We start from the raw sequence: 56,659 nt of genomic DNA, 5'->3' as shown, positions 1-56,659 counted from the left end.
ATGCGCAGCGCCGCCTTGACGCGCGCTTGCGTCTCCGCCTTGTTGACGTTGCGTACGGACAACGGAAAGGCGACGTTCTCCTCGATCGTCAGGTGCGGAAACAGGGCATAGTTCTGGAACACCATGCCGATGTCGCGCTTGTGCGGCGGCATGTTCTTGATCGCCCTGTCGGCGAGATAGATCTCGCCCTGGGTCGGAACCTCGAAGCCAGCCAGCATCATCAGCGTGGTGGTCTTGCCCGAGCCCGACGGGCCGAGCAGGGTGATGAACTCGCCCTTTTTGATGTCGAGATCGAGGTTCTTCACCACGAGATGCTCGCCATCATAGGTCTTCTGAATCCCGGAAAATCGCACCAATGCCGGCGCAGGCGTGACCATGCCGGCTTCCATGTTGTCCTCGCGTGTCCCCTACGATGCTGTCAGCAACCTCGTTCGAGGTTGGGAGAAACAGCTTAGCACCCTCCGACGAGAATGCCAGCGGCGCAAGCGACGAGATAGCGGGCGGCAGGTGCCGCGAAGATGTGCTACATCCCCGACAGCCTGGTCACGTACACGTTGAGTGTACCGCCGGCTTCCGCGACCACGCGCAGCGTCTTGGAATCGAAGGCGATGTCGGCCAGCGTGAGGCTGCTGATATTGGCCTCGACCTTGACGCCGTCCTCGCTCTTCTGGAAGTCGGCAATGACGCCCGCGATCTTCTCGCGCGCGTTGGCGGCGATCGGCTTCAGGTCGAGCGTCGCCTTCTGCACCAGCGCCTGCTGCATCTGCGGCACCACCGCGCGGGCTGCTGCGCCGAGCAGACCGAAGGCCGCCTCGGACTCCACCGCGAGCTGGATGTCGGCGAGCCGCAGCGTCTGCTGCGCCTGGTCGAGCATCGGCCGGCCCCAGATGTGCACGGTCGCCTCGGCGCCGAGCCCAAGCCAGCTCTTCTTCTCCTTGGCACGCACCAAGAGCGAGATCAGCAGCCGCTCGCCGGAGGGGACGACGTTGACGCTCTTCACCGTGACCTCGACTGGACCGGAGCCGTCCTCGGGATAGGTGTGGCCGACCATCTGTGCGGCGATCAGCTTGTTGATCTCGGTGAAGGGCACATCGATGGGAACGCCGATGTTCACGCCGGTGCCGGTCGGCGGCACGATCGAGATCTTGTCGGGGAACGGGCAGTCCGGCTTGGTCTGCGTCGACGTCACGCGCGTCTCGGCCTCCAGGCCGAGCAGCAGCGTCACGTTCTGCGCGTCGACGCGCGGCTGCGCGGCGATCGCGCGGGTCGGCTTCATCTCGAGCCAGAGCGGCGGCAGCGCGGCCGAGGAACCGCCGCCTTGCAGCGGGATCGAGCGGCAGGCCTTGGCCCACTGCACCTTCGCGTTCTCGCGCAGGCTGGGATCGTTGCGGATACGCTCGGAGACGACGTTGAGCTGATCGCCGACCGTCTTGTCGATCAGCGGCTTCACCTGCGCCGGCACGTTGACCTTGGCGCCGGCCACGTTGAGGTTGGTGTCGCCGAGATTGACCTGCGCGCCGAGATTGGGCTCGAGATGCCAGGCCGCCGCGAGTTTTGGACGCGACGTGACGACCACATTGCCCTTGATCTCGGCGCTGGCGTTCAAATTCTTGATGTTGACCGCGCCGATCCGTTTTGCCGCGTCGCCGCCGAGCACGCTGCCGAGCGCCTCGCCGAGCGCGCCGGTGGCCTTCGATGACAACGACCCCGTCACGTTCAGCTTGCCGCTGATCGGCGTCGACAGCGTCAGCACGTCCTTGTCGCCAGTGGCCGCCATCGGTCCGCGGGCGGCGGTCCAGCCGATATCGGCGTCCTGCAGGATCTGCGAGATCGGATTCTCGGCCTTGCCGGCGAAATTGCGCGGTGAGGCCTTCTCGGCCTGGTCCCGGATCGCCGACAGCGCGATCGCCACGGGCGCCACCACGATCGAGCTTTTCGAGACCGGCGGCAGCGGCGGCAGTTGCGCGACCGGCGGCGCCGAATTGGTCGCGCGCGGCGACAGCCAATCCATCGCCTTCAAGCTGATGAAAAACGACGCCGCGAGCACCGCAACGGCGATCAGGACAGTCTTCAAGTTCAACGTCAGACGCATCAGTCCCCCAAGCCACCCCGACGGGGGTTTTACAGGGCAGGCGAGGACGGCGCTAGAGCGCACCGATGGGGTGGAATTGCGGCAAGTCCGTTAACGGCTGCGACCGCGCCCTGTCCGTCTGTTCAGGCGGCTAGCCGCGCCTGGGACGGCGGACTGCTCTCACCTTGCCGGCCTCGCCGCCGCCGCAGAACAGGCGATCGCCGCCGTCGGATTCCAGCCCTGAAACCATCGTCCCGGCCGGCAGGTCGAGCTGCTCGAGCACCTTGCCGGTGTCAGGGTCGATCCGCCTGATGTCGCTGTCCTCGCCTTCCCAGGTGCCATGCCAGAGCTCGCCGTCGACCCAGGTCACCCCGGTCACGAAGCGCTTGCTTTCGATGGTGCGGAGAATCTTCCCCGTGTCCGGATCGACCTGATGGATCTTGCGCTCGCGATATTGCCCGACCCAGAGCGAGCCTTCGGCCCAGGCCAATCCGGAATCGCCGCCGCCGCCGGGGGCGGGGATCGTGGTGAGCACCTCGCCTGTCGCAGCGTCGATCTTCTGGATGCGATCTTCCGCGATCTGGAACAGGTGCCGGCCGTCGAACGCCGTGCCCGCATGTGCGGCGACATCGAGCGAGCGCGCGATCTTGCCGTTGGCCGGATCGACCGCGTTCAACTTGTCGCCGGACGCGAACCAGACATGGGTGCCGTCATAGGTGACGCCATGCACGGCCTCGACGCCGGGAAAAGGCCCGTACTCGGTGACGATCTCAGCGGCGGAACGCTTCATCTGCTCGATCCCTGTGATGCGATCAACCTACGCTTTTAAGAGCGGTCCGGGGAGTAACAAGCCTGTCGGGAATCCGGGGACGGGCGGGGTCATCCAGCGGCGCGCCCTTCCGTGTCCGAACGACTGCACCTTGCTCGATCGCGCCAGCTCTTCGAGCGCCCGTTGCACCGTGCGCGCGCTCATGCCAAGCGCGAGCGCCAGCGCCGAGCTCGACCATGGCTCGCCGTCGGCGAGAATGGCGAGGACGGCGGCGTGCTTCTCCTCGACCGGCCGGGCCAGCACGATGACGTCGCGCGTCTTCCGTGGCGCCAGCTCAAAACCCTGCTTGGTCGCGCTGATCTCGGCCAACGGCTTGAGCTGCGTGCGAAGCCGCCCGATCTCGACGCGCAATCGCGCGCGATGCGACTCATCGACGTGCCTGGCCTGGAAGGCGCCTGATATCAACGCTTCGCGCGAGACATCCGCAGGCCATGCCTGCGCCAGCAGACGGGCGAGTGCGAACAGCACGGGCCGCGTTCCCAACGATACGGCGACGCCTTGCCTGCGCACGACATGATGGAAGGTGTCCACGACAAGAGCTGTCGAGGTCGCCAGTCTCTCGACTTCGCCGAGCAACAGCGGGTGTTCGCTGCCGCGTGCGATCAGGCGCGCGGCCGGCGTGTCGAGGATGAGGTTCGCGCTGTCGACCTCGGCGACGAGCGCCGGAATTTTTGCCTGCCGCGCTGCCTTGCCTGCGCGGTCGAGCGCGGCGCGCGCATCTCGTGTTTTCAACCGCCTGATGGCGATGCCGGCGACCACCAACTCGCGAACGACCAGAGATGCAGGCGGGAGCGGGGAGACGCTGATTTCGGCCAACGTGCCCTCGGCCTCGTCGACCCGCCCGAGCAGGAGCAGACGGCGGGCCTCGATATGGCCGGCATGGGCGGCATTGGCGAGATCGCCATGGCTTGCGAGCGTCGCCCGCGCGCCGGCAAGAGTGCTGGCAAGAGTCTTGGCCGGCCAGCTGAGGTCGCGCGAGACCAGCGCGATCTCGGCCTCGGCCACCACGCATCTGGCGCGCGCGACCGCCTCTCTCGGCCCGAACGCGCGCGCGGCGCTGCGCAGCAGCGTCTTCGCTTTGGCGAGATCGCCGAGCTGCGCCATTGCGATGCCGCGCAGCGCCAGCGACGGCGCATCGTTGCGCAATGCGACGCGGTTCAGGGCGCCGAGTGGATCGCCGGCCTCTAACGCGCGCGCGGCGGCCGTGATCAGCGACTCCATGAAAATCCCGCCACACTTGTTACTCCCACCGCGCAACCGCTTGGTGCCAGAAATCGTTGACGGTCGACGACGTGCGGTGACGGGCGAGTGGTTCCGCCAGGCGCGGGATGGTCGCCCAAGAGAGAAGTTGAGCAAGTGATTTGGAGAGCCAAGATGACATCAGCAGACAACGCAGGAACCAAAGGACAGCCCGCCATGCAAACACCGCCAGTGGTGTCACCGCAGGACTGGGAGGCAGCCCGTCAGCAACTGCTCGTGAAGGAAAAGGCGCATACCCGCGCCCGCGACGCACTCGCCGCCGAACGCCGGCGCATGCCGTGGATGGAAGTGGACAAAACCTACGCATTCGAGACGCCTTCGGGCAAGGCCAGTCTGCTCGATCTGTTCCAGGGCCGGCGGCAACTGATCCTGTACCGGGCCTTCTTCGAGCCGGGCGTGTTCGGCTGGCCCGACCATGCCTGCCGCGGCTGCTCCATGGTGGCCGACCAGGTTGCCCATGTTTCGCATCTGAACGCCCGCGACACCACGCTGGTGTTCGCCTCGCGCGCGCCGCAAGCCGATATCGCGCGGCTGAAGACGCGGATGGGCTGGAACATCCCGTGGGTCACCATCACCGACAGTTTCGATGCCGATTTCGGCGTCGGCGAGTGGCACGGGACCAACGTGTTCTACCGCGACGGGACGCGCATCTTCCGGACCTATCTGATCAAGAGCCGCGGCGACGAGCAGATGGGCGGCACCTGGAACTATCTCGACATCACCCCGCTCGGTCGCCAGGAGGGCTGGGAGGACTCGCCGGCCGGCTATCCGCAGACCCCGACCTACAAATGGTGGAACTGGCACGACAGCTACGAGCAAGGTGCCGCGCCCGACAAGAAATGGGTCGAGGTCTCGGATGCCGGAGAGAAGGCGCTACGCGAGGCGGGCGCGCAGTGACGGAAATCTGCTCAGTCAACGCGGCCGCCGATGGCGGTCGCGATGGCCGGGAGGCCGTGGCCGCATCCCGCCTCGCCCGATGGCTGGGTCTTGCGGCCACGCCGACGTTCGCGACCATGGCCGTGCTGACGGCCGTGCTCGGCGGCGGCCCGGCGGACATGCTCTGCTCCGCCGGACACGGGCTGTCGCTGGGCGGGATGGTGCCGATGTATCTGCTGATGAGCGCGTTTCACTCAGCGGCGTGGCTGAGACTGATCTCGAGGCGGCGTTGGGGCGGGTAGGCGGCGCTAACGCTTCCGCTTGCTATTGCCCGCCGGTCGCCTGCAGATACGCAACCACCTTGGCGGCTTCGTCGGCGGAGATGCCGCCATAGGGCTGCATCTTGTTGCCGGAGACGACCTCGTCCGGCTTGACCATAAAGCGGGTCAGCTTGTCCTGGTCCCAGACGAAGCCGGCTTCCTTCATCGACGACGAATAGTTGTAGCTCGGCAGCGAGCCGGCCTTGCGTCCGACGATTTTGTTGAGGTTGGGACCAAGGCGATTGTCGCCTTCCTTCACCGAATGGCAGGTGCGGCAGGAATTGTTGAAAGCCTGCTTGGCTGCATCATCGCTCGCCGGCTGCTGCGCGATCGAAGAGGGCGCGGAGAGGAGCAGCGTCAATGCTCCCGCGGCGGCAATCGGGCACAGCCATGTGGCCGGCGACGTCTGCAGGCGTGATTGCATCTGCACCTCCACGCGGGGTGACTCGGCGCGCTCGTTGCAAACGAAAACGGCCCCCGTCGGTTCCGGGGCCGTTTGCGTCACAATGTCCTGTTGCTCAGCGCGTCGCGTTACCGAAGTTCGGCGCGGCGCTCCGTCATCGGCAGCACGATCACCTTGGTGCCGACGTTGACGCGGGAGTAGAGGTCGGAGACGTCGTCATTGGTCAGACGGATGCAGCCGGAGGAGACGTGCTTGCCGATCGTGTCGGGGGCGTTGGTGCCGTGGATGCGGTAGACGGTGCCGCCGAGATACATGGCGCGCGCGCCGAGCGGGTTGCCGGGGCCGCCGGCCATGTGGCGCGGCAAATAGGGCTGGCGCTGGATCATTTCCGGCGGCGGGGTCCAATCCGGCCATTCGGCCTTCTTGGTCACCGACTGCGTGCCGGACCAAGTAAAACCATCGCGGCCAACGCCGATGCCGTAGCGGATCGCCTGGCCGTTGCCGAGGACGTAATAGAGATAGGTGTTGGGTGTATCGATGATGATGGTGCCCGGCGCTTCACGCGTTGAGTAGCTGACGGTCTGGCGGCGGAAGCGCGCCGGCGTCTCGACAGCGTCCTGATCCTCGGACGGCGCGGTCTGATAGGTCGGCGCCTGATAGGGCTGGTACGGCTGAAGCGGCTGCGGCGCGGTCATCGTCGGCAGCGGCTGGAAGAACGGAAACAGCTGCACCGGCGCCGCCTTGGCCGGGCCGGAAAATGCAATTGCGGTCACGGCCACTGCACTGACAGCAACGGCGCGCGATAACGTCTTGAACGTGTCCAGATTGAACATTGGTCGCCCCTGTTCGCGTGGTGTTTCTTGGTCACCGCGGCACCGTTTCGGTGCTCCGTTGCCTCAATCACTAACGGCAAAACGTTTCGGGACATTTGCGCGGAAAACCGAAAACGGTTTCGTCGTGGCAAGGATTGTTTCATGACAGTTTCGTGGCCGCAGGGGTCCGTTAACGAACAAAACAGTGGGCCGACACTTCTGTGACGTCACACGCCTGAAATATCCGTGGTTGATGGTCCTAAGCCGAGAATCATCAAACTCTCGGGATTTCCCCATGCGGGTATTAATCGCGACTGACGCCTGGCATCCGCAGGTCAACGGTGTGGTCCGGACGTTGACCTCGCTGGCCGCCGCCGCCAAGGCCCTCGATGTCGAGATCGACTTCCTGACGCCGGAGGGCTTCCGGTCCTGGCCGCTGCCGACCTATCCGGGCCTGCGCATCGCGCTGCCGAGTGGCAAAGAGATCGCGCGGCGGATCGAGAAGGCCGCGCCGGAAGCGTTGCATATCGCAACCGAGGGCCCGATCGGCTGGGCCGCGCGCGCCTATTGCCGTCGCAATGGGCTTGCCTTCACCACCTCCTACACGACGCGCTTTCCGGAATACGTCTCGGTGCGGACCGGCATTCCCGATGCCGTCGGCTACGCCGTGCTGCGCCACTTCCACGATGCTGCCGCCATGACCATGGTGGCGACGCCGTCGCTGCGGCAGGAGCTCTCAGGCCGCGGCTTCAAGCGGCTCGGCTTCTGGGGGCGCGGCGTCAACACCGAGCTGTTCCATCCTGATTCCCCGGCCGAGCTGGACCTGCCGCGACCGATCTTCATGACGATGGGCCGCGTCGCGGTGGAGAAGAATCTTGAGGCGTTCCTCGCACTCGATCTGCCCGGCACCAAGGTCGTCGTCGGCGATGGTCCGCAGAAGGCGGCGCTCGAGAAGAAATATCCCGACGTGGTCTTCCTCGGCGAGAAGAAGGGCGCGGACCTGACCGCGCATCTCGCCGCTGCCGATGTGTTCGTATTCCCGAGTCTCACCGACACGTTCGGCGTGGTGCAACTCGAAGCGCTCGCCTGCGGCACGCCGGTTGCGGCGTTTCCGGTAACGGGACCGAAGGACGTCATTGCCGATCACCCGATCGGCGCGATCGACAACGATCTGCGCGCCGCATGCTTGCGCGCACTCTCAATGTCGCGCGAGACCTGCCGCAACTTCGCGCTGGAGCGCTCCTGGGAGAACAGCGCGCGCCAGTTCGTCGGCAACCTCACTTCACTCCAGCCCAGCCGCGTCCTGCGCGCCTCGCCTCGCATGGCGCGGCGGCCGGTGCGCGGCTGATCCATAGTTTGACCCACAGCGAGAACCTCATCGATGGCTAAGATCATGAACCTTGACGGCACCCAGCAGCTCGACCTCACCCGTGGCACGGTCGAGCAGGCCTATGATCGCTGGGCGCCCGTTTACGATCTCGTGTTCGGCGGTGTGTTCGCCAAGGGCCGTCAGGCCGCGATCGCAGCCACCAACAAGATCGGCGGGCGCGTGCTCGAGGTCGGCGTCGGCACCGGCATCTCGCTGCCGCTCTATGCCCCAAACCTGCGCATCTTCGGCACCGACATTTCGGAAGCGATGCTCGACAAGGCGCGCCGCCGCGTCAGCGAGGGCAATCTGAAGAACGTCGAGGGTCTCGCGGTGATGGACGCCGAGAAGCTCGAATTCCCCGACAATTCCTTCGACGTCGTGATGGCGCAGTACGTCGTCACCGCGGTGCCGAATCCGGAGACGGCGCTCGATGAATTCGCCCGCGTGCTGCGTCCGGGCGGCGAGCTGATCATTCTCACCCGCGTCAGCGCCGACACCGGCATGCGCCGCTTCATCGAGCAGAAGCTCCAGCCGGTGGTGCGTCCGCTCGGCTTCCGCACCGCCGAGTTCGCCTGGTCGCGCTACGCCAAGTGGCTGGCCGGCGCCAACGGCATCGAGCTTGCCGAGCGCCGCCTGATTCCGCCGCTGGGTCATTTCTCGCTGGTGCGCTTCCGCAAGGTCGACGTCGCCAAGGCAGCCTGAGCAAGGCTGCGTAAGAGCGGCGGTTCGGTCCGCCGCTCACGCGTTCGCGTGCGTCATCGCGTCGCTGCACATCGTCATATGACAAAATGATGATGTCACACGACCTACATCGAATCCCTGTAAATCCTGAACCCGAAAGCATTTTGGGGGAGAGCATGATCAAGAATTATCTCGAGCAGCTGCGGATCCAGCGCTGGGACGACCATCGCTACTATCACCACAGCCGCATCAATCAGAGCCTGCACTTCGTCAGCGCGCTGAGCTTCCTCTTCGCCTATGTCTGGCTGTTCGTCGACCCGATGATCTCGGCGCTGGTCGGCTGGCTGGTCTCTATGACCTCGCGCCAGGCCGGTCACTTCTTCTTCGAGCCGCACGATTACGACCACATCAACCAGGCGACGCACGAGTACAAGGAAGACATCAAGGTCGGCTACAACCTGCAGCGCAAGGTGGTGCTGATGGCGATCTGGGCGCTGTCGCCGCTGGTGCTGTTCGTCGATCCCACCCTGTTCGGCCTGTTCACGCCCTGGGCCAGCGCGGCCGACTTCATGCGTCAGGTTGCCAAGATCTGGCTCGTGATCGGTGGCGGCGGCCTCCTGTTCCGCACTGTGCACCTGTTCTTCATCCGCGATGTCGAGACAGGCCTGGTCTGGATGACCAAGATCCTGACCGATCCCTTCCACGATCTGATGCTCTATCGCACCGCCCCGCTCGCTTTGATGCGCGGCGAGCTGATGGACCCCGGCCTGCACCTCAACCCCGAGCACACGCTGGGCCTCATCTCCGAGCCCTCGCTCGAAGAGCAGCACGCCTGAGCGCGCTGCTTCCACACAATACTCCGATGTCTGATGGCTACGTCATGCCCGGCCTCGTGCCGGGCATCCACGTCTTGGGGCGTTCTTCGCCTCTCACCGCGCGCGGGGAAGCGAGATCGGGCGCCGCCGCAAACGCCGTCATTCCGGGGCGGCTCGAAGAGCCGAACCCGGAATCTCGAGATTCCGGGCCTGGTCCTTCGGACCATCCCGGAATGACGGTGGCTATGAGCGGAGAACGAGCCTCAGCGCCCCAACCGCTTGGCCAGCATCTCTTTCAGGATCTGCCGCTTGATGTTCTTGTTGGTGAGCGCACCATCGTGCCACCAGAAGCCGTCGGCTTTCATCTTCTCGGCGGCGCGGACGAAGCGGTCGGCGACTTCGCTGAAGTCTGCGTCGGTGTAGTTCAGGCTGAAGATCAGGCGCCCGGTGCCGACCCAACTCAGCGAGAGGCCTTCGGCACGCAGGTAGTATTGCAGCATCCAGTTGTAGCGGGACGGGGTGGTGTATTTCACCGTCCAGATCGACGAGAAGTTGGCGAACCGGACCGGCAGGTCGGCATCGGTCATCATCTGGTTGAGCTTTTGCGCGCGGCCGTTCCAGGTCGCGTCCAGCCCGTCATAGATGGCGCGGAAGTTCGGGCTGGCGAGCCGGCTCAGGAACTCGTCCATCGCCGTCATGACGTAGGGATGCGAGTTGAAGGTGCCGCGGGCGAAGCAAATGTCTGCAGGACGATCGTCGCGGAAGCGGCGCATCAGGTCCTTCTTGCCGCAGACCACGCCGACCGGCAAACCACCGGCGAGGCTCTTGCCGTAGGTCACCATGTCGGCCTTGACGCCGAAGTATTCCTGAGCGCCGCCGGCAGCGAGACGGAAACCGACGAACACCTCGTCGAAGATCAGCACGATGCCGCGTTGGTCGCAGACCGCGCGCAGCTGCTTCAGCCACGCGGTGTAGGCCGCGCGATCGAAATTGCCGCCGCGGGACGAGTCGACCAGCGAGGAATCGCCGGGCGCGTTGCCGTTCGGATGCAAGCCTTGCAGCGGATTGACCAGCACGCAGGCAATGTCCTTGCGCGTGCGCAGCACGTGAAGGGTCTTCTCGGACATCTCGGCGAGGGTGTAGGTCTCGTGTGCACTGATCGGATTGCCGACGCCGGGCTGCACGTCGCCCCACCAGCCGTGATAGGCGCCGGCGAAACGGACGAGATGCGTGCGCTTGGTGTGGTAGCGCGCAAGCCGCACCGCCTGCATCACCGCTTCGGTGCCGGACATGTGGAACGAGACCTCGTCGAGGCCCGAGATCTGGCAGAGCCGCTGCACGTTCTCGAGGATGACGGGGTGGTAGGGGCCGAGCACCGGTCCGAGCGCGTGCGCCCGCTTCTCGGAGCCCTCGATGCACTCCTTGTAGAAGTCGTTGCCGAAGATGTTGACGCCGTAGGACCCGGTGAGATCGTAGGACGTGTTGCCGTCGACATCCGTGACGGTGACGCCGCTCGACGACTCCATGAAGGTCGAGGTGCCCAGATGCTCGCGAACGAGACGCGAGAACTGGAACGGCACGCGGTAGGTTTCGGTGAAGTTGAGGTCGGAGATTGTCTCAGCCGCCTCCTTCGTCATCGCGCGGCCCTTGGCATAGCGATCGGCGTAGATGCGCGCGAGGCGGAAGAAGGCTTCCTTGCGCTGCATCACCACATTCGCCGGCGCGCCGTCGCAGCCGAAATACTTGTCGCCTTCGAACTCGTAGAACGGGAGCAGCTTGGCCACCCGGCGCGACATCTTGGAGTGTCCGGCGAGCGAGCGGTGCTTGGCGCGGGACAGTGCGATGCGCGCTTTCAGCTTCGGGAAGACGGCGACAGCAGACGCTGCGGCGGCCACGGAAAATGAGAGAATCGGGAGTGTCGTTTCCATGACAACAAGCGCTAATACTGCGAGCTGACAGATTCATGACAGTCAAAGCCCTCATCGCCTCTTTCACCCAGCAGGAAGACCTCAACTTCCTGTTGACCAACCGCATCCCTCGCGCGGCGCTGACCCGCTTCATGGGCTGGTTCTCCAAGATCGAGAACCCGCTGGTGCGGGACGGCTCCATCGCGCTGTGGAAGCTGTTCTCCGACCTCGATCTGTCGGAGGCGAAGAAAGACCATTTCAGGAGCCTGCACGATTGCTTCACTCGTGAGCTCAAGCCCGGCCTGCGGCCGTTTGATCCCGATTCTTCGGTGGTCGCCAGCCCATCGGACGGCATCGTCGGCGCCCATGGCAGGATAGCCGACACCGAGCTGTTCCAGGTCAAGGGCGCGCCCTATTCGCTGCTCGATCTGCTTGGCGACCCCACGCTCGTTGAGCAGCACCGCAACGGCTCTTTCGTGACGCTGCGGCTGACCTCGAGCATGTATCATCGCTTCCACGCGCCGTACGATGCGCATATCGAACGCGTCACGCTGATCCATGGCGACGTCTGGAACGTCAACCCGATCGCGCTGAAGCGGGTCGAGCGCCTGTTCTGCAAGAACGAGCGGGCGGTGATCCGCACGCATTTGTCGACCGGCGAGGCCGTCACGCTGGTGCCGGTCGCAGCGATCCTGGTCGCCAGCATCCGGTTGCACTTCCTCGACATGGTGCTGAATGCCCAGACGAAAGGCCCGGTCAATTTCCCCTGCGACGTCAACGTGGCCAAGGGCGAGGAGCTCGGCTGGTTCGAGCATGGCTCGACCATCATCATTCTCGCGCCCGGCGATTTTACCTTCTGCGACGGGATCGGCGAAGGGACGCGCATCCGCGCCGGTCAAGCGCTGCTGAGGAAAATCTAGCCTTCAATCTGCCGTTTCGGCCGCCTATATCGTCCGCGGGGACGAATATCGACACGGATTTGGTGATGGCGCGGGCGCCTGTGATGGCGGCGGGTGGTATTGTGCTGCGGCGTGGTGGGCCGCCGCTGGTCGCGATCGTGCGCCAGCGCAAACGCAACGAGTGGGTTTTGCCCAAGGGCAAGCTCGACGACGGCGAAACGCCGAAACAGGCCGCGCACCGCGAGGTGCTGGAGGAGACCGGCCACGAGGTCGCCATCCATGAATTTCTGGGCACGCTCGTCTATCAGTCAGGTGGCCGATCCAAGGTCGCGCATTTCTGGCGCATGGAAGCCGCGGGCGGCCAGGTCCGCAAGCTCATGAACGACATCAAGGCGGTCGACTGGGTATCGCTGGACGACGCGCTCGCGCGCCTGTCGCGCGAATATGAGCGCGCCTTCCTCACCCAGGTCGGCCCGATCGCGATCGCCGCGGCCGGCCTCGCATCGTCCGCCGCGCCGGAGCCGACGCCAACATTGGCCGCCGATGACATCGATGCCGCGTTGCGGACGCTGACACCGGCTGAGGCTGTCTCCGTCGACGAACTGCAGCACGGCCTGCTGCAAAAGGTGCGGGCCTGGCTGCGCGGCGAGGCGTGAGGTCTTGTCGCCTCCGCGTGTAAATGAGGGCGAGCACCCGCGAGTCAGCATGATTGAGTTAGCGTCGCTCTCTCCAGGTCGTCATTGCGAGCGAAGCGAAGCAATCCAGAATCTTTCCGCGGAGGGACTCTGGATTGCTTCGCTTCGCTCGCAATGACGGAGAGGGAGGCGCCCTCCAATCTATCGCTTCCTCTTTTCCTTCGGCGCCGGAGCTGGCGCAGGCTTGCGCGGCGCGGCGGGGCGTTGTGCGGCGGGCAGGCGCTGCTGGAAGCCGGGCTGGCGTGGCGCGGCGCCTTGTTGCGGTTGCGCGGTCGGCTGTGTACCGGGCTGCAATCCGTTGCGCGGTGTTTGCGGTTGTGGCGTGGCGCTGCCGGGCGCTTGCGGAGATTGTCCGCTGCGCTGTGGCTGTGTCGGCGGCCTGCCTTGTCCGGTGCGCGGCTGGCCGGCCGGCTGTCCCGTGCCCTGCTGCTGACCTTGGCCCGCGCGCGATGTGCCCGGCTGCGTGGCGCCGCCTTGTCCCTGGCGCTGCGGCTGTTGCGTCCGCTGGCGGTTCGGCGTTCCCGGCTGCTGACCCGGACGGTTGTTCTGACCGGGCTGGCCATTCGGCCGCTGCGGCTGCTGGCTCGGCGCCGTGTTCGGACGCAATTGCTGTTGCTGCGGCGGCTGCGCCGGTCGCGGAATCCGGCTGATCGCGGCCGGATTGGCGCGGCGGAAGTCGCGCTGCTCGGTGACGATCTGCCGGCCGGTGGTCTGCGCCGCATGCACCTGGCTGACGAAGCCGCGGTCGCGCGCGATCTGCTGCGGCGGGATCGTGATCGGCACCGCGGCGAAGCGCATGCCGCCCGGGCCGCCTGCACCGGGCTGGATCGCAAAGCCGCTTGAGGCTTGCGTCAGCGCACCGAGCCGCGTGCCGCTGGTGCGGTCGTTGACGTCGATGTGGCCGACCCGGCCGTCGGCGTCGGGATAGAGCTTGATGTTGACGTTGTTGGCGCTGTTCGCGGCCGCGTTCTCGGGCACGTCGACGACGCCAGTGGTGCCGCGAATGCCGAGCGTCGCGGTCGGCGTTGCGATCTTCATGTCACCTGTCTTCGCCACGGCCGCCGCGACGAAGGCGACCGTGCCCTTGCCGATGTCGAAGATCGCCGAATTCTGCTTGCCGCCGTCCTCATAGACGTAATTGTCGATGGTGATCTTGGCGCTGGCGGAGAGATTGAACGTAGTGGCGTCGTTGAAGGTGATGCCGAGCGAGGAATTCGAGGACGTCTGCACGACGTCGTTGAGATAGATGTCGTCGCGGACTTTCAGCGGATAGGAGTTTTTGTCGCGGATCACGGTCGCAATCCCCGTCACCGTCGCGACATTGCCGATCGGCTCGACGGCAGCGGGCTGCGCATCGGCAGTTGGCGTCGGCGAGGCTGATGGGGCCGGCGGGGGCGCGGGCGTCGGTTGTGCCTGCGGCTGTGCTTGCGCGAGCTCGATCGCATCCGATGCGCACGCGCTATCGGCGCCGCCCAGCGGCAGCACCAGCAGCGGCAAAGCAAACACGATGCGGCGCCAAGCCACCATCAAAGCCACGAATGAGGTCCCGGTGAGAACACGAGGCGAGATCGGCCGATATCAGCCGGAGCTGGCTGAATGGCGAATGAACGTCCGTCGCACGGGACGGACGAACGTTCAAACGCCACGTCCCGGTATCAGGGACGTGGTGCTTCGCATCGCCCCGGGATGACGCGCTCCGCGCGTCAGCTGACCCGCTTCCAGGTCTGGCCGCCGCAGAACATGCCGCCGAAGGCGCAGCCCTGCACGCGCATCGCATTCGGGCCTTTCATGGCGATGGTCGAGTCGTAGTTGCGGCCGGAGTCGGGATCGTGGATGCGGCCGCTCCACTTGGCGCCGTCGGGCTTCATGTTGATCAGGATGCGCTCGTTGGTCTTCTCGGCATAGCCGCAGAGATTGGTGCCGCACTGTTCGACGCGGACGTTGCCTTTGTTCTCTTCGGTCGCCCACACGCCGACCGGCGTGTTCGCGGCCTGCACGGGCGCGATGGGAGCAGGTGCCGGAGCCGGCGCATAAGCAGGCGCAGCGGCGACCGGCGCGGGACCGGCAACCGGCGCAGGCTGCGTGGTCGTGTCGACGGAGGGCGCTGCGGCAACGGTTGTCGGAGCGGCGGGCGCAATGGCGGGGGCTGCCGGAACGGTGGCCTGCACCGGCGCCTGTTGCACCGGCTGCTGCTGCACCGGAGCCGGCGCGGGCTTTGCCGTCGTCGTGCTTGGCGTGGTGTCGTCATCGTCCTTGGAGCCGCCAAGGCCATTGAGGTTGATGTTGTTCAGCTTGATCGGCTTGTTCGACAGGCCGGGCGCCACGATGGTGACGCAATCGAGCGAGGCGCAGTTGCGCGGCGTCTCGATGCGGACGCGCTGGCCTTCGATCTGGAACGAGATCGAATTGCCGGCCTGCGCGACGGCGGTCGAGGCGAGGAAGAGCGCGGCGGCGATGGTGAGCTTGTTCATGACAACCTCCGAAATGGCGCGGGTCCCGATATGGACTGAAGTCGGTCCTGGACCGGATGTGGTTCGACCCTATGCCCGATGCGTCCGGCGTTCTGTGATGAACCTCACAAGGGCTGTATGGGTGAGCCAGCGCACATTCGGATTGCTCGAATTTCCGAGCAACGCGAAACGCCCGGCGGCCAGACAATCTGGCTCAGCCGGCAGGCCTGTGACGCGGTCGGTGGATGCTGCTAGATCATGCCGAGCACGATGGCGCCGACAAAGGCCAAGGCGAGGTACGCGGCGACAACGCTCAGTCTTCCGACGAACGTCATGACGTTGCTCCCTGGGATCACTCCCCGCGCGCCGCTTTGCGCGCAACCCATGGTTAACAGAAACTCACCGTTGAAAAAAGTCAGCGGCGCTGTCGCTCATCTGCGGCGGTGGGCGCGTCATGGTAAAGGAAAGCCGAAATCGACACGTTGAAGAGTCTTTAAGTAAATTCACCGAACGTGGGCGCATGACGCGCGGAGTTCGTTTGTATCTCGTCGGCTCCATCGTCCTCGTTTCGCTCGCGGGTTGCGGACGCGGCTTTTTCCAGGCCGAACGTGAACCGTGGCGTGCCGAGGCCGAAGCGGCGTGCCTGAAATCGGGCGCCGTGAAGGAAAGTGCCGACATCGTCCGGATCGAACCGATCTCCGGTCCCGGCATGTGCGGCGCCGAGTTTCCGCTGAAAGTCGCCGCCATCGGCGAGGGGTCGAGCAGCTACGGTTTCGCCGATGAGGAGCTGCGCCCGCCCGGCAGCATCGGCAACCAGCCGCGCTGGCCGGTGAAGCAGCCGCAATCGAATTATCCGGCATCCGGCTATCCGCAGCAATCTAACTATCCCGAGAGCGCGGTGCGCCAGCCCTCGGGCTATGGCACGTCCTCCGGCCCGGTGTCGCTCAGCGCGCCCGGCGTGGCGCCGCAGGAAGACGAGATCGACTTGCCGCCCGAGGGCACCGATGCCGCGGGCGCCGCGCGCTACATGAATGCGCCGAGCTATCCGGCGCGGCAGCCCGGTCCGGCACCTTATTCGCAAGCGCCCGCGCAACAGCCGCCGCCGCGGCTAGGTCCCGCGCAGGGCAATCCCGTTATCGCCGTCGGTCCCGTCGCGGTGAAGCCGACCGCGACGCTGGCCTGTCCAATCGTCTCCGAGCTCGACCGCTGGTTTGCCGACAGCGTGCAGCCTTCGGCGATGCGCTGGTTCGGGGCCCGCGTGGTTGAGATCAAGCAGATCTCCGCCTATTCCTGCCGTGGCATGAACGGCAACTCCAACGCCCATATTTCGGAGCATGCCTTCGGCAATGCGCTCGACGTCGCTGCCTTCGTGCTCGCCGACGGCCGCCGCATCACCGTGAAGGACGGCTGGCACGGCATGCCGGAAGAGCAGGGGTTTTTGCGGGACGTGCAATCCGGCGCGTGCGCGCATTTCACCACCGTGCTCGCGCCGGGCTCGAACGTCTATCACTACGATCACATCCACGTCGATCTGATGCGCCGCGCCAGCCGCCGCCTGATCTGCCAGCCGGCCGCGGTCTCCGGCGAGGAAGTCGCCGCGCGCGCGCAGCGGCGCAATCCTTACGCGAACTCGCGCGATCCCTACGTCACCGGCTCGCTCGGCGCGCACAAGAGCAAGCGCGAGAAGGTCAACGAGGAAGACGAGTTCTCGGACGATTAGCCGCATTTGTCTTGCGCCAATCTACCCGCACCGTCATTTTCAAGTCGACGGTGTGGGCGCCAGCCCCATGCACCGCTGCACCTCGCCGGGGACGTTGTAGGTCCGCATGATGTGGCGGCTGTCGCGCAAGCCGGTCGCCTCGCGTTGCACCACGAACATCCAGAGCGCCTGGCCGGCGGCCATCACCAGCTTGCGCCTGGCCGGTTGCATCGCGGCTGGAATCTCCGAGTGCGCGTGGGCGGTGTCGAACGCGCGCAATTCCGCGAGGGCTTGTTCGAGCGTGCGGCCCATCCGTCCAAGCGCGGAGGCCTGCTCCTGGACGATCTCGTAATGGAGGATATCGACCGGCGGGCGAAGATCACGGGACATGGCGCGCAATATAATGCGGCGCGAACCGCATGCGCAACGCGCGGCCCGCTGCCGCTACTTCGCCTTGTACGCGGCCAGGAACATCCGCGTCGCGCTGTCGATCACTTCCACCATGCGCTGTTCCGACGGCGGCGGCGCGGCCTGGAACACGAAAGGCAGGAAGAGTGAGGCCTTGCACAGTTCCATGAACTGCGAGGCGGCAAGGTCGCAATCGTCGATCGCGAGATCGCCGGGGACGACGTGGGCTTTGAGATAGTCGGACAGCCGGTTGATGGTCTTGTCCAGCACGCGCAGATAATAGCGGCGGCCGACGTCGGGCATGCGCTCGGCGATTGCCATCACGGTGCGGATCGCCGATCCGCCGCCGGGCCGGCAGAGCAGGTGGATGTAGGCCTGTCCAAAATCCTTCAGCGTGGTCTCGGCGTCGCGCGCGGGGTCGAAGTTGAACACGACCTGGCCGTGAAACAGAGCCTCCTCCTCGAGGATGGCTTCGAACAGCGCGCTCTTGTCGGCGAAGTAGACATAGAGCGTGCCCTTGGAGACGCCGGCCGCGCGCGCGATTTCGCCCATGCTGGCGCCGTCAAAACCCAGACCCATGAACACCTTACGGGCGCCGGCCAGGATCTGGCGCCGCTTAGAGCTGTCATCGTCCGGGAGGGCGTGCATTTGTTCGCGGTTGGGTGCAACCATTGGTTTAGGGTCTCGGAAGGTTTCGGACCGGGCTCGAACTATGAAACGCAAATAAAGGATTCGGGCCAGTAGGGCCGGCCTGGGAATATTAGTAGATTGACCGAACCGTTCGGTCAATGGTAATTGAGATGGGCGAGCGGGAAAGCGGCCGTGCGACGGCTGCCTTGGATCGCGTTTTGATTGGGGAGGCCTTTATGGCCACATCGAGAGACCAGGCTGCGCGCGTCATTCGCCAGGAAGCGGTCGAGACGACGGCGGCGGACGGTGAAGCTGCGACCGAGACGTCCGTAGTCATTGCCGAGCAGCTGCGTTCTCATGTGGCTGAAGAAACCAAGCGCCGCACCAGCGAGGCGCCGGAGAAGCCCGTGACCGACCAGCCGGCCCCGACCGCCGCTGCCGCGCCAAAATCCGGAAAGCGCAAATTCGTCATGATGGGCATCGGCCTGGTGCTGGCGCTCGCGGCCGCAAGCTATGCCGGCTACTACACCCTGGTCGGCCGCTTCTTCGTTTCCACCGACGACGCTTACGTTCGCGCCAACAACACCATGCTGGGCGCGCGCGTAGCTGGCCATATCTCCTCGATCCTGGCCGGTGACAACACGCTGGTACATGCCGGCGACACCGTGCTGCGCATCGACGACGGCGACTACAAGATCGCGGTCGATGCCGCCGCGACCCGGATCGCGACCCAGCAGGCCACCATCGACCGCATCGGCCGCCAGATCGCGGCGCTCGACAGCCAGGTCGCACAGGCCAAGGCGCAGCTCGTCTCTGCCGAGGCGGGCCTCAAGCGCGCCGATCTCGACTATGAGCGCCAGCAGACGCTGAGCAACAAGGGCTTTGCCTCGCGCGCCACCTTCGAAACCTCGGAAGCCGGTCGCGACCAGGGCGCCGCAGCTGTCAAAGCCGCGCAGGCCGCCTACGACGTCGCGGTGAGCAATGTCGATGTCGCCAAGGCTCAGCAGGCCGAAGCCCAGGCGCAGCTCGCCGAGCTCAAGACCACGCTCGCCAAGGCCGAGCGCGACCTCGCCTTCACGGCGGTGCGCGCCCCCGTCGACGGCATCTTCTCCAACCGTCTCGTCAGCGCCGGCGACTTCGTCGCCGTCGGCCAGCGCCTCGGCAATGTCGTGCCGCTCGACGACGTCTATATCGATGCCAATTTCAAGGAAACGCAGCTCAAGCGCATCCGTCCCGGCCAGCCCGTGACGATCAAGGTCGATGCCTACGGCATGCGAAAGTTCTCCGGCGTCGTCGACAGCATCGCGGCGGGTTCGGGCTCGGTGTTCACGCTGCTGCCGCCTGACAACGCCACCGGCAACTTCACCAAGATCGTGCAGCGCGTGCCGGTCCGCATCCGCGTGCCGAAGGCGGTTGCCAGGCAGAACCTGCTCCGCGCCGGCATGTCGATCTATGCGACGGTCGATACCAACAAGGGTGCGGCGGACGCCGACAGCGAAATCGACCTCGACGATCCCACCATGATCCATCCGCAGTAAGCGCGCCTCTTAAAGCGCTGCGAGGTCAGACCATGGCGAACGCCACGACTGCTTCACCTGCCGTGATGGCGGCCCCCGCTTCGGAGCGCATCGCGCCGAAGCGGATGATCGCCTTCATCATCATGGTGTTCGGGATGTTCATGTCGATCCTGGACATCCAGATCGTCTCGGCCTCCCTCAGCGAGATCCAGGCCGGCCTGTCGGCGAGTTCGAGCGAAGTCTCCTGGGTCCAGACCGCCTATCTGATCGCCGAAGTGATCGCAATCCCGCTGTCGGGCTTCCTGTCGCGCGCCTTCGGCACGCGGCTGCTGTTCGCGATCTCGGCGGCCGGCTTTACGGTGTCGAGCCTGCTCTGTGGTTTTGCCACGACGATCGAGGAGATGATCCTCTGGCGCGTGCTCCAGGGCTTTCTCGGCGCCGGCATGATCCCGACGGTGTTCGCCTCGGCCTACACGGTGTTCCCGCGTTCGAAATTCCACATCGTCGGTCCCATCATCGGGCTCGTCGCGACGCTGGCCCCGACCGTCGGGCCGACGGTCGGGGGCTACATCACCGATTTGATGTCGTGGAACTGGCTGTTCTTCATCAACGTCGTGCCCGGCATCGGCATTACCATCGGCGTGTGGGCGCTTGTCGATTTCGACGAGCCACATTTCGAGCTGCTCGACCGCTTCGACTGGTGGGGCCTGATTTTCATGGCCGGCTTCCTCGGCACGCTGGAATACGTGCTGGAAGAAGGTCCGCAATATGAATGGCTGCAGGACACTACAGTGGCGATCTGCGCCTGGATCTGCCTCGTCTCGGCGATTGCCTTCTTCGTCCGCGTCTTCATGGCGGCCGAGCCGATCGTCAACCTGCGCACCTTCACCAACCGCAATTTCGCCGTCGGCTCCACGCTGCAATTCTGCATCGGCATCGGCCTCTACGGCCTGACCTACATCTATCCGCGTTATCTCGCCGAGGTGCGCGGCTATAGCGCGCTGATGATCGGCGAGACCATGTTCGTCTCGGGCATCACCATGTTCCTGGTCGCGCCCCTGGTCGGCCGGCTGATGGCGAGCCTCGACATGCGCTACATGATCGCGTTCGGCCTGATCGTGTTCGCGATCGGCTCCTACCAGATGACCTGGATCACGCGCGACTTCGATTTCTACGAGCTGCTGGTGCCACAGATCCTGCGCGGCATCGGCATGATGTTCGCAATGGTGCCGACCAACAACATCGCGCTCGGCACGCTGCCGCCTGACAAGGTGAAGAATGCGAGCGGCCTGTTCAATTTGATGCGCAATCTCGGCGGTGCAGTCGGGCTCGCTGTCATCAACACCGTGCTCAACGATCGCGCCGACCTGCACATCACGCGTCTGCGGGAGCGCGTGACCTGGGGCAATGCAACCGCGACCGAAACCCTGACCATGCTCCAGCAGAAATTTCAGGGGCTCGGCGACTCCACGCTGATGGCGATGAAGCAGCTCAGCCAGATCGTGCACCGCCAGGCCGTGGTGATGAGCTTTGGCGATGCCTTCTTCATTTTGACGCTGTTCTATCTCGGCCTCAGCGTGCTGGTCACGTTGCTGAAGAGGCCCGCCTCGCCGTTTGGCGCTGGCGGCGACGCGCATTAGATCCACGTCTACGCGCACCAAAATGCAACACTCGCGCGTGATCTCGCGCGAGCCAGGTTGCCAATCGCCAGCGGTACATCTATAAAGCGCTTCTTCGTAGCTCGAACCGGGGAGGATTTGCATGATTTCGTCATATTCGCAGATCGCACACTCGCGTTCGATGTTTTCGCTCGGTGTGTGTTCGGCCCTTTAGGGGCCCTTTCCGCCAGCTTCGATTGGGTTCTGTTTCCCGATCGCTTCGCTTCCCAAGCCAAAGCCAACATTAACTGACGCCGTCTCGGCCTCGCGGCCGGCCTGCGTCCATCGATGGAGCCGGCCCGCGCAAAGCGGCCGGATGACACCATGACCGCTCTGTCAAAAAAGCCCGCGGCTATCCGCGTGGTCCTGCCCTTCGTGTTCCGGCACTGGCTGAATCAGCCGGGGCGCACGCTCGCCATTGCTGTCGGTCTGTTAGGGGCGACCGTCGCCGACCTGTTCATGCCGGTGTTTTCAGGACATCTGGTCGACGCGCTGACGCGTGGCCCGTCCGATCCTGCCGCCCGCCACGCCGCGCTGGTGGCGCTGGGCGGCATCGTGGTGCTGGGCGCAGCGTCGATGGTGTTGCGCCTCAGTGGCTTGCAAGTGATCGTGCCGTTCACGCTCAAGATCATGTCCGACGTGGCGCAGGACGCATTTCTGCGCGTGCAGCGCTTCTCGACCGACTGGCACGCCAACTCTTTCGCGGGCTCGACCGTGCGCAAGGTCACGCGCGGCATGTGGGCGCTCGATTTGTTGAACGACACCCTCCTGCTGGCGCTGCTGCCGTCGCTGGCTGTTCTGATCGGATCGATGATCCTGCTCGGCGTGCACTGGGCCTCGCTCGGCGTGGTGATCGCGCTCGGCGCGGCGACCTATGTCACGATGACGGTGCTGTTCTCGACCCGCTACATCGCGCCGGCCGCACGTGTCTCCAACGCCTGGGACACCAAGGTCGGCGGCACGCTGGCGGATGCGCTGACATGCAATGCGGTGGTGAAGTCGTTCGGCGCGGAAGCGCGTGAGGATGCGCGGCTGGCCCGCGTCATCAAGCGCTGGCGCGTGCGGGTGCGGCGGACCTGGTTCCGCTACAACTACACCGCCATCGCGCAGCTCTCGCTGCTGCTATGCCTGCGGGGGTCGGTGATCGGCGGCTCGGTGCTGCTGTGGATGTACGGGCATGCCTCGCCTGGCGACGTCACCTATGTGCTGACGAGCTACTACGTCATCCACGCCTATTTGCGTGACGTCGGCATGCACATCAACAACCTCCAGCGCTCGGTCAACGACATGGAGGAGCTGGTGGCGATCCATGACGAGCCGATCGGCATTGCCGATGCCGCCGATGCGCAGCCGATCGCGATCGAGGGCGGCGAGATCGTGTTCGACGACGTCACGTTCCACTATGGCGGGCATCGCGCGCCGCTGTACGACGGACTGTCGGTCAAGGTCCGCGCCGGCGAGCGTGTCGGCCTTGTCGGTCGCTCCGGCTCCGGCAAGACGACGTTCGTCAAGCTGGTGCAGCGGCTTTACGACGTCACCGACGGTCGGGTGCTGATCGACGGGCAGGATATCGCGAAGGCCACGCAGCAATCGCTGCGCAGCCAGATCGCGATCGTGCAGCAGGACCCGATCCTGTTTCACCGCTCGCTCGCCGAGAACATCGCCTATGGGCGGCCCGGCGCCAGCCTCGAGGCGATCGAGCAGGCGGCGCGGCTGGCGAATGCGCACGACTTCATCCTGCGCCTGCCGAAGGGCTACGGCACGCTGGTTGGCGAGCGCGGCGTGAAACTGTCAGGCGGTGAGCGGCAGCGCGTGGCGCTGGCGCGCGCCTTCCTGGCCGATGCGCCGGTGCTAATCCTGGACGAGGCGACCTCGAGCCTCGATTCGGAATCGGAGGCGCTGATCCAGCAGGCGATGGAGCGGCTGATGAAAGGCCGCACCTCGATCGTGATCGCGCACCGGCTGTCGACCGTGCGCAGCCTCGATCGCATCCTGGTGTTCGACCGCGGCGAGATCGCCGAGCAGGGCACGCATGCCAAGCTCGCGGGCAAGCCTGGCGGAATCTATCGCAGCCTGTTCGAGCGCCAGGTGGTGGAGCTCGGGCATATCGCAGCAGCGGAATGAGGCGCGCGGCGGCAGGGCGAAAGCCCCGCCGTCACGTCGTCAAGGATGGAGTGAGATGAAGGATCTGACGCGCGGCTCCATCGTGAGCCACATCCTGAGCATGGCGCCACCGATCGTGGTCGGCATGATCACGATCATGCTCTGCCAGCTGGTCGACCTGTACTTCGTGTCCGGGCTCGGCGATGCCGCGGTTGCCGGCGTCGCTGCGGCCGGCAACGCCGGCTTCCTCGTCAACGCGCTGATGCAGATGCTCGGCGTCGGCACGGTGGCGCTGGTCTCGCACGCCGTGGGCCGCAAGGATCGGGACGACGCCAATCTCGTGTTCAACCAGGCGGTCGTCCTGTCGGTGCTATCAGGGCTGTTGACGCTGCTCGGCGGCTTTGCGCTGGCGCGCCCTTATATGCGCGCGATTGCCAACGATGAGGCCACCATCAATGCCGGCACCACCTATTTTCTCTGGTTCATGCCGGCCTTAGCGCTGCAATTCGTCACGCAGGTGATGGCGGCCGCGCTGCGGGCCACCGGCATCGTGCGGCCGAGCATGCTGGTGCAGGTGCTTGCCGTCATCATCAATATCGCGCTGGCACCGGTCCTGATCAAGGGCTGGGGCACCGGATACGCGCTCGGTGTCGCCGGAGCGGGCCTGGCAAGCACGATCGCCGTCTGCATCGGCGTGCTGATGCTGTTTGCCTATTTCCGCAGGCTCGAGCGCTATGTCGCCTTCCATCCTGCGCAATGGCGTCCGCAATTGCGGCAGTGGAAGAGGATCCTCAATGTCGGTCTGCCCGCGGGCGGCGAGTTCGTGATGATCTTCATCTTCATGGCCGCGATCTATTACGTGCTGCGGGATCTCGGTCCGGCGGCTCAGGCCGGATTTGGCATCGGCACGCGCGTCGTGGGCTTGATCCAGATGCCGGCCCTTGCCGTCTCGCTCGCGGCAGGGCCGATCGTCGGTCAGAATTTCGGTGCGGGCAATCGCGAGCGGGTGCGGGAGACCTTCGTCAAGGCGGCGCTGATCTCGACCGTCGTGATGGTTGCGCTGACGATCCTGGTGCAGCTCAAGCCCGGAATGTTGCTCGCCGGCTTCTCGAATGATCCGGAGACGATGAGCGTCGCGTTGCTGTTTCTGAAGATGATCTCGCTGAACATGGTGGCGCAGGGACTGATCTTCACCTGCTCCAGCATGTTCCAGGGTCTCGGCAACACCAAGCCGGTGTTGTGGAGCTCGGCGACGCGCGTCCTCACCTATTCCCTGCCGGCGATCTTTCTGTCGACACGGCCGGGCTTTCGGATCGAGTACGTCTGGTATCTGTCGAACGCGGCGACGACGCTTCAGGCGGTCCAGAGCCTGTGGTTGCTGCGCCGCGAGTTCAGGAAGCGGCTGGCGCCGCGCAAGCAGGCCGATGGTCCGAAGCAGGCGGCGCCTGAGCCCGTTGTGCCTTCGGTGCGCGAGCCTGCCTAGAACGCGCCGATGCTGTTCCAGACGAGGGTTAACCCCGACAGGAACAGCAGGCCGAGCACGACATCGCCAAAATGCTTGTCGCTCAGCGCGTGATAGACGCGTGCGCCTAGCCATGCGCCGATCAGCGTGCCTGGGAATGCGACCATCGCGAGCCAGACCACCTTGAACGCGACCAGGCCCGAGGCCGTCTGCAACACCAGCGCGGTGGCGAGCACGGTGAAATTGAACAGCTGGAAGATGCCGCGCCGTTCGTGCTTATTCCAGCCGCGGATGTTGGCCCACAGGATCGGCAGCGGCCCGGACAGTCCGGCGAGCCCGCCCAAAATGCCGCCGGCAAATCCGATCGCGCCGTCGGCGATGCGGCCGCCGAAGGTGATGGCGAATTGCTTCTTGTTGAGGTACAGCGCGCTCGAGAAGATCAGCAGCAGCACGCCGACGCTGAGCTTGAACACTTTGGGATCGGCGGAGGCGACCAGCATGGTCCCGAGCGGCACGCCGATCAATCCGCCGATCAGGAACGGCCACACCAGCGACAGGTCGAAGCTCTTCCACATCGACGGCAGCGTCGAGGTCTGCGCGATCACCGAGCAGATCAGCACCAGGGGCACCGCGAGCGAGGGCGGCAGAACGTAAAGCCAGATGCCGAGCGCCATCAGCGCGGTGCCGAATCCCGCCAGCCCAGAGACGAAGCCGCCGGCCAGCGCGCCAAACAGGAGCAGCGCGTAAGTGAGCGTTTCCACCGATGAATTCCTGCCGTTGCCGGCGATCCCAAGCCCGTGATCGCTTCATGGCGCATAGCACAGATGCGGCGCGGGAGGTCAATTTCAGAACCGTACGCAGGCGTGATTCCCGCGTTCGCTAGACGATCTGCCTGATATCGGCGGGCTTCTGCAGCGCGCCGACGAGGATGCGCAGTGCCTCGGTCAATTCCGATCTGTTGCGCGCCGCGCCGAGTGAGACGCGCGCCGCATGCGGCGAGGTTCCGTCGACGGTGAAGGCGTCGCCGGCAACGATTGCGAGCCCGTTGCGCAGCAGATGCGCGGCGACGTCCGGTCGCCCCTTCGGCAAGTGCAGCCACAAATGGTGTGCGGCGGGCTTCGCCTGGAACTGAAAGCCCTTCAATGCGCGCTGTGCCAATTGTTGGCGGCCGACGGCCTCGTTGCGGATCGCGGTGATGATGCGGTCGGCGACGCCGGTCTCGAGCCAGTGCGTCACCAGCGCGACCATCAGCGGCGCCGGCATCTGCACGGTCGCTTGGAGGTGGCCGCGCATCTGAAGCTGCGCGCCGCTGTCGGGCGTGAGCAGATAAGCGACGCGCAGCGCCGGGGCGATGCATTTTGACAGTGTGGTCGCCAAATACGTCCGCTCCGGGATGAGGTTCGCGATCGGCGATGCCAAGCGATCGAGCAGCCCGTAGGCATCGTCCTCGATCAAGATCGTATCGGCATCGCGAACGATCTTTGCGATTGCGCTGCGCCGGTCGGGAGCAAGCGTCGCGGTGGTCGGATTGTGCAGCGTCGGGATGAGATAGACGGCCTTTGGTTTGTGTGTGCGGCAGGCCTTCGTCAGCGCATCGGGCAGGATACCGCCGTCATCCATGGCGACACCGACGAGCTTGACGCCGAGCTGCGCTGCTGCGGCCTTGATGCCGGGGAAGGTGAGGGCTTCGGTCAATACGACGTTGCCCGGCCGCGCGAGATGGACGAGCAGGTTGAACAGGATCGTCTGCGCGCCGGGAAAGATCACGAGCTTGTCGGCATGCGCATGTGAGACGCGCGTGCGCATCCAGCGCGCGGCGACCTCGCGCTCATGCGCGCTGCCGCCGGGCGGCTGGTAATTCAGGAATGCGGTCAGACCCGATTGTGCGCGAATGGCTTCGAGGCCAGCGATGATGCGCTCGTCGAGCTGCGCTTCGAGGGGATGCGGCGGCACGTTCATCGAGAGGTCGATCGCCACCGGATGCGGCAGGTCGACCGCGCGGCGTGCGCTGGTCTCCGATACGAACGATCCCTGGCCGACCCGGGCCTCCATGATGCCGCGACGCCGCGCCTCGGTGTAGGCGCGCGTCACCGTGGTCAGGTCGATGCCGAGCGCCTTGGCCAACGCGCGCTGCGTCGGCAATTGCTGCCCACGCACCAGCCGGCCGGCAGCGATGTCGGCCTCCATGGCCTCGACGATGCGCTGATAGCGCGGCCCGCTCAGCTCCGAGATTGTAGGAGTCCAATCCATGCAACTTGGGCCCATATCCTTTGAATGTATGGATGCAAGATACTATTGTATGGATCAGCAAAACGGAAGAGGTGTCGTCATGGCGACCGGTTCAGTCTCTCTGGCAAAGGCAATGTGGCGCGGTTTTCGCGGCAAGTGCCCGAACTGCGGCGAAGGGCATCTGTTCGGGCGTTTCCTCAAGGTCGCAGACGGTTGCGATCATTGCGGCGAGGAGCTGGTCCACCAGCGCGCCGATGACTTCCCGGCCTATCTCGTGATGGTCGTGGTCGGCCATCTCGTGGTGCCAGCGATCCTCGCGGTTGAAACCGCCTATGCGCCGCCGGTCTGGCTGCAGCTCGCCGTGTGGCTGCCGGTGACGTTGTTTGCCTCGCTCGCGCTGCTGCAACCGACCAAGGGCGCCATCGTCGGGCTGCAATGGCAGATCGGCATGCACGGCTTCGAGGCGAGCAAGCTGCGGCGGGAGGCCGGTCAGCTTGCGCCCGTGCTGGTGAAGGCGCCGCGCGCGGCCTGACGCCCGGCGGCGTTTACATCGCGCGACTGCCCGCTACACTCCATCGTCTCAAAACAAGAACAATGGAAACGCCGATGACCTCACGCGCGAAGACCTTCCTGCTCTGTCATGGCGCGTGGTCCGGCGGATGGGCCTGGAAGAAAATGCATCCGCTGATGGCGCAGGCCGGCCACCGCCTGGTTGCGCCGACCTACACCGGGCTCGGCGAGCGATCGCATCTCGCCAGTCCCGCCGTCGATCTCAACACCCATATCCAGGACATCCTCAACGTCATCGCATTCGAGGATCTTAGCGGCATCGTGCTGCTCGGCCACAGCTATGGCGGCATGGTCGCCACCGGCGTTGCCGATCGCGCAAGAGAGCGCGTGACGCAATTGATCTATCTCGACGCCTTCGTGCCGCGTGATGGCCAGTCGCTGTTCGATCTCAATGAGGGTGGCCGCGAGCCGATGCGCAAGGCGGCGGCCGCCGGCGACGGCTACCGCATCCCGCCGAACCCGCCGCCGCCGGATACGCCGCAGGCCGATCTCGACTGGCTCAACGCGCGCCGCATCTACATGCCGATCAAATGTTTCGAGACGAAGCTGAAGCTCGCGCATGGCGAGCCCGCGATGCCTCGCAGCTACATCTACTGTAAGCGCATTCCGCCGGGCGACGTGTTCGGGCAATTTGCGAAGCGGACCAAGAGCGAAGAGGGCTGGCGCTATTTCGAGCTCGATGCCAGTCACGCGCCGAACGTGACGGCGCCAGAGGCACTGATGGGCGTGTTGCAAGAGATCGTCGCCTGACGACGTCCCAAATGGTGAGGGGTCCGATGCGCTAACATCGAACCCCTCGTTGCAAGATATCAGCCGGCCTGTAAGCCGGGTTCTGTAGGGCACCGTCCGCTTGCGCAAACGATACGTGACGACCATTCCTCTGGGACCATGTTCGCACATGGCCTCGAGCAACCTACCCGGACGGCGGGCCTGACATCGCCCCGCGGCGTTATCGCTCAAAGCGAACAGTCCGCTACGCCGTCCCTATTCGGTTTTGCTCCCGGTGGGGTTTACCATGCCGGCTCCGTTGCCGGACCCGCGGTGCGCTCTTACCGCACCTTTTCACCCTTACCCGTCTACGCAGCTTACGCTGCTACCACGTGGCAAGCCCGGCGGGCCTGCCTCGCCGAAGCCCAAAGGGCGAAGGCGGGCGGTTCGTTCTCTGTGGCACTTTCCCTGGGGTTGCCCCCGCCGGACGTTATCCGGCACCGTATGTCAAGGGAGCCCGGACTTTCCTCCCCGGCGGCCTTTCGGCACTTGCCGGAGCGGCCGTCCGGCCGACTGACGGCTTAGGCAATGGGCATTTGTGACGGTTTCGTCAAGCGGAGATCGTCGCGCACGCGCCGCCCAAATAAATTATCCTGAAGATGTCGTTTGGAGTTTGGCCCGTTCGACTGGTGTCGGCGATCCAGCCGAACAACAGGAGTTAAGCGATGCAGTATCTGCTGCTGATCTACCGGAGCGAAGCGGAATTGAACAAGATGGAACCCGCCGACCGTCAGAAAGTGTCGGCGGAGTACGGCGCCTATACCCAGTCCATTGTCCAGAGCGGCCATTTCAAGGCCGGCGACGGCCTTCAGCCGAGCACGACGGCGACCACGGTGCGCGTGCGCGACGGCAAGACCCTGACGACCGACGGTCCGTTCGCGGAGACCCGCGAGCAACTCGGCGGCTACTATCTGGTCGAGGCCAAGGATCTCGACGCCGCCATTGCACTGGCTGCACGGATTCCTAACGCCAGAGACGGGTCGATCGAAGTCAGGCCGGTCATGATCTACAAATGATCTCGAAAACAATCTTGCGATGATGTCGTTTGACGTTGGCCCCGTTCGACTGGTGTCGGCGATCCAGCCGAACAACAGGAGTTGAGCAATGCAGTATCTGCTGCTGATCTACCGGAACGAAACGTATCTGACCGAGATGAACGCCACCGACCGTCAAAAGCTGGCCGGAGAATACGGCGCCTTCACGCAGTCGATCATCCAGAGCGGCCATTTCAAGGCCGGCGATGGGCTGCAGCCGACGACGACGGCGACCACCGTGCGCGTTCGCGACGGCAAGACCATGACCACCGATGGTCCGTTCGCGGAAACGCGTGAGCAACTCGGCGGCTACTATCTGGTCGAAGCCAAGGACCTCGACGACGCCGTCGCGCTTGCGGCGCGAATTCCCGAGGCCAAGAGAGGATCGATCGAGGTCAGGCCGGTCATGATCTACAAGTGATCTCGTCCACCGACATCGACAGGATCTTTCGCGACGAGGCGGGGCGGGCGCTGGCCACCCTGATCCGCCTCGTCGGTGATTTCGATCTGGCCGAGGATGCGCTCCAGGATGCGTTCGCGGTTGCGCTGGAGCGCTGGGCGGCGGGCGAGCTACCCGACAATCCCCGCGCCTGGCTGGTCAATGTCGGCCGCAACAAGGCGATCGACCGTGTGCGTCGCCAAGCCGTCTTTCGCGGCAAGCAGCAGGCGCTCCTGCACGAGCTCGAGTTCAACGCAGATGCGCCGGCCGAGCCGCCGGCGACGCTTGACGACGACATGCTGCGGCTGATCTTCACTTGCTGCCACCCGGCGTTCGCGCCCGAAGTCCAGGTCGCCCTGACCCTGCGTACGGTCTGCGGCCTCTCTAGTGCGCAGGTCGCGCGCGCTTTCCTTGTCGGTGAGGACGCGATGGCGCAGCGCCTCGTCCGCGCCAAGCAGAAGATCAGGCTCGCCGGCATTCCCTATGAAGTGCCCGAGCGCGCCGCGCTCGCGCCGCGGCTCGATGGCGTGCTCGCCGTGATCTATCTCGTCTTCACCGAGGGCTATGTCGCGACCTCGGGCGCGGACCTGATGCGGCCTGACCTTGCGGTCGAGGCGATCAGGCTTGGTCGCTTGCTCGACCGGCTGATGCCCGATCGCGCCGCGATCAAGGGGCTGCTGGCGTTGATGCTGCTCCATGACGCGCGGCGCGCCGGTCGCGAGACTGCGGCGGGCGACATCGTTCTGCTGGAAGAGCAGGACCGCGCGCTCTGGGATCGCGCGCAGATCGAGCAAGGCCTGCGTCTCGTCGATGACGCGCTGCGCGTGCCGGGCCGGCCGCAGCCGTATGCGGTGCAGGCCGCGATCGCCGCGCTGCATGCCCGCGCACCAAGCTTTGAGGAAACCGATTGGCCGCAGATCGCCGGCCTCTACGAAGTGCTGCTACGCATCAGCCCGTCCCCGGTGGTCGAGCTCAACCATGCGGCTGCGGTCTCGATGGTCGATGGTCCGGCGCGCGCGCTCGATCTCGTCGACGCGATCGCCGCGCGCGGCGGCCTGGACGGCTATGAAATGTTGCCGGCCGTGCGTGCCGATCTGTTGCGGCGGCTCGGCCGCAAGGACGAAGCGCGCGAGGCTTATGTCGCGGCGACAGCGGCGACGCAGCTCGCGCCGTTGCGAAGGTTGTACGCGCGGCGAGTGAGGGAGATGGAGTGAGTTCCGTCATGGCCGGGCTTGTCCCGGCCATCCACGTTCTTTGTCGAGACCAGGACGTGGATGCCCGGGACAAGCCCGGGCATGACGGAGCAAGAACTGCGATCACGAAGACGGCGACTACTTCGACGTCACCGCGGCCCCATCTACCGGCAGGCTCGCCAGCAGCGCCTGCAAGGTCGACAGCGTCGAGTGATCGGCAACGCCATCCAGGCGTGCGGGGCGGAAGTGGCGCTGGAAGGCGGTGACGACTTCCATCGTCGACGCGTCGTATTTGCCTGATAGCGGTACGCCATAGCCATAGCGTGCCAGCGCCTGCTGCAGGCTCAGCACCTCGTCGCTGATGGTGCCGAGCATCAGGGTTTCGCCGCGCACGACCGGCGCCGGCGTGACCCAGTGACCGACGCCGGAATTGGCCAGCGAATGCCACGGAAATTTTTCGCCGGGATCCTTCTTGCGCGCGGGCGCGACGTCGGAATGGCCGAGCACCCGTTGCGGTGTCACCTTGCGGCGGAGCATGATGCCGCGGCACAGTGCGATTACGGCAGCGATCTGGCGCAGCGGATATTCCGGATAGCCCCAATCGTGGCCGCGATTGATGATCTCGATCCCGATCGAGCAGGAGTTGATGTCGTCTTCGCCGCCCCAGGACGAGACGCCGGCGTGCCAGGCGCGCTTGGCCTCTGGCACACATTGCACGATGCGGCCGTCTTCGAGCACGACATAATGGGCCGACACCTCGCTGCCGGCCGTGCACAGCCGCGCCAGCGCGCCCTCGACGTCGGGCATGCCGGTGTAGTGCAGCACGATCATGTCGGGCTGCCGTCCCTTGCTGCGCTCGCCATGATTGGGCGAAGGGATGATGTCGGAGACGATCGACGAATCCGGCTCGAACGTCCGCATGTTCGCCGCGGCCTTGGGAACCGGGAGAACGCGCTGACGCTTCGAATCAGTGCCGGATGGCGTGGACGGACCGGACGACATAAGCAGCTCAAGTCGGACAGGAGAGTGGGCCAAGCCCTTCTCTTTACTATTCCTTTACCCTCCGGTCCGCGCAATCGCGCGGTTCGGTTAACGGGCGCATTTTGGGCCCGGTGTGTGGATGACGCATCACCGGCCGGTAACCTTTTCGACTTGTAACGAGCCGATCAACGCTTTCTTAACGCTAAGGGCCGTTACTGAGAGGTGAAGAGCCGATCCGCATCCGGAGGCGGCCAGAAGCGATTTTGGCTCGAAATCCCATGGCTGCCCGACATATTCCACCGGGAACACCGGGGTTGCCACCTCGGACGACCGGGCTCGGCGCGCATGCTGGCAAGTATGCTGGAGAGGGGTTGGGTCGTGGAACCGCCGCGACGCGGAATTGTTCGAGGCGTGATGGGCTGCTTCGCCCCCGATTATACCTGCACGTTCGGCAGGTGCGACGCATGAGCGACGCGCCGCACATTCCCGTGCTTGGCCGCGAGGCGATCGAGCATCTCGCGCCGCGCGAGGGCGGCATCTATGTCGATGCTACCTTTGGGGCCGGCGGCTACAGCCGCGCCATCCTGGATGTGCCGGGAACCCGGGTCATCGCGATCGACCGCGACCACACGGCGATCACCGGCGGTTCGGAGCTGGTCGAACGCGCAGCCGGCCGGCTGACGCTGGTCGAGGACCGTTTCTCGAATCTCGCCGAGGTCTGCGCCGCGCACGGCGTCGACGCGGTCGACGGCGTCGTCATGGATGTCGGGGTGTCCTCGATGCAGCTGGACCAGGCCGGCCGTGGCTTCTCGTTCCGCCTCGACGGACCGCTCGACATGCGCATGGGACAGACGGGACCGACGGCCGCCGATGTCGTTGCGCGCGCCTCGGAAAGCGATCTCGCCGACATCATCTATCTCTTCGGCGAAGAGCGGCATTCGCGCCGCGTGGCCCGCGCCATCGTGGCCGATCGGCGGGAGACGCCGTTCACCACCACGCGCGCGCTCGCCGATCTCGTCGGCAGGGTGGTGCGCTCGAAGCCGGGCGATATTCATCCGGCGACGCGGACGTTCCAGGCCCTGCGCATCTTCGTCAATGAAGAGCTCGAGGAGCTCCAGACCGCGCTGGCGGCGGCCGAGCGCGTGCTCAAGCCCGGCGGCCGTCTGGTCGTGGTCTCGTTCCATTCGCTGGAAGACCGCATCGTCAAGAATTTCCTCTCCGAGCGCGCCAAGACCGGCGGCGGCTCGCGCCATCTGCCGGAAGTGGCGCAGGGCGCGCCGAGCTTCCGGCTTTTGACGCGGCGGCCCGTGGTCGCCGGCGAGGCGGAAGTTGCGCACAATCCGCGTGCTCGATCCGCAAAGCTGCGCGCCGCCGAGCGTACCGCGGCGCCGGCGCATGACGACGCCGAGCCATCGTCCTGGCCAAAACTCTCCGACGTGATGAGGGGCGGCTAGCACATGCGCTTCATCCACCTTCTCGTCATCGGCGCGCTGATCTTCGCGGCCGCCTATGTCTACCGGATCAAGATGGACTCCACCGCCCGCACCGAGAAGGTGCTGCGGCTGCACGCGGAGATCCGCGAGCAGCGCGACGCGATCGCGCAGCTGCGCTCCGAATGGGCCAAGCTCGATGCGCCCCTGCGCCTGCAGGGCCTTTCCGAGCGGCATCTGCCGCTCAAGCCCGTCAACGGCACACAATATGATTCAATGAAGAACCTGCCGGACCGTCCGCCGCGGATGTTCAGGCCGGGCGAGCCTGATCCGATCGGGTCCATGATCAACACCATCGAAGCCGCGAGCGATCCGGAGAGCGTGACGGGCTCCGTGCCTCAGCCCGAGGACAAGCAATGAGCACTGTTCCGGCCAAACCCACCGAGCGGCCAGCTGAGCCTTGGCGTCAGCGTCTGATCCGCAGCCTGCTCTACGGGCGCAATGTCGATCGCGCCGCGAAGGCGCGCGCGCGCGTCGGGCTCGCAATGCTCGCCTTTGCGCTGGTCTATGCGCTGATCGGCAGCCGGCTCGTGATGTTCGCGATCGGTGCCGACGCTCACAGCGCGCGGCGCGCCGCCTCGCAGGAAGTGGTTGCGACCGCGCGACCCGATATCGTCGACCGCAACGGCGCGATCCTGGCGACCGACGTCAAGGCTGCCAGCATGTTCGGCGAGCCGCGCCGCATCATCGACAAGGACGAGGCGATCGAGCTTCTGACCGCGACCGTGCCCGACCTCGACGAGGCCGAGGTGCGCGAGCGCCTGTCGGCGCGCAAGGGGTTCGTCTGGTTGAAGCGCGAGATCACGGCGAAGCAGCAGCAAGACATCCACAAGCTCGGCCTTCCCGGCATCGGCTTCCTGCGCGAGAACAAGCGTGTCTATCCGACCGGCAACGAGGTCGCCCACCTCATCGGTCTCGTCAACATCGACAACCAGGGCATCGCCGGCATGGAGAAGTGGCTCGACAATCAAGGGCTCGCCGATCTCCACCGCGCCGGCTTTGCCACCGACCGCCTGCAGAAGCCGATCGAGCTGTCGGTCGATTTGCGCGTCGAGCACGCCTTGCGCGACGAGCTGCTCAAGGCCAAGGAGAAGTTCCACACCAAGGCGGCCTCCGGCATCATCTCCAACGTCAAGACCGGCGAGATCGTGGCGATGGTCTCGCTGCCGGACTTCGATCCGAACAGTCCGAAGGAAGCGCACGACCCCGACCGCATCAACCGTCTGACCACCGGCGTCTACGAGATGGGCTCGACCTTCAAGGCGTTCACGCTGGCGATGGCGCTCGACTCCGGAAAGATCAATCTGAACTCGTCGTGGGATGCGCGCGGAAACCTGCACTACGGCAAGTTCACCATCCATGACAGCCACTCGCTCGGACGTTTCATCAACACCAAGGAAGTGTTCACCTACTCGTCCAACATCGGCGCGGCGCGGATCGCGCTCGGCCAGGGCGTCGAGGCGCACAAGGCGTTCCTCGCCAAGATGGGTCAGTTGACGCGCCTGCGTACCGAGCTGCCGGAGAGCGCAGCGCCGCTTGTGCCGCGCCACTGGGGCGAGCTGAACACCGTGACCATCGCGTTCGGCCAGGGCTTGTCGGTGGCGCCGCTGCAGGCGGTGATGGGCATCAACGCTCTGATGAACGGTGGCTACCTGATTCCACCGACATTCCTGAAGCGCAGCGAAGCAGAAGCGTCGGCGATGGCCAAGCGCGTGATCAAGCCCGAGACCTCTGACAAGATGCGCTATCTGATGCGGCTGAACGCTGAGATCGGCACCGCCAAGAAGGCCGATGTTCCCGGCTACTATGTCGGCGGCAAGACCGGCACGTCCGAGAAGGTCATCAATGGCCGCTATGCCAAGAAGCGGGTACTCAACTCCTTCACCGCAATCATGCCCTCCGATGATCCGAAATATCAGATTCTCATCATGCTGGACGAGCCACAACCGTTGCAGGAAACATATGGTTTGATCACGTCCGGCTTTAATGCTGTGCCGACGGGGGGCAAGGTCATCGCCCGTATCGCACCCCTGCTCGGGATCGAGCCCCGTTTCGACCTGCCGCCGTCCGACCGCCTTATTCTTGCAGCATTCAGGACAACCCAGTAAGCCGTACCCAGGCTGCCCCGAGTCGGCCCGGATCCGGCTTGGCATCTCGACTGGAAAGCCATGAAACTGCGCGACTTCTTAGGTCAGGATTGTCTGGGCAACGATGCCGCAATCGAGCCCGCTGTCGCGGCGCTCGAGGTGAGCGGCGTTGCGCTCGACAGCCGCGTAGTCAAGCCCGGCGATCTCTTCTTCGCGCTCGCCGGCAGCAAAACCGACGGCGCCCGCTTCATCGATGCTGCGATTGCGGCCGGCGCAGTGGCTGTGGTCGGCGATCATGCGCCTGATGGCTGCAAGGTGCCGTTCGTCGCAACAGCCAATCCGCGCCGCGCGCTCGCACTGGCTGCGGCGAGATTCTTCCCGACTCAGCCTGCGACTATTGCGGCGGTGACCGGAACCAGCGGCAAGACGTCGGTTGCAGCATTCACGCGCCAGATCTGGGAGCGGCTGGGGCATGCCTCGGCCAGCATCGGAACCATCGGCCTCGTCTCGCCGAAACGCACCGTCTACGGTTCGCTGACGACGCCGGATCCGATCGCGCTGCACCGGCAGCTCGACGAGATCGCGCGCGAGGGCGTGACGCACCTCGCCTTTGAAGCATCGTCGCACGGCCTCGATCAATATCGCCTCGACGGTGTGCGCGTCTCCGCCGGAGGCTTCACTAATCTCTCGCGCGACCACATGGATTATCATCCGACGGTCGCACATTATCTCGCAGCAAAGCTCAGGCTGTTTCGCGAGCTCGTGCCGCCCGGTGGCGCCGCGGTGATCTCGGCTGATCATGATTGCTCGGCGGAGGCGATCGATGCCGCCAGGTCGCGCGGTCTGCGCGTGATGGCGGTGGGCCGTCACGGCGACGGGGCAGGTGAGGGCATTCGTCTCACCGACGCCGTGGTCGAAGGTTTCTCGCAGAAGCTTACGCTCAAACATCGTGGCAGGAATTATTCGATCCGACTGCCGCTGGTCGGCGAATTCCAGATCGAGAACGCGCTGGTGTCGGCCGGTCTTGCCATCGGCACCGGCAGCGATGCGGCCAATGTGTTCGCGAGCCTCGAACATCTCGAGGGCGCCAAGGGCCGGCTCGAGCGCGTCGGCGAGCGCAACGGCGCGCCTGTTTTCGTCGACTATGCGCACAAGCCCGATGCGCTGGCGAAGGCGCTGCAGGCGCTGCGTCCCTATGCGAAGCGCAGGCTGATCGTCGTGTTCGGCGCCGGCGGCGATCGCGACGCCGGCAAGCGGCCGATCATGGGCGAGATCGCGGCCGCGAACGCCGATCGCGTCATCATCACCGACGACAATCCACGCAGCGAGAACCCGGAAGCCATTCGCGCCGCGATCCTCGCCACCGCCAAGGGCGCGCGCGAAATCGGCGACCGCGCGGCCGCGATCCGTGCCGCGATCGAGGAATTGGAAGATGGCGACGCGCTGCTCGTCGCCGGCAAGGGCCACGAGACCGGGCAGATCGTCGGCGGCGAGGTCCTGCCGTTCAGCGATCACGAGGCGGTTGCCGCCGCATTAGCATCGAGGGTCGCATGAGCGCGCCATTGTGGACGGTTGCCGAGGTGGCGCGTGCGCTTGGCGCGACGGGATCATTCCCGGACACGCCCATCGACTTCGTCACCCAGGACAGCCGGCTGGTGAAGCCGGGCTGCCTGTTCGTGGCGCTGAGCGGCACGCCGAGCGGCGGCTTCATCTCGGCCTTCGCCAGCGCACGCGACGGCTGGGAGTTCGCGGACAAGGCGGAAGCCTCCGGCGCGGTCGCGATGATCGTGCCGCACCAGATCGCGGGCGTTCGCATTCCGCAGATCGTCGTGAAGGACACGCTGATCGACGGCCTCTGGGGCCTTGCGCGCGCCGCACGCGCGCGTTTCAACGGGTCGGTGATCGGGCTGACCGGCAGCGCCGGCAAGACCAGCACCAAGGAGTTTCTGGCGGCCTATCCCAATGCCTATGCCAGCCCCTCGAGCTTCAACAATTTCTGGGGCGTGCCGCTGACGCTGTGCAACGCCCGCCCCGATGCCAGCCTCTGGGTCGTCGAAATGGGCATGAACCAAACCGGTGAGATCGCGCGGCTCAGCGAATTGACGCGGCCGACCGTCGCGCTCGTCGTCAACGTCCAGCCGGTGCATCTGGAAAAGCTCGGCTCGCTCGATGCGATCCGCCGCGAGAAGGTGTCGATCGCGCTCGGCCTGCCCTCGGATGGCGTGCTGGTGCTGCCGGCCGGGATCAAGGCGCCCGACTGGAAGGGCAAGGTGGTGCGCTTCGGCGAGAAGGCCGAAGTGCACGAGGTCGCGCACGCCCGGCATGGCGAGAGCTGGCAGGTCGTGGCCGCGATCGGCAAGAAGGAGATCGCCTTCAGCCTCACGCCGGGTGCACCGCACCGCGTGCAGAATGCGCTCGCCGCGCTCGCCTCGGTTCACGCCGCGCACCTCGATGCCGCGACGCTCGCGATCAAGCTCGACCGCGTCGGCATCATGTCTGGCCGCGGTGTGGAGCAGGCCGTCGGCGGTGTCACTGTGATCGACGACAGCTTTAACGGCAATCCGGCGAGCGTCGCTGCTGCGCTGCAAAGCCTGCAGGCGCGCAACGTGACGGGCGGCCGTCGCATTGCGGTGCTGGGCGACATGCTGGAACTGGGCGATGACGCACCAAGTTACCACACCGCGCTGACCACGCATCTCGACGGCATCGACGGCATCTATTGCGTCGGGCCGCTGATGCGGCACCTCTATGACGCACTTCCAGCCGGCAAAGGGCTCGGCTGGCACGACGATCCCGCCACGCTGAAACCGGGCGAGGTCGCGGGCCTGCTGAAGGCAGGCGATGTCGTGGTTGTCAAGGGCAGCAAGAAGATGTTCTGGGTCAACAAGTTTGTGCCGGGGCTAGTGGCCGCCTTGCAGGCAAAGGCGTAAACTGCTTGGAAGGCGCTGTTCCCGAATCCCACCGTTTTGCGGCGCCGAGCCGGCAGGTTTCTTGTCGTCAAGTTTCTTCCAGTCAAGTTTCTTGCCGTCAAGTTTCTTGGAGGTCGCCCGGCGAAATCTGCGTCTGAAAAAGCCTGCGTGCGAAAGGCGCCATAGGACCGTCTGAATGTTTTACTGGCTGATCGAGCTCTCCAACACATTTCCAGGTTTCGGTGCAGTGCGCACCGTCTTGAACGTCTTCCGTTACATCACCTTCCGCACCGGCGGCGCCATCGTCACCGGCGCGCTGTTCGTGTTCCTGTTCGGGCCCTGGATCATCGACCATTTGCGCATTCGCCAGGGCAAGGGACAGCCGATCCGCACCGACGGTCCGCAATCGCATCTGGCCAAGAAGGGCACGCCCACCATGGGCGGGCTGATGATCCTGTCCGGCCTCACGGTCGGCACCGTGCTGTGGTGCAATCCGCTCAATCCCTATGTCTGGATCGTGCTCGCGGTGACGCTCGGCTTCGGCTTCGTCGGCTTCTACGACGATTACCTCAAGGTGACCAAGCAGACCACGACCGGTTTCGGCGGCAAGTTGCGCCTGCTGATCGAAGGGCTCATCGCGCTGGTCGCCTGCTATGCGCTGGTGCGGCTGAATCGCGATCCCGCGTCGACCGCGCTGACCATACCCTTCCTGAAGGATACCGTGCTGCATTTCGGCTGGTTCTTTATCGTGTTCGGCGCCTTCGTCATCGTCGGTGCCGGCAACGCGGTGAACCTCACTGACGGTCTCGACGGCCTCGCCATCGTGCCGGTGATGATCGCGACCGCGAGCTTTGCGATGATCGCCTATCTCGCCGGCAATGCTGTATTCGCCGATTACCTCCAGATCAAATATGTCGCCGGCACCGGCGAGCTTGCGGTGCTGTGCGGCGCCCTGCTGGGTGCCGGCCTCGGTTTTCTCTGGTTCAATGCGCCACCAGCTTCGATCTTCATGGGCGACACCGGCTCGCTCGCGCTCGGCGGCATGCTGGGGGCGATTGCGGTCGCGGTGAAGCACGAGATCGTGCTCGCGGTGATCGGCGGCCTGTTCGTGCTGGAGGCGGTCTCGGTCATCGTGCAGGTGGTGTCGTTCAAGCTCACGGGCAAGCGCATCTTCCGCATGGCGCCGATCCACCATCATTTCGAGCAGCTCGGCTGGACCGAGCCGCAGATCGTGATCCGCTTCTGGATCATCTCGGTGATGCTGGCGCTGGCCGGCCTCTCCACGCTGAAGCTGCGCTGACGGTATCACGATGATCCCGGTTACATCCTTCGCCGGCAAGACGATCGCGGTGTTCGGCCTCGGCGGCTCGGGGCTCGCTTCCTGCCACGCGCTGAAAGCCGGCGGCGCCGAGGTGATCGCCGCCGACGACAATGCCGAGAACGTCGCCAAGGCCGCGCAGGCCGGTTTCGTCACCGCAGATCTGCGCAACGTTTCCTGGTCGAATTTCGCTAGCCTCGTGCTCGCGCCCGGCGTGCCGCTCACCCATCCGGCGCCGCACTGGAGCGTGCTGAAGGCGCGCGAGGCCGGCGTCGAGGTGATCGGCGACATCGAACTGTTCTGCCGGGAGCGCCGACGGCATGCACCGAACGCGCCGTTCATTGCGATCACCGGCACCAACGGCAAGTCGACCACGACGGCCTTGATCGCGCATCTGACAAAGGTTGCGGGCTACGACACCCAGATGGGCGGCAATATCGGCATCGCGATCCTGTCGCTGGAGCCACCGCGCATGGGCCGCGTCCACGTCATCGAGATGTCGTCCTACCAGATCGACCTCACCCCCTCGCTCGATCCCTCCGTCGGCATCTTGCTCAATGTCAGCGAGGATCACATTGATCGTCACGGCACCATCGAACATTACGCCGCGGTGAAGGAGCGCCTGGTTGCAGGCGTGCAGGCAGGCGGCACCTCGATCGTCGGCGTCGATGACGGCTATTGCCGCGACATCGCCGACCGGCTCGACCGCGCCGGCAAGAGCGTGGTGCGCATCTCCGTTAGGAATCCGCTGGCGAGCGGTATTCATGTCGAGCACGGCACCATCGTGCGCACCTCGGGCGGCGCGAGGAGCGAGGTCGCCAAGCTCGGCGGCATCGGCTCGCTGCGCGGCCTGCACAATGCACAGAACGCGGCCTGTGCAGCGGCCGCCGCGCTCGCGATGGGCATCAGCCTGGATGTGCTGCAGAATGGTCTGCGCAGCTTTCCCGGCCTGGCGCACCGCATGGAGCAGGTCGGCCACCGCGGCAATGTGCTGTTCGTCAACGACTCCAAGGGCACCAACGCCGACGCCACCGCGCATGCGCTGTCGTCCTTTGCCGACATCTTCTGGATCGCCGGCGGCAAGCCGAAAGCGGGCGGCATCACTTGCTTGACCTCCTTCTTCCCGCGCATCCGCAAGGCCTATCTGATCGGGGAGGCCGCGCAGGAATTTTCCGGCACGCTGGGCACGCAAGTCGCGCACGAGATCAGCCAGACCCTCGATGTCGCCGTCGAGCACGCGGCACGGGATGCGGAAGCCTCAGGGCTCATCGATGCGGTCGTGCTGCTGTCGCCGGCCTGCGCCTCATTCGACCAGTACCGCAACTTCGAAATCCGCGGCACCAAGTTCCGTGAACTGGTACAGGCGCTGCCGGGTGTGAAGCCGGTGGTGTGAGGGCGGGCTCGTGTCCCGGACGCGGTGCGGCACGAAGTGACGCTCCGCAGAGCCGGGACCCAGAAGCGGCAATGGGCCCCGGCTCTGCAGCGCACCGCAAGAGCGCTGCGCTGCGTCCGGGGCACGAGACTCTTCAAAACTTGAACGGTCCCTTAACCCCCCGGTAACCAACCTCGGCGACCAATGGACAGACCTCTGTCCGAAAGCGGCCGCCCATGCTCTCCCGTGAAGAACGCACCCCCTTTACCGAGTGGTGGTGGACCGTCGATAAGCCGCTGCTCGGCGCGATCCTGGTGCTGATGCTGACTGGCGTCATCCTGTCGCTGGCGGCGAGCCCGCCGGTCGCGACCCGCATCGGGCTCGATCCCTTCCATTTCTTCAGCCGCCACGTGATGTTCCTGGCGCCGTCCTTCATGGTGCTGGTCGGCGTCTCCTTCCTGTCGCCGCGCTCGATCCGGCGAAGCGCGCTGATCATCTTCACGATCAGCATCATCCTGATCGTGGTGACGCTCGCGATCGGCCCCGAGGTCAAGGGCTCGCGGCGCTGGATCACGCTGCTCGGCGTCAACATCCAGGCCTCCGAAATCGCGAAGCCGTCCTTCGTCGTCATCGCGGCGTGGCTGTTCGCGGAATCGACCAAGCGGCCGGAGATGCCGGCGACCTCGATGGCGCTGGTGCTGCTGTTGATGCTGGTGTCGCTGCTGGTGATGGAGCCGGATTTCGGCCAGACCATGCTGATCCTGATGGTGTGGGGCTCGCTGTTCTTCATCGCGGGCATGCGCATGATCTGGGTATTCGGCCTTGCCGGCGCCGCCGCGGCCGGCCTGTTCAGCGCATACCTGTTCGTTCCGCACGTCGCGGGCCGCATCAAGCGCTTCATGAACCCGGCCTCCGGCGACACTTTTCAGGTCGATACCGCGATGGAGGCCTTCTACAACGGCGGTTGGTTTGGCCTCGGACCGGGCGAGGGCATCGCCAAGCGCAGCCTGCCGGACAGCCACACCGACTTCGTGTTCGCAGTCGCCGCCGAAGAGTTCGGCATCATCCTGTGCCTCGCGATGCTGACGCTGTTCGCCTTCGTCGTCATTCGTACGCTGTCGCGCGCCTACGCCAACGAGGACATGTTCTCGCGCTTTGCGGCCTCCGGGCTGGCAATCCTGTTCGGCGTGCAGGCAGCGATCAACATGTCGGTCAACCTTCAGCTCATTCCCGCCAAAGGCATGACGCTGCCGTTCATTTCGTATGGCGGTTCCTCGATCGTCTCGCTGTCTTATGGCGTCGGCATGATGCTGGCCCTGACGCGGCTGCGCCCCCGCACCGAGGTCGAGGCCAGCGGCCATGCCGAGGCGATGCGCAGTTACGCGTGAGCCGTCATTGCGAGGAGCTCGTGACAAAATTGCAGAGCAATTTTGCACTGGAGCGACGAAGCAATCCAGAGTGCCTCCGCGGGGGAATTCTGGATTGCTTCGCTTCGCTCGCAATGACGGGTGAGACCTTGTAAAAGCGCCTGCCATGGACAAATCCTCCTTGATTCTTCTCGCCGCGGGCGGCACCGGCGGCCATCTGTTTCCGGCTGAAGCGCTCGGCGTCGAGTTGATCCGGCGCGGGTTTCGCGTGCGCCTGGTCACGGACGATCGGGCGTTGCGTTACAGCGGGCTGTTCAGCAAGGACATGATCGACGTCGTCGCGAGCGAAACCGCACGCGGCCGCAATCCGCTTCAGCTCGCTCATGCCGGCCTCACGCTCGCCACCGGCACGCTGTCCGCTTACCGCCTGATCAAGCGGTTGAAGCCCGCTGCCGTCATCGGCTTCGGTGGCTATCCGACATTGCCGCCGCTGCTCGCAGCAAAATTCGCGGGCGTGCCGAGCATAATCCACGACGCCAATGCCGTGCTCGGCCGCGCCAACCGTTTCCTGTCGAGCCGCGTCCGCGCCATCGCGACGTCGTTGCCGGGCGTGCTCGACCGCGATCCGGCGCTGGCAACCAAGACGACCACGGTCGGCACGCCGATGCGGCCGGCGGTGCTCGCCGCGGCGGCGGAGCCATATACCGCACCCGAGCTGAACGGCCCGCTCCGCCTGCTCGTCGTCGGCGGCAGCCAGGGCGCGCGCATCATGGCCGATATCGTGCCCGGTGCGATCGAGCGGCTCGAGCCCGCGCTCTGGAGCCGGCTGGTCCTGACCCAGCAGGTGCGCGACGAGGATATCGCGCGCGTGTGCGCGGTTTACGACAAGCTCAAGATCAAAGCCGAGCTCGCGCCGTTCTTCACGGATTTGCCGGCGCGGCTCGCCTCCAACCATCTGGTGGTGTCGCGCTCCGGCGCCGGGACCGTGGCCGAGCTTGCCGCGATCGGGCGCCCCTCGATCCTGGTGCCGCTGCCGGGCGCGATCGACCAGGACCAGTTCGCCAATGCCGGCGTGCTGGCCAAGGTCGATGGCGCCGTCCGCATTCCGCAAACCGAGTTCACCTCGGATCGTCTCGCCGCAGAGATCTCCGGTTTCGCGGCCGAGCCGGCGCGCCTTGCCGCCATGGCTGCCGCCGCGCACGGCGTCGGCCGGCTCGATGCCGCCGAGCGGCTGGCCGATCTGGTGGTCAAAGTCGCGGGAATCTGACGCGAAAAAGCCCTTGTCTTCGCCTTCTAAAGCGGGGCATCCAGTAAGAACGGCGCGGCTGATTTGGCCGTGACCTTTGCCAGATGCCGCCAGCGAAAGGCGGCGAGGTCAGGGAACAGAGCATGAGACTGCCGCGCGAGATCGGACCCATCCACTTCGTCGGGATCGGCGGGATCGGCATGAGCGGCATCGCCGAGGTGCTGGTCAATCTCGGCTATGCCGTGCAGGGCTCGGACGCCTCGGACAATTACAATCTCGACCGTCTGCGCAAGAAGGGTGCGAAGGTCTCGGTCGGCCACAAGGCCGAGAATGTCGACGGGGCCGAGGTCGTCGTCGTGTCCACCGCGATCAAGCGCGACAATCCCGAATTGATGGCGGCGCGCGAGCGGCGCATTCCCGTGGTGCGTCGCGCCGAGATGCTGGCCGAATTGATGCGGCTGAAGAGCTGCGTCGCGATCGCCGGTACGCACGGCAAGACCACGACGACCACGATGGTCGCGACCCTGCTCGACGCCGGCGGGCTCGATCCGACCGTGATCAACGGCGGCATCATCAACGCCTATGGCTCCAACGCGCGTCTCGGCGCCGGCGACTGGATGGTGGTGGAAGCAGACGAGAGCGACGGCACGTTTTTGAAGCTGCCGACCGATGTCGCGATCGTCACCAATGTCGACCCTGAACATCTCGATCACTTCAAGACCTTCGAGGCCGTGCAGGACGCGTTCCGCGCTTTCGTCGAGAACCTGCCGTTCTACGGCTTCGCCGTGATGTGCATCGACCATCCCGTGGTGCAGACCCTCGTCGGCAAGATCGAGGATCGCCGCATCATCACTTACGGCGAGAATCCGCAGGCCGACGCGCGATTGCTCGACCTGACGCCAATGGGCGGCGGATCAAAATTCAAGGTCGCCTTCCGAGATCGCAAGACCGGCGCCGTGCACGAGATCGCCGATCTCATGCTGCCGATGCCCGGCCGCCACAATGCGTCGAACGCGACGGCCGCGATCGCGGTCGCGCGCGAGCTTGGCGTTTCAGATGACGCGATCCGCAAGGCGATCGCCGGCTTCGGCGGCGTCAAGCGGCGCTTCACCAAAACAGGCGAATGGAACGGCGTCACCGTAATCGACGATTACGGCCATCACCCCGTCGAGATTGCGGCGGTGCTGAAGGCAGCGCGGGAATCCACCAACGGCAAGATCATCGCCGTGGTGCAGCCGCATCGCTACACCCGCCTGCAATCGCTGTTCGAGGAATTTTGCACCTGCTTCAACGATGCCGATGCGGTTGTCGTCGCCGACGTCTATGCAGCCGGTGAGACGCCGATCGACGGTATCGACCGCGATCATTTCGTCGTGGGCCTGCGCGCGCATGGTCACCGCGAGGTGATCCCGTTGCCGGGAGCGACGGAGCTCGCCGGCATCATCAAGGGCCTCGCGAAGTCGGGCGATCTCGTCGTGTGCCTCGGTGCCGGCAACATCACGCAATGGGCGTATGCGCTGCCGGACCAATTGAAGGCGCTGGGGTAAGGGCAGTGAGCTTCCCCGACATCACATCCGCTCTCAAAGCCGCGATGCCGGATCTGCGCGGGCGGTTGCTGGCCAACCAGTCGCTGGCCGAGCTGACTTGGTTTCGCGTCGGCGGTCCGGCGCAGGTGTTGTTCACGCCGGCGGACGAGGATGACCTCGCCTATTTCCTCGCGCATCTCGCCGGCGACATCCCGGTCTACGTCGTCGGCGTCGGCTCCAACCTCATCGTGCGCGATGGCGGCATTGCGGGTGTCGTGATCCGGCTGGCGCCGCGCGCTTTTGGCGAGGCCACTGCGAGCGGCGACGTCGTGACCGCGGGTGCGGCCGCTCTGGACAAGCGCGTCGCGGAGGTCGCTGCCTCCGCCAATGTCGGCGGGCTCGAATTCTATTTCGGCATTCCCGGCACGATCGGCGGCGCGCTGCGCATGAATGCGGGCGCCAATGGCGGCGAGACCAAGGATGTGCTGATCGAGGCGCGCGGCGTTGGCCGCGACGGCAAAAAGCATGTCTTCTCCAACGCCGACATGAAATTCGTCTACCGCAACAGCGGCGTCGACCCCTCCATCATCTTCACCTCCGCACGCTTTCGCGGCGAGATCAGGGATACTGATGCGATCCGCGCGCGGATGGCGGAGGTGCAGACCCACCGCGAGACCGCGCAGCCGATCCGCGAAAAGACCGGAGGATCGACCTTCAAGAATCCGCCCGGCCATTCTGCCTGGAAGCTGGTCGATGCCGCCGGCTGCCGTGGCCTGCGCGTCGGCGGTGCTGAGGTCTCCGAGATGCACTGCAATTTCCTGATCAACACGGGTGACGCCACCGCGCACGACATCGAGGCGCTGGGCGAGACCGTGCGCGAACGGGTCAAGGCGAATTCCGGAATTGAGCTGCACTGGGAAATCAAGCGGGTTGGAATTCCCGGCTAACCTGGACAGGCGACGAGAGAACATGCGCACCACCATCCTCTTTGGCGGCTCCAACCGGGAGCGTCTGGTTTCCGTCGCTTCAGCCCAGGCGCTGCATCAGGCGCTGCCCGAGGCAGATCTCTGGTGGTGGGACGTCGATGATAACGTGCACGTCGTGCAGTCCAGGCAGCTGCTCGAACATTCTCGGCCCTTCGAGGACGAGTTCAAGCCTGGCACATCAGGCATTCCGCTGGCGCAGGCGCTCGACAAGGCCAAGGCGGAAGACCGCGTCCTGGTGCTCAGCCTGCATGGCGGGTGCGCCGAGAATGGCGAATTGCAGGTGATGTGTGAGGCGCGCGGCGTGCCGTTCACAGGCTCCGGCTCGGCCTCCTCGCATCTCGCCTTCGACAAGATCGCGGCCAAGCGCTTTGCCGCGCTCGGTGGCGTGACGCCGCCTGAGGGCATCGCGCTCGAGAATATCGATGATGCCTTCGCTGAATATGGACGGCTGATCGCAAAGCCGGCGCGCGATGGCTCGAGCTATGGCCTGATCTTCGTCAACGCCAGGCAGGATCTTGTCGCAGTCCGCAATGCGGCCAAGCACGAAGAGTATGTGATCGAGCCCTACATCGCCGGCGTCGAGGCGACCTGCGGCGTGCTGGAGCGCACCGACGGATCGATCATCGCGCTGCCGCCGATCGAGATCATTCCGGGTGAGGGCAATTTCGACTACGCCGCAAAGTATCTTTTGAAGTCGACCCAGGAGATCTGCCCGGGCCGCTTCACGGCCGAGGTCACCGCCGCGCTCAAGACCCAGGCGATGCTGGCGCATCGCGCGATGTCCTGCGCCGGCTATTCCCGTTCCGACTTCATCGTCTCGGAGAAGGGGCTGGTCTATCTCGAAACCAACACGCTGCCCGGGCTGACCAAGTCCTCGCTCTACCCCAAGGCGCTGAAGGCCGAGGGTATCGCGTTCGCCGACTTCCTCCGCGACCTGATCGAGCTGGCGGCGCGACGGGCGCGGAAATAGTTAGGATTGGTTAACGGCTGAGAGGGCGAAAACGGCCGGTTTGGTGCCCAAAACCGGTAAAATGCCGGATATCGTGGCATAACTGCCTCACAGAGTTGGGCAAAAAGCATTCCCCGTTAACGAACTTTACCTTTTGTTTACCAGGAAGTCCGAAGGTTAACGCTGGCGGCGCATATGGCGTTTTGGCTGCCGGCGCGTGAGCTGTTTCGGATGTATCCGACCGGCGAACGCTTTGAAGGGGAGCGGTTTCTTCAGCCGAAGACCATTACCCGGCCCGGCATGTCCGAGACGTCATGTTTGCCAGGACCCGCGCGATGTCGCGGGCAAACTGTTGACGAGCTCGTGCAATGGATAGTGCAGGAAGCCTCTCCCGGTCGTTTTTGAGATCGCTGAGGCCCCAAGCTGACCTGAAGGCGGCCGCTATCGGAGCGGTCGTGCTTCTGCGCGAGTGGGTACAGGACAAGCGCGATGAGACGCGCGATGCCGCCAAGCAAAGGATCAAGGCCAAGGCCGTCGTCGAGCGCGAGCCGCCGCCGCGCCTGGTCGCGCTGGTCGAGCGCTATCTGCCGCGCCGGGTCGGGATCAGCATGACCGTGCTGCTGCTGATCGGCAGCTGCGGCCTCGGCATCGTCAAGGGCGGCCATCTCCAGGATTTCGTCACCGCGGTCAGCGACGCGCGCAACGCCATGGCCAATTCGGCCGGCTTCCGCATCACCTCGGTCGTGATCAACGGCCGCAAGCAGCTCAGCCAGGACGAGATCCTCGCGATCGGCGGCGTCAGCGGCCGCTCCTCGCTGCTGTTCCTCGATGCCGACGGCGTCCGCGACAAGCTCAAGGCCAATCCCTGGATTGCGGACGCGACCGTGCTGAAGCTCTATCCGGGCCAGCTCATGATCGAGATCACCGAGCGCAAGGCATTTGCGCTGTGGCAGGAGGCCGGCCGGCTCTCCGTCATCGCCGACGACGGCGCGCTGCTCGAGCCCTATGTCTCGCGCCGGTTCCTGTCGCTGCCGCTCGTGGTCGGCAAGGGCGCCGACACCCAGGCCCGCGACTTTCTCGCGCTGCTCGCCCGCTATCCGCAGGTGAACGCGGTGACGAAAGCCGCGATCTATGTCGGTGAGCGGCGCTGGAACCTGAGGCTGAAAGACGGCCTCGATATCCGCCTGCCCGAGCAGGATGTCGGCAACGCACTCGCCGCGCTCTCCAAGCTCGACAAGGATGACAGGTTGTTCTCGAAGGACATCGTCGCGATCGACATGCGCCTGCCCGACCGTCTGGTGGTGCAGCTGTCCGATGACTCCGCCAAGGCGCGCGAGGATCTGTTCAAGGACAAGAAGAAAAAGAAGGCCGGGGACGCCGCATGACCGGTCTTGATCGCAGCCAGACGCCGAAGACGCGCCCGATGCCGCACAAGCGTGGCGGCCTCGTCGCCTGCCTCGACATCGGCACCAGCAAGATCGCCTGCATGATCGCGCGGTTGAAGCCGTCGGCGCCGAGCGAGGCCCTGGGCGGCCGGACCCACGCGGTGGAACTGATCGGTTACAGCCAGATCCAGTCGCGCGGCATGAAGGCCGGTGCGGTGGTCGATCTCGCCGAATGCGAGCAGGCGGTGCGCCAGGCCGTCGGGCTTGCCGAGAAAATGGCCAAAGTACGCGTCGAATCCGTTTTGCTGTCGGTCTCCGGCGGCCGGCTCGCGGGCCAGCTTGTCGAAGCCGCGGCCGATATCCGCGGCGGCGCGGTGACGCCGGCCGATGTCAGCCGCGTCACCTCCACCGGCATGCGCCACGCCACCGGCGAGGGCCGCACCGTGCTGCATGCGCTGCCGGTCGGCTACACGCTCGATGGCGTCAAGGGCATCCGCGATCCCCGCGGCATGGTCGCCCATCAATTCGGTGTCGACATGAACGTCGTCACCTGCGACGCCACCGTGGCGCGGAACCTGATGCTGGCGGTAGAACGCTGCCATCTCAACGTCGAAGCCATGGCGGCGAGCCCCTATGTGGCCGGCCTGTCGGTGCTGACCGACGACGAGGCCGATCTCGGCGCCGCCGTGGTCGAGATGGGCGCGGGCACCACCACCATCGCGGTCTATTCCGGCGGCCGCTTCGTGCACGCGGCCGGATTTGCGGTCGGCGGGCAACACATCACGATGGATCTCGCGCGCGGACTCTCGGCGACCATTGCCGATGCCGAGCGAATCAAGACGTTATACGGCACCGTCATCACCGGCGGATCGGACTCGCGTGAGCTGATGTCTGTACCGACAGCCGGTGACGACCAGGATCTGCCGCAGATCGTTTCGCGCGCCACCATCGCCACCATCGTCAAGCATCGTGCCGAGGAAGTCTTCGAAATGGTTCGGGACAAGCTGAAGGATTCGCCCTTCGCGGCAGAGCCCAAGGGCCGTGTCGTGCTCTCCGGCGGCGCCTCGCAGCTCACCGGCCTCGTCGAGCTCGGAACCCAGATTCTCGGCCGGCCCGTGCGGGTCGGACGTCCGCTCGGTTTTGGCCGGCTGCCCAACGAGGCGAAGAACGCCGCGTTTGCGGTGCCGGCCGGGCTTCTCGTCTACCCGCAATATGTTCACCACGAACATGTCGAACCGCGGCATACGCGGCAGCAGGTCAGGACAGGAACGGGCGGTTATTTCGGAAAGGTCGGACGATGGCTACGCGAGGGCTTTTGATGACCGCTTTCCGCAAATGTCGATTTTCACCAACTCCCGCGGCCGCAGGCCGGGGCGAACCCCACGCGCGCGTGATCGAGAGGCAAACATGACCATCAGCATCAACGTTCCTGATATTCACGAGTTGAAGCCCCGCATCACCGTGTTCGGCGTCGGCGGCGCCGGCGGCAACGCCGTCAACAACATGATCACGGCGGGCCTCCAGGGCGTCGACTTCGTGGTCGCCAATACCGACGCGCAGGCGCTGACGATGTCGAAGGCGCAGCGCATCGTGCAGATGGGTACCGCGGTGACGCAGGGCCTCGGCGCCGGCTCGCAGCCGAACGTCGGCGCTGCTGCCGCGGAAGAAGTCATCGACGAGCTGCGGGATCATCTCTCGGGCGCCAATATGGTGTTCGTCACCGCCGGCATGGGCGGCGGCACCGGCACCGGCGCTGCTCCCGTCATCGCCAAGACCGCACGCGACATGGGCATCCTCACCGTCGGCGTCGTGACCAAGCCGTTCCACTTCGAGGGCGGCCGCCGCATGCGCACCGCCGAAGCCGGCATCAACGAGCTGCACAAGGTCGTCGACACGCTGCTGATCATCCCGAACCAGAACCTGTTCCGGGTTGCCAACGAGAAGACCACGTTTGCCGACGCCTTCGCGATGGCCGACCAGGTGCTCTACTCGGGCGTGGCTTGCATCACCGACCTGATGGTCAAGGAAGGCCTCATCAACCTCGACTTCGCCGATGTGAGAGCGGTGATGAGGGAAATGGGCAAGGCGATGATGGGCACCGGCGAAGCCTCCGGCGACAAGCGGGCGCTGACCGCTGCGGAAGCCGCGATCGCCAACCCGCTGATCGACGACAGCTCGATGAAGGGCGCCAAGGGCCTCCTGATCTCGATCACCGGCGGCAAGGACCTCACCCTGTTCGAGGTCGACGAAGCCGCGACCCGCATCCGCGAGGAGGTCGACCAGGACGCCAATATCATCGTCGGCGCCACCTTCGACGAAGCCCTCGATGGCCTGATCCGCGTCTCAGTCGTCGCCACCGGCATCGAGCAGGCCGCGATCGCCCGCAACAGCCAGGCGACCTCCGCTCCGGTCGCGAATGCCGCGCCGCAGGCGCAGCAGGCTCACGCTGCTCCGGCCGCCGCCGCCGAGAGCCGTCTCGCCGACCTGACCGCGCGCCTCCGCGCCGACAACCAGCGCATGGCCGAGCGCGCCCAGAAGCTGGAAGCGCAGATGCCCGCTGCAGCACCGGCCGCGCCTGTCGCGCCGCGTCCCAATGTCGAGCGTGCGGCGCTTGCCGCCATCGCGGCTGCCGTTTCCGAAGTCCCGCAGGCGCCCGCGCCGATGCAGACCTATGGCGACGTCACCGTACGCCCGATCGCGCAGAAGCCCACGCTGTTTCCGGAGCCCGACCAGGTGCCGCTCGCCATGCATGAGTCGATGACGCCGGAAACCTTCATCCCGCCGCAGGCCGAGCGTGCCCCGGCCCGCGCCCCGCGCATGCCGCGCCTCGATGAGCTGCCGATGCCGGCCCAGGCCGAGCTGCGTCAGGCTCGTGGCGAGATCGAGGAGGAAACGCCGCAGAAGACCCGTCTGTCGCTGCTCCAGCGCCTTGCCAATGTCGGCCTCGGCCGTCGCGACGAGGAGAGCGAGGCCCCGATCGCCGCCCGCACCGCCGGTCCCGCCATGCCGGCGCTGCCCGAGCGCAAGCCGCAGCGGACGGTGCAGCAGCAGATCGCCGCCAGCGAACCGGTGTCGGAATATGCCCGCCGGCCCGCGCCGCAGGGTCTCGACGCCCATGGCCGCCCCGCGCCTGTTGCGCCGGCGCCACAGGGAGACGACCATCTTGATATCCCGGCCTTCCTGCGGCGGCAGGCGACCTGAGGATTGTTACAATAAGGCAGACGAAAAAAGGTCCCGGCGGGAAGCTTGCCGGGGCCTTTCCTTTTGTCCCGTGCATATCCGGATTACGTGCTCAAGCAACTGATTTTAAATCATTAATTACTTGTTCGGTGTTTCAGTAAAGCTGCCGATAACGGCCCAAAACGTCGGCGCAATTTGGTTAAGCCTTGGCGCGAATACGGCGGGTTTGGGGTAACAATCGGTAAAAAAGCGTGAGTTGGCGCTGTTTAGGGCAGTGACTATGGTCTGCCGTGACTTGGGGATACGAGATTCGGACGGACGGCCTTGGCCGGTAGTCGGATTTGTATAAGTCGCAGTGGGTCTTAGTGGGGCGGTTCCTGATGAAGTTTAGCCGGCAAACAACGCTTCGTGCGCAAGCCACCGTGGCCGGCGTTGGCGTTCATTCCGGTCTTCCCGTCACCCTCACGATTGGACCTGCACCCGTCGATGCAGGTTTTATTTTTGTCCGCACCGGCCTTGAGGGAACTGACCGCGAGATTCAGGCGACTGCCGAGCAGGTGATCGCAACCGATTTCGCGACCGTCCTCGGCGATCGCAGCGGTCCGTTGGTTTCCACTGCCGAGCACGTGCTGGCTGCGCTGCGGGGCATGGGCGTCGACAACGCCACCATCGAGATCGACGGTCCGGAAGTGCCGATCATGGACGGCAGCGCCGCTGCCTTCATTGCGGCGATCGATCAGGCCGGCATCGTCAATCAGCCGGCGCAGCGCCGCTTCATCCAGGTTTTGAAGCCGGTCTCGGTCAAGATCGGCGACTCCTTCGGCGAGATCCGGCCCTATGCCAACGGATTCCGTGCCGAGGTCGAGATCGACTTCACCAATCCCGTCATCGGCCAGCAGAGCTACGCCTTTGACCTCAGCCCGGAGCGCTTCCGTCGCGAAGTCGGCCGTGCCCGGACCTTCGGTATGATGGGCGACGTTGCCCGGCTCTGGAGCGCGGGCTATGCGCTCGGCGCCTCCTTCGAAAACACCGTCGTGTTCGACGACGAGCGGCTGCTCAACACCGAGGGCCTGCGCTACGCCGACGAATGCGCCCGCCACAAGGTGCTGGACGTGATCGGCGATCTCGCGCTGGCCGGCCTGCCGCTGCTCGGTGCCTATCGCTCGGTGCGTGGCGGCCACAAGCTGAACCACGCCGTCCTGACCGCGCTGCTCACCGACCGTACCGCCTGGCGGGTGGTCGAGGGTGAGGCGGTCCGCCGCACCACGCGTCCTGTGGTCGAGGTCGGCAGCGGTATCGTCGGCGGCCGGATCGCCGCGGCCTACGGGCCGGACGTGTCCTGAACGTCTGTTGCGGCAAGCAGCCAAGCGGCATTTTATCCGGGAAACTCCTGGTAACCATGATCGACTAGGATTGCGGCGTTCTCGCCTTAATCCGGGCGGAATGCCTGCCTATCCGATGGGTTAACAATCGTTTTTCGGTTACCGACGTGGTCGCGCGGCAGGCACCACGGTTACATTTCGCGCCCGTGACGGGGATCACGGGCTGGCGGGCACCGCATCACAGGGCGTCAGGTCTTAAATTCATGTCGGCACAGCGTATGACGCGCGGATATCTCTTGGTTTCACCGCGAGCCCGTGGGCTGCTTCGGGTCGCAACGCTCTTCCTGCTCGCCTTGCCGCTGGCCGGCTGCGGCACCGGCTCGCTCTGGGACAAGTTCACCGCCAAGGACGACACCTTCGTCGAGGAGCCTGCCGACAAGATCTACAATGAGGGCTTGTACCTCATGAACGAAAAGAAGGACATGAAGGCGGCGAACAAGAAGTTCGAAGAGGTCGACCGCCAGCATCCCTATTCCGACTGGGCGCGCAAATCGCTGCTGATGTCGGCCTACGCGTCCTACCAGGGCGGCGACTATGACAGCTGCATCGGCGCTGCCACCCGCTACGTCACCCTGCATCCCGGCAGCCCGGACGCCGCCTACGCGCAATATTTGATCGCCGCCTCGCACTACGACCAGATCCCGGATATCAGCCGCGACCAGGCCCGCACCGAGAAGGCGATCGCCTCGCTGGAAGAGGTGGTGCGCAAATATCCGACGTCCGAATATGCGACCTCCGCCAAGGCCAAGATCGAGGGCGCCCGCGACCAGCTCGCCGGCAAGGAAATGAATGTCGGCCGCTACTACATGGGCAAGCGCGACTACACGGCCGCGATCAACCGCTACAAGGCCGTGGTGACGCAATACCAGACCACGCGCCATGTCGAGGAGGCGCTTTACCGTCTCACCGAGGCCTATATGTCAATCGGCATCGTCGGCGAGGCCCAGACTGCCGCCGCCGTGCTCGGGCATAATTTTCCCGACAGCCGGTGGTACAAGGACGCCTATAATCTTGTAAAATCCGGTGGTCTCGAGCCGAGCGAGAATCAGGGGTCCTGGATCAGCCAGACCTTCAAGAAGATTGGCCTCTAGGTCTCGGCTAGGAAATCTGGTTCCATGCTGGCGCGTCTGTCGATCCGTGACATCGTCCTGATCGAACGGCTCGATATCGAATTCGCCACCGGACTCGCGGTTTTGACCGGTGAGACCGGTGCGGGCAAATCCATCCTGCTCGATGCCTTTGCGTTGGCACTCGGCGGCCGCGGCGACGCCGGCCTCGTGCGCCATGGCGCGGAGCAGGGGCAGGTCACCGCCGTCTTCGATATCCCGAAGAATCACCCCGCGACGAAAATTCTGGCCGAGAACGGGCTCGACGACGCGAGTTTTGCAGAGTCTTGCGAGATGATTCTCCGCCGCGTCCAGCTCGCCGACGGCCGCACCCGTGCCTTCATCAACGACCAGGCGATCAGCGTGCAGACCCTGAAGGCGGTCGGCGCCGCCCTGGTCGAGATCCACGGCCAGCACGACGAGCGCGCGCTGGTCGATGCTGCCACCCACCGCCGCCTGCTCGATGCCTTTGCCGGCCTCGAAAAGGACGTCGGTGCCGTCGAAGCCCTCTGGGACGCACGCCGCACCGCCAACATCGAGCTGGAAGAGCATCGCGCCGGCATGGAGCGCGCCGCGCGCGAGGCCGACTATCTGCGCCACGCCTCCGACGAGCTGAAGCAGCTCGCGCCGAAGGACGGCGAGGAGACCTCGCTCGCCTCGCGCCGCACCACCATGATGCAGGGCGAGAAGATCGCCTCCGATCTGCGCGAGGCGCAGGAGGTCGTCGGCGGCCACAATTCGCCGGTCGCCGCGCTCTCGGCCGCCGTGCGCCGGCTGGAGCGCCGCGGCGTCAATTCGCCGGCGCTGGTCGAGCCCGCGGTCAAGGCGATCGATATCGCGATCAACGCGCTGGAGGAGGCCGACCAGCATCTCCAGGCGGCCCTGGCCGCGACCGATTTCGACCCGGCCGAGCTCGAACGCATCGAGGAGCGGTTGTTCGCGTTGCGCGCCGCCTCGCGCAAATATTCGACGCCGGTCGATGGCCTGGCGGCGCTTGCCGCCAGATACGCCGCCGACGTCGTGCTGATCGATGCCGGCGCCTCGCGCTTGAAGAAGCTGGAGCAGGCCGCGATCGAGGCCGATGCACGCTATGCCGCCGCTGCGAAAAAGCTCTCGGCGGCGCGGCAGAAATCGGCCGAGAAGCTCAACAAGGCCGTCAACGCCGAGCTCGCCCCGCTCAAGCTCGAACGTGCGAAATTCATGACCCAGGTCGCGACCGACGAGGCCGCGCCGGGTCCGCAAGGCTTCGATCGCGTCGAGTTCTGGGTGCAGACCAATCCTGGCACCAAGCCCGGCCCGATGATGAAGGTCGCCTCCGGTGGCGAGCTCTCGCGCTTCCTCCTGGCGCTCAAGGTCGTGCTGTCCGACCGCGGCTCAGCACCGACCCTGGTGTTTGACGAAATCGACACCGGCGTCGGCGGTGCCGTCGCCGATGCCATCGGTGGACGCCTGGCGCGCCTTGCCGGCAAGGTTCAGGTGATGGCCGTGACCCATGCCCCGCAGGTCGCCGCCCGCGCCGACCAGCATCTCCTGATCTCCAAGGATGCGCTGGACAAGGGCAAGCGCGTCGCCACCCGCGTCAACGCGCTCGCCGCCGACCACCGCCGCGAGGAAATCGCCCGCATGCTCGCCGGCGCCGAGATCACGGCCGAGGCGAGGGCGGCCGCAGACCGGCTGCTCAAGGCGGCGACGGCTTAAATTTGTCGTTCCGGGGCGATGCGAAGCATCGAACCCGGAACCTCGAGATTCGAGTTCGGTCTTCCGGGCCCTCCCGGAATGACGGAGTTAAATGCAGATCGGGGTGCACGAAGTGCGAGCCTGGAATCTCGAGGTTCCGGATCTGGTCCTTCGGACCATCCCGGAACGACGAAACGCAACCTTAAGTACAATGGCAAGAGCAGCAAAATCCAAAACGCTTCGTGACGTCGCCGACCTCACCAAGGCGCAGGCCAAGGTCGAGCACATGCGGCTATCGCTCGAGATCGAGGGGCACAACGAGCGCTACTTTCAGGAGGACGCGCCCACCGTCACCGACGCCGAATACGACGCGTTGCGCCAGCGCCTCAATGCGATCGAGAAACGCTTTCCGGAATTCGTCAGCGGGGATTCGCCGTCGCAGAAGGTCGGCGCGGCGCCGTCAGGGCGCTTCAGGAAGGTCCAGCATTCCGTTCCGATGCTGTCGCTGGACAACGCTTTTGCGGAAGAGGACGTGCGCGACTTCGTCGGCCGGATCGTGCGCTTCCTGAAGCTCGACGACGACAACGTCAATTTCTCCGCC

Annotated in this window: 50 protein-coding genes and 1 other RNA gene (2 of these 51 cut by a window edge); 36 read left to right on the top strand and 15 right to left on the bottom strand. The window is 65.3% G+C overall.

Annotation, left to right across the window (positions count from 1 at the left end):
- From JJC00_RS30050 to JJC00_RS30035, 4 genes are all read right to left on the bottom strand, one after another.
- Positions 1-389 carry the 5' end (the start) of an ABC transporter ATP-binding protein gene (locus JJC00_RS30050; protein WP_200469433.1) on the bottom strand. It extends 721 nt beyond the left edge of the window, so only the first 389 of its 1,110 coding nucleotides appear in the window; the start codon lies at positions 387-389; its stop codon lies off the left edge, out of view.
- Between the two features lie 134 nt (positions 390-523).
- Entirely contained in the window at positions 524-2,092 is a 1,569-nt protein-coding gene (locus tag JJC00_RS30045) for a DUF4403 family protein (RefSeq protein ID WP_200469432.1), read from the bottom strand.
- Between the two features lie 130 nt (positions 2,093-2,222).
- On the bottom strand, positions 2,223-2,861 hold the full coding sequence (locus JJC00_RS30040; protein WP_200469431.1) for a Vgb family protein: 639 nt from the start codon (positions 2,859-2,861) through the stop codon (positions 2,223-2,225).
- Between the two features lie 27 nt (positions 2,862-2,888).
- Entirely contained in the window at positions 2,889-4,121 is a 1,233-nt protein-coding gene (locus JJC00_RS30035; RefSeq protein WP_200469430.1) for a helix-turn-helix domain-containing protein, read from the bottom strand.
- Between the two features lie 153 nt (positions 4,122-4,274).
- Here JJC00_RS30035 and JJC00_RS30030 point away from each other — a divergent pair, with 153 nt between their 5' ends.
- Positions 4,275-5,057 carry a DUF899 domain-containing protein gene (locus tag JJC00_RS30030; protein ID WP_200469429.1) on the top strand — a complete coding sequence of 261 codons (783 nt, stop codon included), beginning with the start codon at positions 4,275-4,277 and terminating at the stop codon, positions 5,055-5,057.
- A gap of 5 nt (positions 5,058-5,062) precedes the next feature.
- A complete protein-coding gene (locus JJC00_RS30025; protein ID WP_200474284.1) occupies positions 5,063-5,338 on the top strand; it encodes a hypothetical protein in 276 nt (91 codons plus the stop codon).
- 22 nt (positions 5,339-5,360) lie between these two features.
- On the opposite strand, the gene JJC00_RS30020 is transcribed toward JJC00_RS30025, so the two are convergent.
- Together JJC00_RS30020 and JJC00_RS30015 are read right to left on the bottom strand one after the other, a co-directional pair.
- Entirely contained in the window at positions 5,361-5,780 is a 420-nt protein-coding gene (locus tag JJC00_RS30020) for a c-type cytochrome (RefSeq protein WP_200469428.1), read from the bottom strand.
- 107 nt (positions 5,781-5,887) lie between these two features.
- Positions 5,888-6,592 carry a L,D-transpeptidase gene (locus tag JJC00_RS30015; RefSeq protein WP_200469427.1) on the bottom strand — a complete coding sequence of 235 codons (705 nt, stop codon included), beginning with the start codon at positions 6,590-6,592 and terminating at the stop codon, positions 5,888-5,890.
- A 274-nt stretch (positions 6,593-6,866) separates the two neighbouring features.
- Between JJC00_RS30015 and JJC00_RS30010 the strand changes: the two genes are divergently transcribed.
- The 3 genes from JJC00_RS30010 (at position 6,867) to JJC00_RS30000 (ending at position 9,457) form a co-directional block, all read left to right on the top strand.
- Entirely contained in the window at positions 6,867-7,919 is a 1,053-nt protein-coding gene (locus tag JJC00_RS30010) for a glycosyltransferase family 4 protein (protein ID WP_200469426.1), read from the top strand.
- A gap of 33 nt (positions 7,920-7,952) precedes the next feature.
- Entirely contained in the window at positions 7,953-8,642 is a 690-nt protein-coding gene (locus JJC00_RS30005; RefSeq protein WP_200469425.1) for a class I SAM-dependent methyltransferase, read from the top strand.
- 155 nt (positions 8,643-8,797) lie between these two features.
- Positions 8,798-9,457: a hypothetical protein gene (locus JJC00_RS30000; protein ID WP_200469424.1), complete on the top strand. Its 660-nt coding sequence runs from the start codon at positions 8,798-8,800 to the stop codon at positions 9,455-9,457.
- Between the two features lie 242 nt (positions 9,458-9,699).
- On the opposite strand, the gene JJC00_RS29995 is transcribed toward JJC00_RS30000, so the two are convergent.
- Entirely contained in the window at positions 9,700-11,364 is a 1,665-nt protein-coding gene (locus JJC00_RS29995) for an aminotransferase class III-fold pyridoxal phosphate-dependent enzyme (protein ID WP_200469423.1), read from the bottom strand.
- Positions 11,365-11,399: 35 nt separating this feature from the next.
- Between JJC00_RS29995 and asd the strand changes: the two genes are divergently transcribed.
- Both asd and JJC00_RS29985 read left to right on the top strand, forming a co-directional pair.
- On the top strand, positions 11,400-12,263 hold the full coding sequence (gene asd, locus JJC00_RS29990) for an archaetidylserine decarboxylase (protein WP_200469422.1): 864 nt from the start codon (positions 11,400-11,402) through the stop codon (positions 12,261-12,263).
- Positions 12,264-12,328: 65 nt separating this feature from the next.
- A complete protein-coding gene (locus tag JJC00_RS29985) occupies positions 12,329-12,898 on the top strand; it encodes an NUDIX hydrolase (RefSeq protein ID WP_200469421.1) in 570 nt (189 codons plus the stop codon).
- A 180-nt stretch (positions 12,899-13,078) separates the two neighbouring features.
- Here JJC00_RS29985 and JJC00_RS29980 read toward each other — a convergent pair whose 3' ends face one another.
- Positions 13,079-14,464 (bottom strand): FecR family protein, encoded by a 1,386-nt coding sequence (locus JJC00_RS29980; protein ID WP_200474283.1) that lies wholly within the window; start codon positions 14,462-14,464, stop codon positions 13,079-13,081.
- A 176-nt stretch (positions 14,465-14,640) separates the two neighbouring features.
- Positions 14,641-15,408: a DUF2147 domain-containing protein gene (locus tag JJC00_RS29975; RefSeq protein ID WP_200469420.1), complete on the bottom strand. Its 768-nt coding sequence runs from the start codon at positions 15,406-15,408 to the stop codon at positions 14,641-14,643.
- A 499-nt stretch (positions 15,409-15,907) separates the two neighbouring features.
- Between JJC00_RS29975 and JJC00_RS29970 the strand changes: the two genes are divergently transcribed.
- Positions 15,908-17,107, top strand: a complete 1,200-nt coding sequence (locus JJC00_RS29970; RefSeq protein WP_200469419.1) for an extensin-like domain-containing protein — start codon at positions 15,908-15,910, stop codon at positions 17,105-17,107.
- A gap of 39 nt (positions 17,108-17,146) precedes the next feature.
- On the opposite strand, the gene JJC00_RS29965 is transcribed toward JJC00_RS29970, so the two are convergent.
- Together JJC00_RS29965 and JJC00_RS29960 are read right to left on the bottom strand one after the other, a co-directional pair.
- Positions 17,147-17,476, bottom strand: coding sequence for a DUF6665 family protein (locus JJC00_RS29965; protein WP_200469418.1), 330 nt, complete (start codon positions 17,474-17,476; stop codon positions 17,147-17,149).
- A gap of 54 nt (positions 17,477-17,530) precedes the next feature.
- Positions 17,531-18,166 (bottom strand): TetR/AcrR family transcriptional regulator, encoded by a 636-nt coding sequence (locus tag JJC00_RS29960; protein ID WP_200469417.1) that lies wholly within the window; start codon positions 18,164-18,166, stop codon positions 17,531-17,533.
- A 194-nt stretch (positions 18,167-18,360) separates the two neighbouring features.
- Between JJC00_RS29960 and JJC00_RS29955 the strand changes: the two genes are divergently transcribed.
- The 4 genes from JJC00_RS29955 (at position 18,361) to JJC00_RS29940 (ending at position 24,885) form a co-directional block, all read left to right on the top strand.
- A complete protein-coding gene (locus JJC00_RS29955) occupies positions 18,361-19,662 on the top strand; it encodes an HlyD family secretion protein (RefSeq protein WP_200469416.1) in 1,302 nt (433 codons plus the stop codon).
- Between the two features lie 32 nt (positions 19,663-19,694).
- Complete coding sequence (locus tag JJC00_RS29950) at positions 19,695-21,281, top strand: DHA2 family efflux MFS transporter permease subunit (RefSeq protein WP_200469415.1); 1,587 nt, start codon at positions 19,695-19,697, stop codon at positions 21,279-21,281.
- Between the two features lie 342 nt (positions 21,282-21,623).
- Positions 21,624-23,423, top strand: a complete 1,800-nt coding sequence (locus JJC00_RS29945; protein ID WP_200469414.1) for an ABC transporter ATP-binding protein — start codon at positions 21,624-21,626, stop codon at positions 23,421-23,423.
- Between the two features lie 55 nt (positions 23,424-23,478).
- Complete coding sequence (locus JJC00_RS29940) at positions 23,479-24,885, top strand: MATE family efflux transporter (RefSeq protein WP_200469413.1); 1,407 nt, start codon at positions 23,479-23,481, stop codon at positions 24,883-24,885.
- Here JJC00_RS29940 and JJC00_RS29935 read toward each other — a convergent pair.
- Together JJC00_RS29935 and JJC00_RS29930 are read right to left on the bottom strand one after the other, a co-directional pair.
- Positions 24,882-25,625, bottom strand: a complete 744-nt coding sequence (locus tag JJC00_RS29935; protein ID WP_200469412.1) for a sulfite exporter TauE/SafE family protein — start codon at positions 25,623-25,625, stop codon at positions 24,882-24,884. The genes JJC00_RS29940 and JJC00_RS29935 overlap by 4 nt on opposite strands.
- A gap of 118 nt (positions 25,626-25,743) precedes the next feature.
- Positions 25,744-27,114 (bottom strand): PLP-dependent aminotransferase family protein, encoded by a 1,371-nt coding sequence (locus tag JJC00_RS29930; protein ID WP_200469411.1) that lies wholly within the window; start codon positions 27,112-27,114, stop codon positions 25,744-25,746.
- Positions 27,115-27,193: 79 nt separating this feature from the next.
- Between JJC00_RS29930 and JJC00_RS29925 the strand changes: the two genes are divergently transcribed.
- Both JJC00_RS29925 and JJC00_RS29920 read left to right on the top strand, forming a co-directional pair.
- On the top strand, positions 27,194-27,625 hold the full coding sequence (locus tag JJC00_RS29925) for a DUF983 domain-containing protein (RefSeq protein ID WP_246773973.1): 432 nt from the start codon (positions 27,194-27,196) through the stop codon (positions 27,623-27,625).
- A gap of 74 nt (positions 27,626-27,699) precedes the next feature.
- Positions 27,700-28,413 carry an alpha/beta fold hydrolase gene (locus JJC00_RS29920; protein ID WP_200469409.1) on the top strand — a complete coding sequence of 238 codons (714 nt, stop codon included), beginning with the start codon at positions 27,700-27,702 and terminating at the stop codon, positions 28,411-28,413.
- A 55-nt stretch (positions 28,414-28,468) separates the two neighbouring features.
- Here JJC00_RS29920 and rnpB read toward each other — a convergent pair.
- Positions 28,469-28,948, bottom strand: an RNA gene (gene rnpB / locus JJC00_RS29915) — RNase P RNA component class A.
- Positions 28,949-29,096: 148 nt separating this feature from the next.
- Here rnpB and JJC00_RS29910 point away from each other — a divergent pair.
- From JJC00_RS29910 to JJC00_RS29900, 3 genes are all read left to right on the top strand, one after another.
- Positions 29,097-29,447 carry a YciI family protein gene (locus JJC00_RS29910; protein ID WP_200469408.1) on the top strand — a complete coding sequence of 117 codons (351 nt, stop codon included), beginning with the start codon at positions 29,097-29,099 and terminating at the stop codon, positions 29,445-29,447.
- A gap of 88 nt (positions 29,448-29,535) precedes the next feature.
- Positions 29,536-29,886, top strand: a complete 351-nt coding sequence (locus JJC00_RS29905) for a YciI family protein (protein WP_200469407.1) — start codon at positions 29,536-29,538, stop codon at positions 29,884-29,886.
- Entirely contained in the window at positions 29,883-31,118 is a 1,236-nt protein-coding gene (locus JJC00_RS29900) for an RNA polymerase sigma factor (RefSeq protein ID WP_433996466.1), read from the top strand. The genes JJC00_RS29905 and JJC00_RS29900 overlap by 4 nt, the downstream gene beginning before the upstream one ends.
- Before the next feature lie 117 nt (positions 31,119-31,235).
- Here the strand turns inward: JJC00_RS29900 and JJC00_RS29895 are convergent, their stop codons facing one another.
- Entirely contained in the window at positions 31,236-32,018 is a 783-nt protein-coding gene (locus JJC00_RS29895; protein ID WP_200469406.1) for an N-acetylmuramoyl-L-alanine amidase, read from the bottom strand.
- 524 nt (positions 32,019-32,542) lie between these two features.
- Here JJC00_RS29895 and rsmH point away from each other — a divergent pair.
- The 19 genes from rsmH to ligA form a co-directional block, all read left to right on the top strand.
- Positions 32,543-33,532 carry a 16S rRNA (cytosine(1402)-N(4))-methyltransferase RsmH gene (rsmH, locus tag JJC00_RS29890; protein WP_200469405.1) on the top strand — a complete coding sequence of 330 codons (990 nt, stop codon included), beginning with the start codon at positions 32,543-32,545 and terminating at the stop codon, positions 33,530-33,532.
- Between the two features lie 3 nt (positions 33,533-33,535).
- On the top strand, positions 33,536-33,928 hold the full coding sequence (ftsL, locus tag JJC00_RS29885) for a cell division protein FtsL (RefSeq protein ID WP_200469404.1): 393 nt from the start codon (positions 33,536-33,538) through the stop codon (positions 33,926-33,928).
- Entirely contained in the window at positions 33,925-35,676 is a 1,752-nt protein-coding gene (locus tag JJC00_RS29880; protein ID WP_200469403.1) for a peptidoglycan D,D-transpeptidase FtsI family protein, read from the top strand. Before ftsL ends, JJC00_RS29880 begins: the two co-directional genes overlap by 4 nt.
- Positions 35,677-35,736: 60 nt before the next feature.
- Complete coding sequence (locus JJC00_RS29875; RefSeq protein WP_200469402.1) at positions 35,737-37,209, top strand: UDP-N-acetylmuramoyl-L-alanyl-D-glutamate--2,6-diaminopimelate ligase; 1,473 nt, start codon at positions 35,737-35,739, stop codon at positions 37,207-37,209.
- A complete protein-coding gene (locus JJC00_RS29870; RefSeq protein ID WP_200469401.1) occupies positions 37,206-38,585 on the top strand; it encodes a UDP-N-acetylmuramoyl-tripeptide--D-alanyl-D-alanine ligase in 1,380 nt (459 codons plus the stop codon). The genes JJC00_RS29875 and JJC00_RS29870 overlap by 4 nt, the downstream gene beginning before the upstream one ends.
- Positions 38,586-38,760: 175 nt before the next feature.
- Positions 38,761-39,864 carry a phospho-N-acetylmuramoyl-pentapeptide-transferase gene (gene mraY, locus JJC00_RS29865; protein ID WP_200469400.1) on the top strand — a complete coding sequence of 368 codons (1,104 nt, stop codon included), beginning with the start codon at positions 38,761-38,763 and terminating at the stop codon, positions 39,862-39,864.
- A 10-nt stretch (positions 39,865-39,874) separates the two neighbouring features.
- Positions 39,875-41,275 carry a UDP-N-acetylmuramoyl-L-alanine--D-glutamate ligase gene (gene murD, locus JJC00_RS29860; RefSeq protein ID WP_200469399.1) on the top strand — a complete coding sequence of 467 codons (1,401 nt, stop codon included), beginning with the start codon at positions 39,875-39,877 and terminating at the stop codon, positions 41,273-41,275.
- A 215-nt stretch (positions 41,276-41,490) separates the two neighbouring features.
- A complete protein-coding gene (gene ftsW / locus JJC00_RS29855; RefSeq protein ID WP_200469398.1) occupies positions 41,491-42,642 on the top strand; it encodes a putative lipid II flippase FtsW in 1,152 nt (383 codons plus the stop codon).
- Positions 42,643-42,787: 145 nt separating this feature from the next.
- The gene (gene murG, locus JJC00_RS29850; RefSeq protein WP_200469397.1) at positions 42,788-43,888 is read left to right on the top strand and encodes an undecaprenyldiphospho-muramoylpentapeptide beta-N-acetylglucosaminyltransferase; all 1,101 of its coding nucleotides are present in this window, start codon (positions 42,788-42,790) and stop codon (positions 43,886-43,888) included.
- Positions 43,889-44,010: 122 nt separating this feature from the next.
- Entirely contained in the window at positions 44,011-45,414 is a 1,404-nt protein-coding gene (murC, locus tag JJC00_RS29845) for a UDP-N-acetylmuramate--L-alanine ligase (protein ID WP_200469396.1), read from the top strand.
- A gap of 5 nt (positions 45,415-45,419) precedes the next feature.
- Positions 45,420-46,340, top strand: coding sequence for a UDP-N-acetylmuramate dehydrogenase (gene murB / locus JJC00_RS29840; protein WP_200469395.1), 921 nt, complete (start codon positions 45,420-45,422; stop codon positions 46,338-46,340).
- Positions 46,341-46,362: 22 nt separating this feature from the next.
- Positions 46,363-47,349: a D-alanine--D-alanine ligase family protein gene (locus tag JJC00_RS29835; RefSeq protein WP_200469394.1), complete on the top strand. Its 987-nt coding sequence runs from the start codon at positions 46,363-46,365 to the stop codon at positions 47,347-47,349.
- Positions 47,350-47,696: 347 nt separating this feature from the next.
- Complete coding sequence (locus JJC00_RS29830) at positions 47,697-48,713, top strand: cell division protein FtsQ/DivIB (protein ID WP_200469393.1); 1,017 nt, start codon at positions 47,697-47,699, stop codon at positions 48,711-48,713.
- On the top strand, positions 48,710-50,032 hold the full coding sequence (gene ftsA / locus JJC00_RS29825) for a cell division protein FtsA (protein WP_200469392.1): 1,323 nt from the start codon (positions 48,710-48,712) through the stop codon (positions 50,030-50,032). The genes JJC00_RS29830 and ftsA overlap by 4 nt, the downstream gene beginning before the upstream one ends.
- Before the next feature lie 88 nt (positions 50,033-50,120).
- The gene (ftsZ, locus tag JJC00_RS29820) at positions 50,121-51,914 is read left to right on the top strand and encodes a cell division protein FtsZ (protein WP_200469391.1); all 1,794 of its coding nucleotides are present in this window, start codon (positions 50,121-50,123) and stop codon (positions 51,912-51,914) included.
- Positions 51,915-52,273: 359 nt separating this feature from the next.
- Positions 52,274-53,236 (top strand): UDP-3-O-acyl-N-acetylglucosamine deacetylase, encoded by a 963-nt coding sequence (gene lpxC / locus JJC00_RS29815; RefSeq protein WP_200469390.1) that lies wholly within the window; start codon positions 52,274-52,276, stop codon positions 53,234-53,236.
- Between the two features lie 242 nt (positions 53,237-53,478).
- The gene (locus tag JJC00_RS29810) at positions 53,479-54,366 is read left to right on the top strand and encodes an outer membrane protein assembly factor BamD (RefSeq protein ID WP_200469389.1); all 888 of its coding nucleotides are present in this window, start codon (positions 53,479-53,481) and stop codon (positions 54,364-54,366) included.
- A 24-nt stretch (positions 54,367-54,390) separates the two neighbouring features.
- Complete coding sequence (recN, locus tag JJC00_RS29805) at positions 54,391-56,079, top strand: DNA repair protein RecN (RefSeq protein ID WP_200469388.1); 1,689 nt, start codon at positions 54,391-54,393, stop codon at positions 56,077-56,079.
- A gap of 190 nt (positions 56,080-56,269) precedes the next feature.
- Positions 56,270-56,659: the 5' end (the start) of an NAD-dependent DNA ligase LigA gene (gene ligA, locus JJC00_RS29800; protein ID WP_200469387.1), read on the top strand. Its footprint extends 1,758 nt past the window's final position; only the first 390 of its 2,148 coding nucleotides appear in the window; its start codon is at positions 56,270-56,272; the stop codon falls past the right edge of the window.

The organism is Bradyrhizobium diazoefficiens (assembly GCF_016616885.1).
Lineage (GTDB): Bacteria > Pseudomonadota > Alphaproteobacteria > Rhizobiales > Xanthobacteraceae > Bradyrhizobium > Bradyrhizobium diazoefficiens_F.
The sequence above is the reverse complement of the archived record's forward strand: the minus strand, read 5'-3'. Positions and strand labels throughout refer to the sequence as shown.

Bases quoted from the DNA above. Each gene is read 5' to 3' on its own strand.
- JJC00_RS30045 (WP_200469432.1), bottom strand. From the start codon at position 2,092: ATGCGTCTGACGTTGAACTTGAAGACTGTCCTGATCGCCGTTGCGGTG.
- JJC00_RS30040 (WP_200469431.1), bottom strand. From the start codon at position 2,861: ATGAAGCGTTCCGCCGCTGAGATCGTCACCGAGTACGGGCCTTTTCCC.
- JJC00_RS30035 (WP_200469430.1), bottom strand. From the start codon at position 4,121: ATGGAGTCGCTGATCACGGCCGCCGCGCGCGCGTTAGAGGCCGGCGAT.
- JJC00_RS30030 (WP_200469429.1), top strand. From the start codon at position 4,275: ATGACATCAGCAGACAACGCAGGAACCAAAGGACAGCCCGCCATGCAA.
- JJC00_RS30020 (WP_200469428.1), bottom strand. From the start codon at position 5,780: ATGCAATCACGCCTGCAGACGTCGCCGGCCACATGGCTGTGCCCGATT.
- JJC00_RS30015 (WP_200469427.1), bottom strand. From the start codon at position 6,592: ATGTTCAATCTGGACACGTTCAAGACGTTATCGCGCGCCGTTGCTGTC.
- JJC00_RS30010 (WP_200469426.1), top strand. From the start codon at position 6,867: ATGCGGGTATTAATCGCGACTGACGCCTGGCATCCGCAGGTCAACGGT.
- JJC00_RS30005 (WP_200469425.1), top strand. From the start codon at position 7,953: ATGGCTAAGATCATGAACCTTGACGGCACCCAGCAGCTCGACCTCACC.
- JJC00_RS30000 (WP_200469424.1), top strand. From the start codon at position 8,798: ATGATCAAGAATTATCTCGAGCAGCTGCGGATCCAGCGCTGGGACGAC.
- JJC00_RS29995 (WP_200469423.1), bottom strand. From the start codon at position 11,364: ATGGAAACGACACTCCCGATTCTCTCATTTTCCGTGGCCGCCGCAGCG.
- asd (WP_200469422.1), top strand. From the start codon at position 11,400: ATGACAGTCAAAGCCCTCATCGCCTCTTTCACCCAGCAGGAAGACCTC.
- JJC00_RS29985 (WP_200469421.1), top strand. From the start codon at position 12,329: ATGGCGCGGGCGCCTGTGATGGCGGCGGGTGGTATTGTGCTGCGGCGT.
- JJC00_RS29980 (WP_200474283.1), bottom strand. From the start codon at position 14,464: ATGGTGGCTTGGCGCCGCATCGTGTTTGCTTTGCCGCTGCTGGTGCTG.
- JJC00_RS29975 (WP_200469420.1), bottom strand. From the start codon at position 15,408: ATGAACAAGCTCACCATCGCCGCCGCGCTCTTCCTCGCCTCGACCGCC.
- JJC00_RS29970 (WP_200469419.1), top strand. From the start codon at position 15,908: ATGACGCGCGGAGTTCGTTTGTATCTCGTCGGCTCCATCGTCCTCGTT.
- JJC00_RS29965 (WP_200469418.1), bottom strand. From the start codon at position 17,476: ATGTCCCGTGATCTTCGCCCGCCGGTCGATATCCTCCATTACGAGATC.
- JJC00_RS29960 (WP_200469417.1), bottom strand. From the start codon at position 18,166: ATGGTTGCACCCAACCGCGAACAAATGCACGCCCTCCCGGACGATGAC.
- JJC00_RS29955 (WP_200469416.1), top strand. From the start codon at position 18,361: ATGGCCACATCGAGAGACCAGGCTGCGCGCGTCATTCGCCAGGAAGCG.
- JJC00_RS29950 (WP_200469415.1), top strand. From the start codon at position 19,695: ATGGCGAACGCCACGACTGCTTCACCTGCCGTGATGGCGGCCCCCGCT.
- JJC00_RS29945 (WP_200469414.1), top strand. From the start codon at position 21,624: ATGACCGCTCTGTCAAAAAAGCCCGCGGCTATCCGCGTGGTCCTGCCC.
- JJC00_RS29940 (WP_200469413.1), top strand. From the start codon at position 23,479: ATGAAGGATCTGACGCGCGGCTCCATCGTGAGCCACATCCTGAGCATG.
- JJC00_RS29930 (WP_200469411.1), bottom strand. From the start codon at position 27,114: ATGGATTGGACTCCTACAATCTCGGAGCTGAGCGGGCCGCGCTATCAG.
- JJC00_RS29925 (WP_246773973.1), top strand. From the start codon at position 27,194: ATGGCGACCGGTTCAGTCTCTCTGGCAAAGGCAATGTGGCGCGGTTTT.
- JJC00_RS29920 (WP_200469409.1), top strand. From the start codon at position 27,700: ATGACCTCACGCGCGAAGACCTTCCTGCTCTGTCATGGCGCGTGGTCC.
- JJC00_RS29910 (WP_200469408.1), top strand. From the start codon at position 29,097: ATGCAGTATCTGCTGCTGATCTACCGGAGCGAAGCGGAATTGAACAAG.
- JJC00_RS29905 (WP_200469407.1), top strand. From the start codon at position 29,536: ATGCAGTATCTGCTGCTGATCTACCGGAACGAAACGTATCTGACCGAG.
- JJC00_RS29895 (WP_200469406.1), bottom strand. From the start codon at position 32,018: ATGCGGACGTTCGAGCCGGATTCGTCGATCGTCTCCGACATCATCCCT.
- rsmH (WP_200469405.1), top strand. From the start codon at position 32,543: ATGAGCGACGCGCCGCACATTCCCGTGCTTGGCCGCGAGGCGATCGAG.
- ftsL (WP_200469404.1), top strand. From the start codon at position 33,536: ATGCGCTTCATCCACCTTCTCGTCATCGGCGCGCTGATCTTCGCGGCC.
- JJC00_RS29880 (WP_200469403.1), top strand. From the start codon at position 33,925: ATGAGCACTGTTCCGGCCAAACCCACCGAGCGGCCAGCTGAGCCTTGG.
- JJC00_RS29875 (WP_200469402.1), top strand. From the start codon at position 35,737: ATGAAACTGCGCGACTTCTTAGGTCAGGATTGTCTGGGCAACGATGCC.
- JJC00_RS29870 (WP_200469401.1), top strand. From the start codon at position 37,206: ATGAGCGCGCCATTGTGGACGGTTGCCGAGGTGGCGCGTGCGCTTGGC.
- mraY (WP_200469400.1), top strand. From the start codon at position 38,761: ATGTTTTACTGGCTGATCGAGCTCTCCAACACATTTCCAGGTTTCGGT.
- murD (WP_200469399.1), top strand. From the start codon at position 39,875: ATGATCCCGGTTACATCCTTCGCCGGCAAGACGATCGCGGTGTTCGGC.
- ftsW (WP_200469398.1), top strand. From the start codon at position 41,491: ATGCTCTCCCGTGAAGAACGCACCCCCTTTACCGAGTGGTGGTGGACC.
- murG (WP_200469397.1), top strand. From the start codon at position 42,788: ATGGACAAATCCTCCTTGATTCTTCTCGCCGCGGGCGGCACCGGCGGC.
- murC (WP_200469396.1), top strand. From the start codon at position 44,011: ATGAGACTGCCGCGCGAGATCGGACCCATCCACTTCGTCGGGATCGGC.
- JJC00_RS29835 (WP_200469394.1), top strand. From the start codon at position 46,363: ATGCGCACCACCATCCTCTTTGGCGGCTCCAACCGGGAGCGTCTGGTT.
- JJC00_RS29830 (WP_200469393.1), top strand. From the start codon at position 47,697: ATGGATAGTGCAGGAAGCCTCTCCCGGTCGTTTTTGAGATCGCTGAGG.
- ftsA (WP_200469392.1), top strand. From the start codon at position 48,710: ATGACCGGTCTTGATCGCAGCCAGACGCCGAAGACGCGCCCGATGCCG.
- ftsZ (WP_200469391.1), top strand. From the start codon at position 50,121: ATGACCATCAGCATCAACGTTCCTGATATTCACGAGTTGAAGCCCCGC.
- lpxC (WP_200469390.1), top strand. From the start codon at position 52,274: ATGAAGTTTAGCCGGCAAACAACGCTTCGTGCGCAAGCCACCGTGGCC.
- JJC00_RS29810 (WP_200469389.1), top strand. From the start codon at position 53,479: ATGTCGGCACAGCGTATGACGCGCGGATATCTCTTGGTTTCACCGCGA.
- recN (WP_200469388.1), top strand. From the start codon at position 54,391: ATGCTGGCGCGTCTGTCGATCCGTGACATCGTCCTGATCGAACGGCTC.